49 protein-coding genes and 1 riboswitch (2 of these 50 only partly in view) are annotated in these 57,671 nt (G+C 48.8%); of the genes, 23 read left to right on the forward strand and 26 right to left on the reverse strand.

Going from position 1 to position 57,671, the window contains the following annotated elements; translation table 11 throughout:
• The 10 genes from glnD to melR form a co-directional block, all read left to right on the forward strand.
• Positions 1-2,498: the 3' portion of a bifunctional uridylyltransferase/uridylyl-removing protein GlnD gene (gene glnD, locus H027_RS0102695; protein WP_237657919.1), read on the forward strand. Its footprint begins 145 nt before the window's first position; 2,498 of the gene's 2,643 nt are visible here — the last part of the coding sequence; the start codon falls outside the window, past its left edge; the stop codon is at positions 2,496-2,498.
• 31 nt (positions 2,499-2,529) lie between these two features.
• A complete protein-coding gene (gene dapD, locus H027_RS0102700; RefSeq protein ID WP_024870995.1) occupies positions 2,530-3,357 on the forward strand; it encodes a 2,3,4,5-tetrahydropyridine-2,6-dicarboxylate N-succinyltransferase in 828 nt (275 codons plus the stop codon).
• A gap of 172 nt (positions 3,358-3,529) precedes the next feature.
• A complete protein-coding gene (locus H027_RS0102705; protein WP_024870996.1) occupies positions 3,530-4,543 on the forward strand; it encodes a LacI family DNA-binding transcriptional regulator in 1,014 nt (337 codons plus the stop codon).
• Positions 4,544-4,726: 183 nt separating this feature from the next.
• Positions 4,727-6,844 (forward strand): alpha-galactosidase, encoded by a 2,118-nt coding sequence (locus tag H027_RS0102710; RefSeq protein WP_024870997.1) that lies wholly within the window; start codon positions 4,727-4,729, stop codon positions 6,842-6,844.
• A gap of 141 nt (positions 6,845-6,985) precedes the next feature.
• Entirely contained in the window at positions 6,986-9,043 is a 2,058-nt protein-coding gene (locus tag H027_RS0102715; protein WP_024870998.1) for an ABC transporter substrate-binding protein, read from the forward strand.
• 69 nt (positions 9,044-9,112) lie between these two features.
• Positions 9,113-10,111: an ABC transporter permease gene (locus tag H027_RS0102720; RefSeq protein WP_024870999.1), complete on the forward strand. Its 999-nt coding sequence runs from the start codon at positions 9,113-9,115 to the stop codon at positions 10,109-10,111.
• Between the two features lie 27 nt (positions 10,112-10,138).
• Complete coding sequence (locus tag H027_RS0102725) at positions 10,139-11,263, forward strand: ABC transporter permease (RefSeq protein WP_024871000.1); 1,125 nt, start codon at positions 10,139-10,141, stop codon at positions 11,261-11,263.
• A gap of 14 nt (positions 11,264-11,277) precedes the next feature.
• Positions 11,278-12,897: an ABC transporter ATP-binding protein gene (locus H027_RS0102730; RefSeq protein ID WP_024871001.1), complete on the forward strand. Its 1,620-nt coding sequence runs from the start codon at positions 11,278-11,280 to the stop codon at positions 12,895-12,897.
• A 34-nt stretch (positions 12,898-12,931) separates the two neighbouring features.
• Complete coding sequence (mgrA, locus tag H027_RS0102735; protein WP_024871002.1) at positions 12,932-13,933, forward strand: L-glyceraldehyde 3-phosphate reductase; 1,002 nt, start codon at positions 12,932-12,934, stop codon at positions 13,931-13,933.
• A gap of 35 nt (positions 13,934-13,968) precedes the next feature.
• Positions 13,969-14,871 carry a transcriptional regulator MelR gene (gene melR / locus H027_RS0102740; protein WP_024871003.1) on the forward strand — a complete coding sequence of 301 codons (903 nt, stop codon included), beginning with the start codon at positions 13,969-13,971 and terminating at the stop codon, positions 14,869-14,871.
• A 15-nt stretch (positions 14,872-14,886) separates the two neighbouring features.
• On the opposite strand, the gene H027_RS0102745 is transcribed toward melR, so the two are convergent.
• From H027_RS0102745 to metA, 4 genes are all read right to left on the reverse strand, one after another.
• Positions 14,887-15,435, reverse strand: coding sequence for a GNAT family N-acetyltransferase (locus tag H027_RS0102745; RefSeq protein ID WP_024871004.1), 549 nt, complete (start codon positions 15,433-15,435; stop codon positions 14,887-14,889).
• Positions 15,436-15,463: 28 nt separating this feature from the next.
• On the reverse strand, positions 15,464-16,045 hold the full coding sequence (locus H027_RS0102750) for a hypothetical protein (RefSeq protein ID WP_024871005.1): 582 nt from the start codon (positions 16,043-16,045) through the stop codon (positions 15,464-15,466).
• Positions 16,046-16,263: 218 nt separating this feature from the next.
• Entirely contained in the window at positions 16,264-19,977 is a 3,714-nt protein-coding gene (metH, locus tag H027_RS0102755; RefSeq protein ID WP_024871006.1) for a methionine synthase, read from the reverse strand.
• Between the two features lie 102 nt (positions 19,978-20,079).
• Positions 20,080-21,027 carry a homoserine O-acetyltransferase MetA gene (metA, locus tag H027_RS0102760; protein WP_024871007.1) on the reverse strand — a complete coding sequence of 316 codons (948 nt, stop codon included), beginning with the start codon at positions 21,025-21,027 and terminating at the stop codon, positions 20,080-20,082.
• 254 nt (positions 21,028-21,281) lie between these two features.
• Here metA and H027_RS0102765 point away from each other — a divergent pair, with 254 nt between their 5' ends.
• Both H027_RS0102765 and H027_RS0102770 read left to right on the forward strand, forming a co-directional pair.
• Positions 21,282-22,559 carry an HD-GYP domain-containing protein gene (locus H027_RS0102765; protein ID WP_024871008.1) on the forward strand — a complete coding sequence of 426 codons (1,278 nt, stop codon included), beginning with the start codon at positions 21,282-21,284 and terminating at the stop codon, positions 22,557-22,559.
• A 41-nt stretch (positions 22,560-22,600) separates the two neighbouring features.
• A complete protein-coding gene (locus tag H027_RS0102770; RefSeq protein WP_024871009.1) occupies positions 22,601-23,761 on the forward strand; it encodes a CinA family nicotinamide mononucleotide deamidase-related protein in 1,161 nt (386 codons plus the stop codon).
• A 45-nt stretch (positions 23,762-23,806) separates the two neighbouring features.
• On the opposite strand, the gene H027_RS0102775 is transcribed toward H027_RS0102770, so the two are convergent.
• Positions 23,807-24,097 carry a YciI family protein gene (locus H027_RS0102775; protein ID WP_024871010.1) on the reverse strand — a complete coding sequence of 97 codons (291 nt, stop codon included), beginning with the start codon at positions 24,095-24,097 and terminating at the stop codon, positions 23,807-23,809.
• 59 nt (positions 24,098-24,156) lie between these two features.
• Between H027_RS0102775 and H027_RS0102780 the strand changes: the two genes are divergently transcribed.
• Positions 24,157-24,675 (forward strand): GNAT family N-acetyltransferase, encoded by a 519-nt coding sequence (locus H027_RS0102780; RefSeq protein WP_081741358.1) that lies wholly within the window; start codon positions 24,157-24,159, stop codon positions 24,673-24,675.
• A gap of 21 nt (positions 24,676-24,696) precedes the next feature.
• Here the strand turns inward: H027_RS0102780 and fkpA are convergent, their stop codons facing one another.
• Complete coding sequence (gene fkpA, locus H027_RS0102785) at positions 24,697-25,482, reverse strand: FKBP-type peptidyl-prolyl cis-trans isomerase (RefSeq protein ID WP_024871012.1); 786 nt, start codon at positions 25,480-25,482, stop codon at positions 24,697-24,699.
• Between the two features lie 170 nt (positions 25,483-25,652).
• Between fkpA and H027_RS0102790 the strand changes: the two genes are divergently transcribed.
• Positions 25,653-25,877, forward strand: coding sequence for a SlyX family protein (locus tag H027_RS0102790; RefSeq protein ID WP_024871013.1), 225 nt, complete (start codon positions 25,653-25,655; stop codon positions 25,875-25,877).
• 59 nt (positions 25,878-25,936) lie between these two features.
• Here the strand turns inward: H027_RS0102790 and glnS are convergent, their stop codons facing one another.
• Together glnS and nagE are read right to left on the reverse strand one after the other, a co-directional pair.
• The gene (gene glnS / locus H027_RS0102795; RefSeq protein WP_024871014.1) at positions 25,937-27,598 is read right to left on the reverse strand and encodes a glutamine--tRNA ligase; all 1,662 of its coding nucleotides are present in this window, start codon (positions 27,596-27,598) and stop codon (positions 25,937-25,939) included.
• 210 nt (positions 27,599-27,808) lie between these two features.
• The gene (gene nagE, locus H027_RS0102800) at positions 27,809-29,311 is read right to left on the reverse strand and encodes an N-acetylglucosamine-specific PTS transporter subunit IIBC (RefSeq protein ID WP_024871015.1); all 1,503 of its coding nucleotides are present in this window, start codon (positions 29,309-29,311) and stop codon (positions 27,809-27,811) included.
• 187 nt (positions 29,312-29,498) lie between these two features.
• Here nagE and nagB point away from each other — a divergent pair, with 187 nt between their 5' ends.
• The 5 genes from nagB to hdfR all read left to right on the forward strand — a co-directional run bounded on the left by nagB (position 29,499) and on the right by hdfR (position 34,017).
• Positions 29,499-30,299 carry a glucosamine-6-phosphate deaminase gene (gene nagB, locus H027_RS0102805; protein ID WP_024871016.1) on the forward strand — a complete coding sequence of 267 codons (801 nt, stop codon included), beginning with the start codon at positions 29,499-29,501 and terminating at the stop codon, positions 30,297-30,299.
• Positions 30,300-30,309: 10 nt separating this feature from the next.
• Positions 30,310-31,461: an N-acetylglucosamine-6-phosphate deacetylase gene (gene nagA / locus H027_RS0102810; protein ID WP_024871017.1), complete on the forward strand. Its 1,152-nt coding sequence runs from the start codon at positions 30,310-30,312 to the stop codon at positions 31,459-31,461.
• Positions 31,458-32,687 carry an ROK family protein gene (locus tag H027_RS0102815; RefSeq protein WP_024871018.1) on the forward strand — a complete coding sequence of 410 codons (1,230 nt, stop codon included), beginning with the start codon at positions 31,458-31,460 and terminating at the stop codon, positions 32,685-32,687. Before nagA ends, H027_RS0102815 begins: the two co-directional genes overlap by 4 nt.
• Positions 32,688-32,836: 149 nt before the next feature.
• The gene (locus tag H027_RS0102820; protein WP_024871019.1) at positions 32,837-33,166 is read left to right on the forward strand and encodes a MaoP family protein; all 330 of its coding nucleotides are present in this window, start codon (positions 32,837-32,839) and stop codon (positions 33,164-33,166) included.
• Positions 33,166-34,017, forward strand: a complete 852-nt coding sequence (gene hdfR, locus H027_RS0102825; RefSeq protein WP_024871020.1) for an HTH-type transcriptional regulator HdfR — start codon at positions 33,166-33,168, stop codon at positions 34,015-34,017. Before H027_RS0102820 ends, hdfR begins: the two co-directional genes overlap by 1 nt.
• On the opposite strand, the gene H027_RS0102830 is transcribed toward hdfR, so the two are convergent.
• The 10 genes from H027_RS0102830 to H027_RS0102875 form a co-directional block, all read right to left on the reverse strand.
• Positions 34,014-35,021, reverse strand: coding sequence for a LacI family DNA-binding transcriptional regulator (locus H027_RS0102830; RefSeq protein ID WP_024871021.1), 1,008 nt, complete (start codon positions 35,019-35,021; stop codon positions 34,014-34,016). The two genes, hdfR and H027_RS0102830, sit on opposite strands and share 4 nt — an antisense overlap.
• Positions 35,022-35,057: 36 nt before the next feature.
• Positions 35,058-36,551: a glycoside hydrolase family 32 protein gene (locus H027_RS0102835; protein ID WP_024871022.1), complete on the reverse strand. Its 1,494-nt coding sequence runs from the start codon at positions 36,549-36,551 to the stop codon at positions 35,058-35,060.
• Between the two features lie 170 nt (positions 36,552-36,721).
• A complete protein-coding gene (yfcE, locus tag H027_RS0102840; protein ID WP_024871023.1) occupies positions 36,722-37,282 on the reverse strand; it encodes a phosphodiesterase in 561 nt (186 codons plus the stop codon).
• Positions 37,283-37,369: 87 nt separating this feature from the next.
• The gene (locus H027_RS0102845) at positions 37,370-37,612 is read right to left on the reverse strand and encodes a FeoC-like transcriptional regulator (RefSeq protein ID WP_024871024.1); all 243 of its coding nucleotides are present in this window, start codon (positions 37,610-37,612) and stop codon (positions 37,370-37,372) included.
• Positions 37,609-39,888 (reverse strand): Fe(2+) transporter permease subunit FeoB, encoded by a 2,280-nt coding sequence (gene feoB / locus H027_RS0102850; RefSeq protein ID WP_024871025.1) that lies wholly within the window; start codon positions 39,886-39,888, stop codon positions 37,609-37,611. Before feoB ends, H027_RS0102845 begins: the two co-directional genes overlap by 4 nt.
• Positions 39,885-40,112: a FeoA family protein gene (locus H027_RS0102855; RefSeq protein WP_024871026.1), complete on the reverse strand. Its 228-nt coding sequence runs from the start codon at positions 40,110-40,112 to the stop codon at positions 39,885-39,887. The genes feoB and H027_RS0102855 overlap by 4 nt, the downstream gene beginning before the upstream one ends.
• A gap of 178 nt (positions 40,113-40,290) precedes the next feature.
• Positions 40,291-42,669, reverse strand: coding sequence for a DNA polymerase II (locus tag H027_RS0102860; protein ID WP_024871027.1), 2,379 nt, complete (start codon positions 42,667-42,669; stop codon positions 40,291-40,293).
• A gap of 3 nt (positions 42,670-42,672) precedes the next feature.
• The gene (locus H027_RS0102865; RefSeq protein WP_024871028.1) at positions 42,673-43,137 is read right to left on the reverse strand and encodes a DUF4357 domain-containing protein; all 465 of its coding nucleotides are present in this window, start codon (positions 43,135-43,137) and stop codon (positions 42,673-42,675) included.
• Between the two features lie 61 nt (positions 43,138-43,198).
• Positions 43,199-43,630: a GNAT family N-acetyltransferase gene (locus H027_RS0102870; protein ID WP_024871029.1), complete on the reverse strand. Its 432-nt coding sequence runs from the start codon at positions 43,628-43,630 to the stop codon at positions 43,199-43,201.
• Complete coding sequence (locus H027_RS0102875; RefSeq protein WP_024871030.1) at positions 43,593-44,264, reverse strand: HAD family hydrolase; 672 nt, start codon at positions 44,262-44,264, stop codon at positions 43,593-43,595. Before H027_RS0102875 ends, H027_RS0102870 begins: the two co-directional genes overlap by 38 nt.
• Before the next feature lie 135 nt (positions 44,265-44,399).
• Between H027_RS0102875 and argA the strand changes: the two genes are divergently transcribed.
• Together argA and lysC are read left to right on the forward strand one after the other, a co-directional pair.
• Positions 44,400-45,728 (forward strand): amino-acid N-acetyltransferase, encoded by a 1,329-nt coding sequence (gene argA / locus H027_RS0102880; RefSeq protein WP_024871031.1) that lies wholly within the window; start codon positions 44,400-44,402, stop codon positions 45,726-45,728.
• Between the two features lie 362 nt (positions 45,729-46,090).
• A riboswitch (Lysine riboswitch) is annotated at positions 46,091-46,261 on the forward strand.
• A gap of 78 nt (positions 46,262-46,339) precedes the next feature.
• Positions 46,340-47,695, forward strand: a complete 1,356-nt coding sequence (gene lysC / locus H027_RS0102885) for a lysine-sensitive aspartokinase 3 (RefSeq protein ID WP_024871032.1) — start codon at positions 46,340-46,342, stop codon at positions 47,693-47,695.
• A gap of 35 nt (positions 47,696-47,730) precedes the next feature.
• On the opposite strand, the gene H027_RS0102890 is transcribed toward lysC, so the two are convergent.
• The 3 genes from H027_RS0102890 to H027_RS0102900 are packed head-to-tail and all read right to left on the reverse strand — an operon-like array spanning position 47,731 to position 49,375.
• Entirely contained in the window at positions 47,731-48,291 is a 561-nt protein-coding gene (locus H027_RS0102890; RefSeq protein WP_024871033.1) for a hydrolase, read from the reverse strand.
• A gap of 26 nt (positions 48,292-48,317) precedes the next feature.
• Positions 48,318-48,632: an AzlD domain-containing protein gene (locus H027_RS0102895; RefSeq protein ID WP_024871034.1), complete on the reverse strand. Its 315-nt coding sequence runs from the start codon at positions 48,630-48,632 to the stop codon at positions 48,318-48,320.
• Positions 48,629-49,375 (reverse strand): AzlC family ABC transporter permease, encoded by a 747-nt coding sequence (locus tag H027_RS0102900; protein ID WP_081741360.1) that lies wholly within the window; start codon positions 49,373-49,375, stop codon positions 48,629-48,631. Before H027_RS0102900 ends, H027_RS0102895 begins: the two co-directional genes overlap by 4 nt.
• 26 nt (positions 49,376-49,401) lie before the next feature.
• Between H027_RS0102900 and H027_RS0102905 the strand changes: the two genes are divergently transcribed.
• Positions 49,402-49,923, forward strand: a complete 522-nt coding sequence (locus H027_RS0102905; RefSeq protein WP_024871036.1) for a GNAT family N-acetyltransferase — start codon at positions 49,402-49,404, stop codon at positions 49,921-49,923.
• A gap of 2 nt (positions 49,924-49,925) precedes the next feature.
• Here H027_RS0102905 and araC read toward each other — a convergent pair whose 3' ends face one another.
• From araC to H027_RS0102935, 5 genes are all read right to left on the reverse strand, one after another.
• Positions 49,926-50,837, reverse strand: coding sequence for an arabinose operon transcriptional regulator AraC (gene araC / locus H027_RS0102910; protein WP_024871037.1), 912 nt, complete (start codon positions 50,835-50,837; stop codon positions 49,926-49,928).
• Between the two features lie 120 nt (positions 50,838-50,957).
• Positions 50,958-52,565, reverse strand: a complete 1,608-nt coding sequence (locus H027_RS0102915; RefSeq protein WP_024871038.1) for a methyl-accepting chemotaxis protein — start codon at positions 52,563-52,565, stop codon at positions 50,958-50,960.
• Positions 52,566-52,660: 95 nt separating this feature from the next.
• Entirely contained in the window at positions 52,661-53,662 is a 1,002-nt protein-coding gene (gene araH, locus H027_RS0102925; RefSeq protein ID WP_024871039.1) for an L-arabinose ABC transporter permease AraH, read from the reverse strand.
• A gap of 35 nt (positions 53,663-53,697) precedes the next feature.
• Entirely contained in the window at positions 53,698-55,200 is a 1,503-nt protein-coding gene (gene araG / locus H027_RS0102930) for an L-arabinose ABC transporter ATP-binding protein AraG (protein WP_024871040.1), read from the reverse strand.
• A gap of 57 nt (positions 55,201-55,257) precedes the next feature.
• Positions 55,258-56,241, reverse strand: coding sequence for an arabinose ABC transporter substrate-binding protein (locus H027_RS0102935; RefSeq protein ID WP_024871041.1), 984 nt, complete (start codon positions 56,239-56,241; stop codon positions 55,258-55,260).
• 364 nt (positions 56,242-56,605) lie between these two features.
• Between H027_RS0102935 and H027_RS0102940 the strand changes: the two genes are divergently transcribed.
• Positions 56,606-57,671, forward strand: partial view of a ribulokinase gene (locus H027_RS0102940; protein ID WP_024871042.1) — the 5' portion only. The gene runs 611 nt beyond the window's last position; 1,066 of the gene's 1,677 nt are visible here — the first part of the coding sequence; the start codon lies at positions 56,606-56,608; the stop codon falls past the right edge of the window.

Genomic DNA, 57,671 nt, shown 5'->3' on the forward strand with positions numbered 1-57,671 from the left:
TGGTCATGGCGCGTTCAGAATTCACCGACCAGTTATTAACCCGTTTATGGCTGAAATTTGGCTTAGACAAACATCCTTCTTTGGCATTAATTGCCGTAGGTGGTTACGGACGTAGCGAACTCCACCCCTACTCTGACATTGATATTCTGGTCTTGAGTCAGAAAAATATCACGCCACAACAAGGTGAAACCATCAGTCAGTTTCTGACACTATTATGGGATTTGCGTCTGGATATCGGGCATGCGGTGCGTTCGCTAAAAGAATGTGTTCAGCAGGGAAAAGACGATATTACCGTCGCGACCAATCTTTTAGAAAGTCGTCTGATTTGCGGTTCAGTTCAAACGTTTGATGCACTTCAGGAAGCGATCCAGCCCCCTAAATTCTGGCCAAGTGATGCCTTTTTCCGCGCAAAACGCGAAGAGCAGATGCTCCGCCATCAGCAGTATCAGGACACTGCTTTTTTACTGGAGCCGGATGTTAAAAGTAACCCGGGGGGACTGCGGGATCTGCAGATTATTACCTGGATTGCCCGTCGTCAGTATGGCGCCATGTCATTACAGGAAATGACCAGTTTCGGATTTCTGAATAAAGCTGAATATCTGGAGTTGCAGGATTGTCAGAATTTCCTGTGGCGGGTACGTTTTGCCTTGCATCTGGCCATTCAGAAAAATGATAACCGTCTGCTGTTTGACCGTCAGCGCATAGTTGCCAAAATGCTTGGCTACCCCGGCGAAGGTAATGCACCGGTTGAGCAAATGATGAAGCGTTTCTTTCAAACAGTACGTCGTATCACTGAACTGAATGAAATGCTGTTGCAACTTTTTGATGAAGCCATTCTGGGTAACGAATCGACCAAAACCAAACTGGTCAACGAAAATTTCATTGTCCGTGGCACATTGATTGATGTTTTAGAGCCATCCATCTTTGAAAATGCGCCACACACCATGCTGGATTTGTTTTATCAGATCGCAGAAAACCCGGAAATTACCGGAATTTACTCCTCCTGTCTGCGCGCATTACGTGATGCACGACGCGGTCTGGTAATCGCGTTACAGGAGTTGCCGGAATGTCGCGAACGTTTTATGGCGATCCTTCGTCATCCGCGTGGCATTTCACTGCCCTTCACGCTGATGCATGAGCATGGCATTCTGGCCGCCTATTTACCGCAATGGAGCCAGATTGTCGGTCAGATGCAATTTGATATGTTCCATGCCTACACGGTTGATGAGCATACCCATCGCTTGCTGAAAAATATTTATCGGTTCCAGCAGGCTGAACGGGCCAAATTACACCCGCTGTTTTTTGAAACATACAACCGGCTGAAAAAGCCTGAACTGTTATTCATTGCCGCCCTTTTCCACGATATCGCTAAAGGTCGGGGTGGTGACCATTCCGATTTGGGGGCCAATGACGCGCTCTACTTCTGCGAATTACATGGTTTAGATCGTTATGAAGGCCGCCTCGTTGCCTGGCTGGTCAAGAACCACCTGCTGTTTTCGGTCACGGCACAACGTCGTGATATTTATGATCCTGACATCATTACGGAGTTTGCGCGTGCAGTTCGAGATGAGGAACATCTGGGCTACCTGTATTGCCTGACCGTCGCTGATATTTGTGCCACCAATGATTCGCTATGGAATGACTGGAAAGGTACCTTATTGAAAGAACTGTTCTTTGCTACACAGCGTGCTTTACGTCAGGGATTGGAAAATCCGCCGGATATGCGTTTGCGTATTCGTGAAAATCAACGTCAAGCCATGTTGATCCTGAAAATACAAGGCTACGACGAATCCAAGATTAATCAGCTTTGGCAACAGTTTAAAGCCGATTATTTCCTGCGACATGGATCTGAACAGATAGCCTGGCATAGTCGTCATATCATTGATCACGCGGACCAAAGCAAACCACTGGTCGTCTTTGGTAATCACAAAACGCGTGGGGGCAGTGAAATTTTCCTCTACAGCCCGGATATGCCGAATCTTTTCGCTACGGTAGCAGCCATTCTGGATCACAAAAACCTCGATATTCATGACGCCCAGATCATGAACTCGAAAGACGGTTACGTCATGGATACCTTTGTGGTCATGGAACCCAATGGTGAACCAGTCGTGGTGGATCGCGTCCCCATGATCATTCAATCATTGGAGCAGGCACTAACCCGCCCCGGTTATACTTTGCCACCGTCACGGCCACTGTCTCGTCGGCATCGGCAGTTCAATGTACCAACCACGATCACGTTCTTGCCTGTAAAAGGTGATCATAAACATAGCTTGATTGAATTGGTCGCGCTAGATAGCCCAGGGGTTCTGGCACGGATCGGTTCAGTCTTCCAAGAGTGTGAACTGGAAGTTCATGCCGCCAAAATCACCACCATTGGTGAAAGAGTAGAAGACTTTTTCAGTTTGTCACGTCATGACGGGTTCCCGTTAACGGATGAAGATAAGCAAAAGCTGGAAGAAAAACTGATAGAAAAGCTAAATCCATCCGACGAAATGTGATAAAAAGAACCGTTTTTTTAGGGAGAGAAACATGTCTGATTTACAACGCATCATTGATGACGCATTTGAGCGTCGCGATACCATTACGCCAACTAGCGTCGATCCGATTGTTCGTGAAGCGGTGCTGCAAACTATTGACATGCTGGATGCAGGTCAAATCCGTGTCGCTGAAAAAATCGCCGGAGAATGGGTGGTGCATCAATGGGTGAAGAAGGCAGTTCTGCTGTACTTCCGCATCAATGATAACGCGGCGCTGCAAGGTGCCGGCACTCAGTATTACGACAAAGTGCCATTGAAATTTGCTGATTACACACCTGAGCAGTTCAAACAGGAAGCCATTCGTGTTGTACCGCCAGCAACCGTACGTAAAGGTTCATTCATCGCCCGTAATGCCGTCCTGATGCCTTCTTATGTGAACATCGGTGCTTATGTTGGCGAAGGCACCATGGTTGATACCTGGGCGACCGTTGGTTCTTGTGCTCAGATCGGCGCAAATGTGCATCTGTCTGGTGGCGTGGGTATCGGTGGTGTTCTGGAGCCGCTGCAGGCTGGCCCAACCATCATCGAAGACAACTGCTTCATCGGTGCTCGTTCAGAAGTCGTTGAAGGTGTGATTGTGGGTGAAGGCTCTGTGATTTCCATGGGCGTATTCATCGGCCAGTCTACCCGTATTTATGATCGTGAAACCGGCGAAATCCACTACGGTAAAGTTCCTCCGGGATCGGTGGTGGTTTCAGGTTCTCTGCCATCCAAATGTGGCAAATACAGCCTGTATGCAGCCGTGATCGTAAAGAAAGTAGATGCTAAAACCCGTTCTAAAGTAGGCATCAACGGCCTGCTGCGCAGCATCGACGAATAATCAGTTTATTCTGATAGCATCTCTAACGCCCCTTTCTTGGGGCGTTATTTTTTGCCAACGCTCACACCGTTAATCAGAGAGCTGGATCAACTGCGCTGACTTTCTGGAAATGCATATATTTATGCCATACAGTAATAAGCCTGTTTTTATCCTCTTTATGCTGTAGAGAATTATGTCACTGAAAGCTATTGCTCAGGAATTAGGGATTTCGATCACCACCGTCAGTCGTGGTCTTAACGGTTATAGTGATGTAGCCGAACACACCCGAAAACTGATCATGGCTGCCGCAGAAGCTCGCGGTTATTTACCTAATGCGTCTGCCCGTCGTTTAAAGACCGGTCGTACGGATGCGATTGGGCTAGTCTATCCGATGACTACCGCCGCATTATATGACCCCAATCTGCTGGATATAGTTGCTCATATCACCAGTGCTTTAGCCGATTTTAATATCGATATCCTGATGGTGTCCGATCAGGAACATGATGGCACCTCCCCCTACATTCGCCTGATTGAAAGCGGTCGGGTAGATGCTTTGATCGTGATGGACGTGCTGGATGAAGATCCGCGCGTCAATTATCTGTTAGCCAGAGGCCATAAATTTCTTTCGTTTGGCCGTTGTAATGCAACACAACCCTACGCATGGTTTGACTTTGACTGTGAAGCTGGCAGCCGCTTAGCCGTGCAGCATCTCATTGAAAAAGGTCATACACGCATTGCTTATCTCGGCGGCAGTGACCATCGGGCTTTCGTGAATCAGCGAAAAGATGGCTATATTAAACAGATGAATGAGGCCAGGTTGGAAATTCCAGATGGTTTTGTGGTGGAAACAATTCGTAATCGTCGCAATGGCGTCACTGCCATGAAGCAGTTACTGCAGCTAGAGGTATTACCAACTGCGGTATTGATTGATAACAGCATGATGGCTGACGGCGCGATCATGGAAACCCTATCTGCCAATCTCAGACCGGGCGAAGATATCTCTTTTATCATTTACGACGGTTTACCCCCCGACTCCTTGTTAAATTACAACGCAACTTCAGTGCAACTTTCCACTTCCGCACAAAAAAGCAAGCAAATCGCAGATATGGTTCTGGCCCTGATCAATGGCGCCAATCCAGACAATCTCCATGTGTTATGGACCCCCGAAATTGTTTCCGGTGACACGGTGAAAGATTTGCGCTCTTAGCGTTGTTTTCTCCCTCAATGTAACAAAACGTTACGCAGCTCTCATTTAATTTCTCTTTTTTGTTCTCATTTTGCGTCTAATCACAAATCCAAAACGTTTCGGTATTGATCCGAAACGTTTTGGAATACCTTCCCGTCATCAGAATTAGCTTTTCAACTTATTTCCTGGCGGAGTATTAAAACAATGAAGGAAGACATCGTTCATCTGCATGGCAATACGTCTGACCTGATCATTCAGACCCATCCTGTCGTTGAGATTTTGTATTGGGGCGACAACATCTCTGGCGTTGAAACAAACGCAATTCAAGCCATCAAACGCGCCATTCCAAATGGTCGTCTGGATGTTGATACACCGATGACCATAAGCCCGGAACAGGGCCGTGGTGTGTTCAGCAGCCCCGGGATGGAAGGTCATCGCCAAGGTTTAGACTGGTCACCGGTCTTTGAATTCAAAACAATTCAGCAAAATGGCAATAATCTGCTGATCACCACTGAAGATCAGAACGCAGGTTTGCGACTGGTTTGCGAACTGAACTTAGACCCCAAAACGGATGTATTGCAGCTTCGTCATACACTGACCAACCTGAAATCTGAAACTTATCAGGTTGATCGTCTGGCTGTGACCCTCCCCTTGCCGGAACGCGCGGAAGAATTAATGGCGTTTCATGGCCGCTGGGTTCGCGAATTCCAACCACACCGACTGAAAGTGAAACACGGAGGTTATCAGCAGGAAAATCGCCGTGGTCGTACCTCACATGAATATTTTCCAGGCTTTATGCAGGGAACTTCAGGTTTCAGCGAACAACAAGGCGAGGTCTGGGGTTTCCATCTGGCCTGGAGTGGTAACCACCGTTTGCGCACTGATGTAAAAACAGATGGTCGCCGTTTTGTGCAGGCTGAAGCACTCTATTTCTCCGGCGAAATGACACTGGCAGAAGGCGAAAGCCTCAGTACACCGTGGGTTTACGCCGCCTACAGTGCACATGGCCTGAATGGTATGAGTCATGCGTTCCACCAGTTTATCCGTCAGCAGATTGTGCACTTTCCTGACAATAAACCTCGTCCAGTACACCTGAACACTTGGGAGGGGATCTATTTTGATCATAACCCTGAATACATTATGCAGATGGCCAGTCGTGCCGCGGAACTAGGAGTCGAACGCTTCATCATTGATGATGGCTGGTTTAAAGGCCGTAACAATGATCTGGCTGCGCTGGGTGACTGGTATCTGGATACGAAAAAATACCCGAATGGTCTGGAACCTGTCGTGGCACATGTGCGCAATCTCGGTATGGAGTTTGGCATCTGGGTTGAACCGGAAATGATCAACCCGGACTCCGACCTGTTCCGCGCTCATCCTGATTGGTTGCTGGCTGTTGAGGGTTATCAACAACCGACCGGACGCTATCAATACGTGCTGGATCTGCAGAAACCACAGGTGTTTGATTATCTGCTGAAACGTTTAGATAGTCTGCTCAGCAGTTACGACGTCGCTTATGTTAAATGGGACATGAACCGTGAGATCGTTCAGCCCGGACACGATGGTTATGCGGCACTGGATGGACAAACTAAAGCGTTGTATGACCTGTTGGATGAGTTGCGGTCTCGTCATCCCAAAGTGGAATTTGAATCTTGTGCGTCTGGCGGCGGGCGAATTGATTTCGAAATACTGAAACGTACTCACCGCTTCTGGACTTCCGATAACAACGATGCGCTCGAACGCCAGCACATCCAGCGCGGAATGAGCTATTTTTTCCCACCCGAAGTCATGGGCGCTCATATCGGCGGACGCCACTGCCATTGTACCCGTCGTTCTCACAGCATCGGTTTCCGCGGCCTGACGGCATTGTTTGGCCATATGGGAGTAGAGCTCGACCCAGTGAAAGAGAGTGCCGAAGAACGTGCCGGTTTTACGCGCTACATTGCGCTGCATAAACAGCTACGCTCATTACTGCACAGTGGCAAGGTAGTGCGTATCGACCATCATGATCCCGCTTTGCAAATCAATGGCGTCATTGCACAGGATCAATCCAGCGCGGTGTTCCTGTTAAGCCAACTGGCCATGCCAACCTATACACTTTCTGGTTGTGCCCGTTTTGCCGGGCTTGATCCGAATAAAAACTATCGTCTCAAAGTCTTGGATCACCCCGCCAGCCTGCGAACCGGCGGCGTAATGAAAAAGCTACCGCAATGGCTGGAGGAAGAGCTGACGCTCAGTGGCGCATGGCTAGCAAAAGCCGGGATCGCCTTACCCGTCATGGACCCAGAAAGTGCATTGTTAATCAGATTGGACGCCGTGTAAGCACACCTGTGCTTACTTAAATCATCAAGACCTGTATACGGAGTAACGGCTGTACCGTAGCGGCTTCAGGTTAATAAGAGAGAAATCTCGCTAAGCATACCCAACGTCAAGAACGAAGGGGATAAAAACAAGGATAAGCGAATGAAACAACACACATTCAAAATCAGCTTATTATCACTTTGCATTGCCAGTGTGGTTAGCATTGTTCCACACGCGTTTGCTGCTGAAGCTGAACCGTCCGCATTACCGAAAGCACAACCCTTTCCTGGCCAGGGAAAGGCGATGTTATTGTCTCAAAAAGATCTGTTGGAATATAAGGCGCTACCTTCCTATTCAGAACCAGCCTGGGTTCACAAACTGGTTGAAGAAGGCAAATTACCCCCGGTTAAAGATCGTCTGCCAAAAGAACCAATGGTGTTTATGAGCAAAGGGATGCCAGATGGTCCAGGTGTTTACGGCGGCGCATTCCGTATGGTCAGCGGCGGACGCCCTGAAGGGTGGAACTATGACGCAGGGAAAAATTCAGGCTGGGGTGGCACTGAATATACCGTTGCGGAATGTCTGACCCGTACCGGACCACTCACGACAATAAAGAAAGAAGAACAAACTCCGCTGCCTAACCTGGCCAAAAGCTGGGAATGGTCGCCGGATGGCAAGCAACTGACCATGCATCTGATCGAAGATGCAAAATGGTCGGATGGCAAGCCCTTCTCGTCTGATGATGTGATGTTCCTGTGGAATGACAACATTCTGGATCCGCATGTGACAGCATGGGCGAATGCTGATACTTACGGCAACGGCACCACCCTTGAGGCACTGGACAAAAACACCATTCGCTGGACCTTCAAAGAAGCACGTCCAACCCAATATCTCTACAGCATGGCCTTCTTCCGGATGTGCCCTGGCCCTGCTCATGTGTTGAAGCAGTTCCATCCTAAATACAACAAAAACGCCACTTACAGCAGTTATGCCAATGCACTGCCGCCGGACAAAATGCCGGTTGTCACTATGGGTGCCTGGGTACCGGTTTATCATAAAGCGGATCAGATGATTGTGCTGCGTCGTAATCCGTACTACTGGAAAGTTGACGAAAAAGGTCAGCAATTGCCTTACATGGATGAGTTGCGCTTCAAATTATCGACCTGGACCGATCGCGAAGTGCAAACCGTGGCGGGTAATGCTGATTACGCGAACATGGAAAACCCGACCAACTACGTTGAATCAATCAAAAAATCGAAACAAGCAAACTCACCGGCACGACTGGATTTCAGCCCTCGTTTCTTAGGCTGGTCCTTATTTATGAATCTGTCTGAAGACGTCGGGGCAACAGATGAACGAGAAAAAGCCATCCGTCTGCTGAATCGTCAACTGAAATTCCGTCAGGCCATCAGTCATGCCATTGATCGCAATGCACTGGGTCAAGCGATGGTTCGTGGGCCGTTTGCGCGTCCTTATGCCGGGGGCCTCTATCCGGAAGGCGTCGTCAATGATGGCTCGGTGGTTTATTACGGTTACAACCCGAAACTGGCGAAAGAATTATTGGCCGATGTGGGCTTAAAAGACACCGATGGTAATGGCATCCTGAACTGGACCTCAGGCCCAATGAAAGGCAAGGATGTCGAAATCACCATGACCACGCCAGACGGTCCCGGTGAAACATCACTGTCTGAAGGCTTAGTCTCCATGTTGCGTGAAGTCGGAATAAAGCTGATCCCCCGCCCGATGCAGGGAGCACAGGTTGATGCGGCTTTAGGTGCCAGCACATACGACTTCTTCATTCGTCGTAATGACAACGAGTATATCCAGCCGATCCAACTGGCAGAAGCATTAGCCCCAGTGCATGACCAGACCCCTTACTGGCATAAGGGCACCAAAGCGAAACCCCAAAATCTGCTGCCGTTTGAAAAAGATCTGGTGAGCTTGATTGACCAATTCCAACACGAATCGGATTTGAGCAAACAACTGGAAACTCTCAATCAGTACAACAAGGTGTTCACTCAGAATGTCTATAACGTCGGTCTGGTATCTGTTCCGGGTGCCTTGATCCTGAATAAACGCCTGAAAAACGTGCCGCCAGGAACCCCGATTATGAGTTTCCAATGGGCGGAAGACTCCATCATGCGTGAACGGATCTGGATCGATCCTAAATCAGCGCCAGTTGAAGAACTGATGCCAGGTAAACTGCCTGACTATCAGTGAATCAGTAGATTGTAGTTATCAAACTGGTCACCGCATAAGTGGTGACCGGTCTTCAACAAGGAATGCATTATGTTCGGTTTTATTATCAAGCGTTTACTGGCTGCAATCCCACTATTGCTCATCCTCAGTATGATCTCGTTTTTCCTGATCCAGGTTCCGCCGGGAGATTATGCCGATCGATTGAAAAGTCAGGCAATCACGATGTCAGGGATGAGCGAACAGGATGCGCAGAAAATGGCAGATAGCTACCGCGCAGAACATGGCATGAACGCTCCGTTGCCTGTGCAGTATGTTCACTGGATTGGCAAAATTGTGACCAAGGGCGATTTTGGCGATTCATACATCTATAACAAACCGATCAGCCAGTTGATTATGGATCGGTTGCCCATGACCTTGCTGATAGCCCTGATGTGTCATTTTGGCTCGACCGTGGTGGGAACCTTGCTCGGCATTTATGTCGCTACCCGCCAATACAGCATTGCCGACACCATAGTGACGATTTTTGCGTTCATCGGCATGACAACCCCCCGCTTTGTTCTGGCCTTAATCATGCTCTATCTACTGGTGTTCCATTTTGGCTCGACGAATGTCGCGGCATTATTTTCCCCGGAATACACCATGGCACCGTGGAGTCTGGCGAAATTCGGCAACCTGCTGGTGCATATCTGGCCGGTCTTACTGGTCGCTATTTTTGGTGGTATGGCGCAAAACCTGCGTGTGATGCGTTCGAATATGCTGGATGTCATGCAAGCGCAATATGTTGAAACTGCCCGCGCCAAAGGGTTGTCACCGATGCGAGTTTTGTTTCGCCATATCGTACCGAATGCGCTGCATCCGATGATCATGTTCCAGGGGGTGGCCCTGCCCTACATGATCGCCGGTGAGCTGGAAATTGCGATTGTCTTTGCCCTGCCAACTGTTGGCCCCTTGATTGTGCAGGCTATGCACGACCAAGACGTTTTTGTCGTGGCCTCGTTTATGTTGATCCTCGCGGCAACCTTGGTGATCGGCAACCTGATTGCAGACGTGGTGCTGGCATTACTGGACCCTCGTGTCCGTCTGTCCTGATAAGAGGATTTCATCATGGAGAATACTATGCAGTCTGAAATCATTCTGGAACAAGATCCCCGGGAACGTCCTAAAAGCGTCGATGAGCGTTATCTCGCCTTGGTCTGGCGTCGCTTTAAACGCAACAAGCTGGCCCTCGTTTCGATGTGGATGATTGTGGCAATGTTAATGCTGGCCGTTTTCGCTTCGTTCTTTGCACCACAAGATCCGGCGGAACGCAGCAATGAAAATGTCTATCTGCCACCGCAATCGATTCATTTTTTCAGTGATGAAGGGTTTTCGATCCGCCCATTTGTCTATCCGTATGAAACCACATACGACCCGGAAACCTTTGAAGCCAAATACACGCAGAACACCGATAAAAAAGTGTATCTGCAATTTTTCAGCGACGGTTGGGAATATAATTTTCTGGGTATGACGTTTAAAACCCATCTGTTTTCAGCGCAGGATAATCAACACGTTTATCTGCTGGGCACCGATGGTATGGGGCGCGATGAACTGAGCCGTATCTTCCACGGCATGGGCGTGACGTTGCTGATGGCCGGCCTGATCACCACCATCTGTGTAGTCATTGGTAGTCTGGTCGGGATCACCTCCGGCTATCTGGGCGGGAAAGCGGATTTGTGGATCCAACGTCTGGTTGAACTGATGCTGGCCTTCCCCGAATTGCCGCTTTATCTGTCTGTAATTGCCATTTTGCCCAAAACCGTCTCCCCCAAAACCACCTTTATCCTGTTTGTATTGCTACTGGGCTGTCTGAAATGGGCGCAGCTGGCGCGGGAAGTGCGCGGCAAAGCCCTGGTGTTACGTGAAATGGACTATGTGAAATCCGCCATTGCCGCGGGGGCATCGGATGGCCGTATCGTCGTGCACCATATTCTGCCGAACGTGTTGTCACATGTCATTGTGGTTGCCACCGGCATGATCCCCACCTTTATTCTCACTGAAAGTTTCCTGAGTTTCCTAGGGGTCGGCGTGCAGCCACCGATGATCAGTCTGGGTCTGTTACTCAATGCAGCCCGCGATTATCAGGTGTTAGGTTCTTACCCTTGGTTGCTGGCACCGGTCGGTTTCATTCTGGTTTCAGTATTAGTGTTCAACGCTGCCGGTGACGGTCTGCGTGATGCGGTTGATCCGTACTCAGGTCGTTAAGCGAGGATTTTAAGATGAATGAACAAACCCTGTTAGTAAATGCAGAAAACATTCAGGTCGATTTCAAAACCGAAGGCGGTATTGCTCAGGCCGTACGTGATGTTTCCTTCAAAATCTACAAAGGCCAGACCGTCGCATTGGTCGGTGAATCCGGCTCCGGCAAATCAATCTCAGCCCGTGTGCTGATGAAACTGCTCCCCAAAAGTGCCATCGTCGGGAAAGACACCCGGATCACCCTGCATGGTGAAGACATGAGCGCCTATAACGAACAGGACATGCGTAAAATCCGCGGGAAAAAAATCGGCATGATCTTTCAGGAGCCCATGACTTCGCTGAACCCGATCTATACCGTGGGCGATCAGATCGGTGAAATTATCCGTGAACACAATCGCGCCATCACCAAACAAGAACTCCGCGAACAGGTACTCTCCTTACTTAAAGAAATGCAACTGCCGGATCCGGAAAAACGCATTGATCAATATCCGCATCAGATGTCCGGTGGCCAGCGTCAACGTGTCATGATCGCCATGGCGCTGGCGAATAAACCCGACCTGTTGATTGCCGATGAACCCACCACGGCGCTGGATGTCACCGTGCAGGCAGAAATTCTTAATCTGCTGAAACGGCTGCAGGAAAAATTCCACATGGGTGTGCTGTTAATCACTCACGATCTGACCATTGTGCGCAAATATGCCGACTGGGTCTATGTGATGCAGCATGGTCAAGTGGTTGAAAATAACGAAACCGAAAGTTTGTTTACCAACCCGACGCACGGTTACACGCAACATCTGCTGAACTCTGAACCCAAAGGCACCGCACCTGCCGTTCCCACTGATAATCCTATTATTCTGGAAGGCAAAAATGTACAGGTCTCCTTTGTCACTGAGCCTGGCAACTGGTGGTTACGCCGTCCAGAAAAACGATTCGCGGCAGTGAAAGGGCTAGATCTGACGCTCCGCCGAGGTGAAACACTGGGGATCGTTGGCGAATCGGGCTCTGGCAAAACCACACTGGGTCACGCCATTTTGCGGCTGTTAGAGTCAGAGGGAGAGCTTATTTACGATGGCATGACACTGCATGATCGCGATCGCAAGGCGATGCGACCACTGCGTAAACGCATGCAGATCGTATTTCAAGACCCCTTCTCTTCACTGAACCCTCGTATGACCGTGCGCCAGATCATTCAGGAAGGGATGATAATCAACAACATTGGCACCGATGCCGAGGATCGTGAACAACGTGCCATTCAGGCCTTACAGGAATCTGGGTTGGCCCCGTTTGCATTAGACCGCTTCCCGCATGAATTCTCTGGCGGACAACGTCAGCGCATTGCCATTGCGAAAGCCATTGCGATGGAACCTGAATTCATTTTGCTGGATGAGCCGACCTCCGCGCTCGATTTGTCAGTGCAGAACCAGATCATCCAACTGTTACGACAATTACAGCAAAAACATCATCTTTCTTATCTGTTTATCAGCCATGATTTACGGGTAGTCAGAGCGTTATGCCACCGGATCATGGTGATGCGACACGGAGATTTAGTCGAAATGGGCGATACCGTCACGGTGATGGATGACCCAAAAGAGGAATATACCCGACGACTGATCCGAGCCGCATTTGAGGTGGCCGCCTGATCGAATAATCAAGCAGTAAATACCGGAGGAAAGTATGTCGGATTATTTGCCGAACGAAGATCGTTATAGCCAGATGCATTATCGTCGTAGCGGCCAAAGTGGATTGAAGCTACCACGCGTCAGTCTTGGTCTTTGGCACAACTTTGGCGATACCGCCATTCAGGATTCTGCCCGCAACTTGATTCGACATGCCTTTAACTGCGGTATTACGCATTTCGATCTGGCGAATAACTACGGCCCCCCACCCGGCTCAGCGGAAGAGAATTTTGGCAAGATCTTAAAACAGGATTTTCGTTCCTTGCGGGATGAATTGATTATCTCAACCAAGGCTGGTTATCCGATGTGGAACGGCCCGTACGGGGATGGTGGCAGTAAAAAATATCTGGTGTCCAGTCTGGATCAAAGCCTGCAACGCATGGGATTGGACTATGTCGATATTTTCTACCACCATCGCCCAGATCCGAACACCCCACTGGAAGAAACCATGGCGGCGCTAGATCTGATCGTGCGTCAGGGTAAAGCCTTGTACGTTGGTCTTTCCAATTATCCGGCTGAATTGACCAAACGCGCCGCACAGATCCTGAAGTCACTGGGCACGCCTTGCATCATCCACCAGCCCAAATATTCAATGTTTGAGCGCTGGGTAGAAAGCGGGTTGCTGGATGTGTTATCGGAAGAACAGATCGGCGGTATTGCGTTCTCGCCACTGGCTGGTGGCCTGCTGACCGACCGTTATCTGAATGGCATACCGGAAGATTCTCGCGCCGTTAAAGATGGTCGTTATCTGAAACCGACCGATATCACTGAGGCTCGGATAAAGGTTATCGCAGAACTCAACCACATCGCTTACCTGCGTGGACAAAAACTGTCGCAGATGGCGTTGCAATGGGTGTTGCGTCAACCGGCAATCACGTCAGTATTAATCGGTGCCAGTAAAACCAGCCAGATTGATGATGCCGTAGCCGCCTTACACTGTGTCGAATTGAGTGCCAAAGAACTATCACGAATCGACGAAATACTCGCTGAACCGCATTAATCAACACTAATGCCTCGGCCTTGCAGGAGAGAATAGTGACTGACCCAACTGAAATCAGCCCGTTGACCTGGCAAAAAGCCGATGAAATATTGAGTGTTGTCTTCCGTCAGCCCGGCGATATGCCGGGCTATCACTGGCACCGCCAAATAGAGGTCAATATTCCATTTGGCGGCCCGGTCCGTTATCTGATCAATGACCATCAGATCCAGCTTCCGGAAGGCCATATCGGCGTATTCTGGGGCGTGATCCCGCATCGGTTGATTGAGTGTGAAAACTGCACCCAGATGGGTGTCATCAACATTCCGCTTTCTCACTTTCTGGCTTTACCGGTGGATGATTTACTGCTGAATAAGATTTTACATGGCAGTGTCGTCATCTCTACGACCAAAGGGCTTTTCGGACACCATGAGGTGCTGCGTTGGCATAATGACAGTAAAAGCGGCTCCCACGGTCTATACCAATTAATGCAGGAAGAAATAGTATTGATGATGAAGCGTGTTGCAGTGTCAGGCTGGCAGGAGTTATTGCATACCGAACCGGGTAAATTGCACAGCCTGCGGATGAATGAGCGCAAAATCCGCTATATCCAGGCAATGCTAAGTTTCATATCCAAACATTATCATGAAGCCATCCGGGTCAACGATGTTGCGGAACAAATTCAGCTGCATCCGAATTATGCGATGAATCTGTTTAAACAAGTCATGGGGTATTCAATCAAAGATCATATTACCATGATGAAGGTTAACCATGCCCGCGCCTTGCTGGCTGAAACCAATCGTTCGATGCTGGATATTTCATTGACGACCGGGTTTAGCGCCATGAGCCGGTTTTACGAAGCATTTCAAAAACTGGTTGGCGTCACGCCCAATCAATATCGTATACATACCCGCAACAATACCGAGCAGCTATCACATCCTGTTGGAACTGAAACCACTTAGTATGCTCTCATAAACCTAGATCTGTGCAGATGTATCATCCAAATTACAACGCATTCGCAATCCATGCCGGTCTAAACCATAGTAATCAGCCAGCGTTGCAGAAATATGCATTCCCATTTGTGAATATAAGCGTTTAGCTGCATCATTTTCACAATCTACTGACAAATACAGTGCCCGCAGATGCCACTGTCGGGCTAATGCCTGCGACAAATGCATGAGCCAGCGCCCCACGCCTTTTTGCCGATATGACCAATGCACCGCCAGCACCCGGATCTCCAGCCCCTGCCAGCCACGATGTGGCAATAAACAAAGATAGGCGACGAGAATTTCTTTCTCAAAGATCAGAATAGTTGAACAAGATGATGTATCGATCAGGTATTTCCACCGACGACGGCCAAATGCTAGATAGGGGTTAAAACAATAACGTTCCAGATGTAACAATGCAGGAATATCTGACGCGGCTGCAATTTTACATTCCAGTTCAGTGACAGAGTTTATAGGGTGCTTTAAAAAATACGCCAGCACATCTTGTTCGCGCTGGCGTTTATCGGTGGGCTGCATCATAACAGTCCGACATCATTAAGAGAGATGATTATTTATGCAGAGGCTCTGGCAATGGCTCACCGGTGATTGGATGACGCGCCTCAAGAATATCTTTACGTTCCATCAGTTTAGAGATCAATTTGTTATCTGATTTCTTAATGGAATCTTCGGCAGCAGGTTCAGAATGCACTTCAATGGGGGCCTTCTTCAGCACTGGCTTTTCCAGTTTCAGCTCTTCTGATTTTGGCGCAACAGAAGCAGAACCACTGCCATCCTGAATGATGCAGATACGTTCATGGTATTCTTCATCAATACAGTTTTCTAAAAGACTGTCAGCATCGACACCATCAGCAATAACCGTCAGGCTGGCATCCGGCGTTTTTTCGATATGACGGCCCAGCAACCATGCCAGATACATTTCAGCCTGATGACTGCTGTTACCTTTGAAAGTCAGCAATTCAACCGGCAAACCACACTGACTCTGGATCCGCAGTAACTCTTTCACTAATTCGATCGGCAGAGTTTTCTGGGTGGCACTGACCACAATTTCAATCTGGTTAAATTTGGTCAGATCCAGATCCAGACATTTATTCACCGCATGTTCAAGAACAATCAATATATTTCGTTGCATACCCGCTATCCTTTATTATTCATACGAAATGGAGACGACATTACCCTCTGCCAAGAGGGCCAGAGTATCGGGCCTAAATAATTAGTTCAATGCTCCACACAGAACCTTTGCAAGATAATTACAATTCTTGTGATCTATGCTGAAGCTTAATTTATATTTTAGTTCAAAAAACAAGCAGGGCCCGCAAAGGGCCCTTGAAATAGTAAATAAAAGATACGTTATTGCGCATCATAACCCAGATTCGGGGCCAACCAGCGCTCAGCTTCTGCCAAGGTCATTTGTTTACGCGCTGCATAATCTTCAACCTGGTCTTTCTGAATGCCGGCAACTGCAAAATACTTGCACTGTGGATGACTGAAATAGAAACCAGACACGGCTGCAGCAGGCAGCATGGCGAAAGAATCCGTCAGCTTCATGCCAATGGCCTGTTCAACGTTCAGTAATTGCCATAACGTCCCTTTCTCTGTGTGCTCTGGGCACGCCGGATAGCCTGGGGCAGGACGGATCCCCTGATAATTCTCACGGATCAGCTCTTCATTAGTCAGATTTTCATCTGCCGCATAACCCCAGTACGTTTTCCGTACCTGTTCATGCAAATATTCAGCAAATGCTTCTGCCAGACGATCACAAACAGCCTGAATCAAAATGGCGTTATAATCATCCCCTGCCGCTTTGTAATGTTCGGCCAGCTCGGCTTCACCAATCCCGCCCGTGACAGCGAACCCACCAAAATAATCAGCGACACCACTGTCTTTCGGTGCAATGAAATCGGCCAAACAGTAATTCGGGAATACTTCTCCATTCCGGGCCTGACTGACTTTGTCTGTCTGCTGACGCAGGAAACGGAACGTTTGCAATACCTGACTGCGTGATTCATCGGTATAAACCACGATATCATCGCCAGTCCGGTTGGCAGCAAACAGGCCGATAATACCGCGGACATTCACCTCACCTGAATCCTGCAAACGGTCTAACATCGCCAGTGCATCGTGATACAGGCGGGTTGCCTCTTCTCCCACCACTTCATCTTCCAGAATACGAGGGAATTTACCGGCCAGTTCCCAGCTCAGAAAGAACGGCGTCCAGTCGATATATTCACGCAGCATTGCAATCGACACGTTGTCGATCACTTGAATACCCAGTTGCTTCGGTTTCGGTGGTTGATAATTCTGCCAGTCCAGTTTCAGGGCATTGGCACGGGCAGCAGCCAGCGATATTGGCGGCGTACGCGGTTGTTTACGAGCATGTTGTTCACGTACTACCTTATATTCTTCACGTAAACGTTCCACAAAGGGCGCTTTCAGGTCAGCACTTAACAGACTTTGCGCTACCCCTACCGCCCGCGAGGCATTGGAAACATAAACCACCGGTTCACTGTAGTTTTGCTCAATCTTCACGGCCGTGTGTGCCTTCGAGGTGGTCGCGCCACCAATCAGCAATGGGATCTTAAAGCCCTGGCGTTCCATCTCTTTGGCAACATGTACCATTTCATCCAAAGACGGCGTGATCAATCCTGACAATCCGATCATATCGGCATTTTCTTCACGCGCAGTTTGCAAAATCTTCTCACAAGACACCATTACGCCCAGATCGATGATTTCATAGTTATTACATTGCAACACCACACCGACAATGTTTTTACCGATATCGTGCACGTCACCTTTCACGGTCGCCATGACAATTTTACCGTTTGCCTGACCCACATTTTTTTCCAGCTCAATATAAGGCTGTAAATAGGCGACTGCACGTTTCATGACACGTGCCGATTTAACCACCTGAGGCAGAAACATCTTACCCGCCCCAAACAGATCACCCACGACATTCATGCCTTCCATCAGTGGCCCTTCAATCACTTCGATTGGACGGGTAGCCTGCTGACGCGCTTCTTCTGTATCTTCATCAATAAAATCGGTGATCCCTTTCACCAATGCATGTTCCAGCCGTTTATTCACCGGCCAGCTTCGCCATTCCTGCTCACGCGGATCGGCCGCCTGTTGCGCCGCGCCACCCCGGTATTTCTCAGCAATCGCCAACAACTCTTCGGTTGCGCCCGGATGGGTATTTAACACCACCGCTTCTACTTTTTCTTTCAACTCAGCGGGGATATCTTCATAAATAGCTAATTGTCCGGCGTTGACGATCCCCATATCCATCCCATTTTGGATGGTGTAATACAGGAACACGGAGTGGATCGCCTCACGCACCGGGTCGTTGCCACGAAACGAGAATGACACGTTGGACACACCACCGGAAATCATGGCATAGGGCAGATTTTCTTTGATGTCTTTCACCGCTTCGATGAAATCCACCGCATAGTTGTTGTGCTCGTCGATCCCGGTCGCAACAGCAAAAATATTCGGGTCAAAAATGATATCTTCAGGTGGGAAACCCACCTCTTCTGTCAGGATCTTGTACGCCCGTTGGCAGATCTCAAATTTGCGGGCGCGTGTATCAGCCTGCCCCATCTCATCAAAAGCCATGACAATCACCGCCGCACCATAACGACGGATCAGTTTTGCCTGAGCAATGAATTTGTCGACCCCTTCCTTCATCGAGATCGAGTTGACGATGCCTTTCCCCTGAATGCATTTCAAACCCGCTTCAATGACTTCCCATTTAGAGGAGTCAATCATGATCGGTACGCGGGAAATATCCGGTTCAGACGCAATCAGATTCAGAAAGCGCACCATGCAGGCTTCGGCATCCAACATGCCTTCATCCATGTTGATGTCTATGATCTGCGCACCGTTTTCAACCTGCTGACGCGCGATATCCAGCGCCTCATCATATTGTTCTTCTTTGATCAACCGTTTGAACTTGGCTGAACCGGTCACATTGGTACGTTCCCCCACGTTCACAAACATGGAGTTTTTATCAATCAGCAAAGGCTCTAAACCTGCCAGACGGCATGCCACAGGCAGCTCCGGCAAGACACGCGGTTTGATGCCGTCGACAGCTCGCGCCATCGCACGAATATGGTCAGGCGTCGTACCGCAGCAGCCCCCCACCATATTCAGGAAACCCGATTCCGCCCATTCCCGGATGTGCTCGGCCATTTCATTGGCTTCCAGATCATAGCCACCGAACGCATTGGGCAAACCGGCATTCGGATGCACGGAGACATAGGTTTCACTGATACGGGCCAGTTCCTGCACATATTGGCGTAACTCTTTGGGCCCCAACGCGCAGTTCAGACCAAAGGAGAGCGGTTTGGCATGGCGTAACGAGTTATAGAAGGCTTCGGTTGTCTGCCCTGATAGCGTTCGGCCGGAAGCATCGGTGATCGTACCGGAAATCATAACCGGTAATTTAACGCCCAGTTTTTCAAACACCGAATCAACAGCAAAGAATGCCGCCTTGGCATTCAACGTGTCGAAGATGGTCTCAATCATGATGATATCGACACCACCTTCCATCAGTGCCTCGGTAGATTCTTTATAAGCCTCTACCAACTGATCAAATGTCACATTGCGCTTGCCCGGATCATTCACATCTGGAGAGATAGATGCAGTACGGTTTGTCGGGCCCAAAACGCCGGCCACAAAACGCGGTTTTTCAGGTGTTTTTTCGTTCCACGCATCCGCTACGCGGCGAGCCAGACGCGCCGCTTCACGATTGATCTCAGCGGATAACTCTTCCATATGATAATCCGCCATCGCAATACGGGTGGCGTTGAAGCTGTTGGTTTCAAGAATATCTGCGCCGGCAGCCAGATAAGCATCGTGGATAGCCGCAATCACTTCTGGTTTGGTCAACACCAGCAAGTCGTTATTACCTTTCAGGTCTGACGGCCAATCGGCAAATCGCTCGCCCCGAAAATCGTGCTCCTGCAGTTGATAGCTTTGGATCATGGTTCCCATGCCGCCATCAATAAGCAGAATACGTTCCTGTAATGACTGATGCAGTGCTGATGTATTTACCTTTACGACCACGGGTGGCTTCCTCAATCTCGGTGATGCAGATAATGCTGAAACTAAACTGTCCGACATCCGTGCCGGACAGTTTCGTCATACGACGGTACTGGAAAAATCGACTCAGATTTCCCAGTTTGGCTCATTTCGCTCCTGAACCAGTGTATTTAAATCATAGGGGGTCAACTGATAAACGTAATAGTTGAGCCAGTTAGAGAATAACAGATGTCCGTGGCTACGCCAGCTATGGTATGGCGGATTAGCCGGATCATTATTGGGATAATAATTGGCCGGAATGTTCGGGTCGAGCCCCGCCGTCAGATCTCGGTGATATTCGTTATGCAATGTTTCCGCATCGTATTCCGGATGCCCGGTGACAAACACCTGCCGGCAGTCTTCGCTCGCAGCCAGATACACTCCTGCAACATCGGATTCAGCAAAAATTCGCAAATCTGTATTAGCGCGGATGAAATCGCCATCAAAAGAAGCGTAACGGGAATGTGGGGCCAGAAAAACATCATCAAACCCACGCACCAGCGGATCTTGTTGTTCCAGCTTCCGATGATAATAAACACCGGATAATTTTACATCGCGGGTTTGTTTTTCCAATCCATACAACACCTTGAGCGCAGCTTGTGCCGCCCAACAAAGAAACAGTGTGGAGGTTACATTCTTCTTAGACCACTCAATGATCTTGATCAGCGTATCCCAATACACCACATCCTTGAACTGTACCAACCCTAATGGGGCCCCTGTAATGATCAATCCATCATATTTATTGTCTTTAATCTGATCAAAATCCTGATAGAAAGTTTCAACATGGATCCGCGGGGTATTCTTTGATTCCCGGTCATCAATACGTAATAAATCAACAATCACCTGCAATGGTGAATTGGAAAGCATGCGCATCAATTGAATTTCCGTTTCAATTTTTTTTGGCATCAGGTTCAACAACAGCACTTTCAGTGGTCGGATATCCTGATGCGCTGCACGACTGTCGGTCATGACGAAAATATTTTCTTCTGTCAGAACACCGGCGGCAGGTAATTGGTCGGGAATTTTGATTGGCATGACTTGCTCCCACATCTATCAGTAAAAACGTCTGGACATCCAGAAATCTACACCATCCAGAAAGACCTGTCACCAAGAACCCCTTCTGATCGCTCTACTGAGAATTACGTTGGTTAAAATAACAACGATCATAGGTTGAAAATATTCTGAAGGAATCACAGGAACTGATTTTAGTGAAACAGGAACTAACAAATGCTTTTTATAGCTGCTACCATTCAGTAACCTAGGTTAAGTTTTATGTGTTATATGACGTTATGGCAGAATTACGTATATCCGTCGATCGTTTACAAATCGGAAACTATATTAAGCTGCCTTTAAGTTGGCGTGATCACCCGTTCCTGCTTTCCAGCTTCCTGTTGAAAAAAGAAGAGCAAATTCAATTAATCCGCCAACTCGGTTTAAAATTTGTTTTTATTATTCCTGAAAAATCAGAAGCCCCGCCGAAACCTGCAGAAATTCTTGAATTACCGCAAAGTGATATCGACTTAAATGATGAAATCTCTTCGCTGCAAGAAAAAATGCAGAGCGAAAAAGCAGAGCGAATTGAGAAACTCAAAGAATATCGCCGTAGTCTGCAGCGCACAGAACAATCGTTTAATCGTTCGCTGGCACAAATGCGCGCATTGATCAACAAGCTGCAAACCCGCCCGCTCAATGCTATTCGTGAAGCACATGAGCTGGTAGATGACATCACAAAACAAATGATGCAGGCCGATCAGATGGTACTGCACCTCATGTCTGATTCCCCGGAAGGTGAAAGCCTTTATTACCATTCGCTCAACGTCGCCATGTTGTCGATGTTATTGGCCAAGCAGTGTGGTAAATCGGAAGAAGAGATAAAACTACTGGGAATGGCTGCGATTTTCCATGATATTGGTAAGATCAAGATACCGTCTCAGATCTTGCGAAAAACCGAACCGCTAACCAAGCCAGAAGAAAACCTGTATAAACTGCATCCGCGTTATAGTCTGGCGTTGTTAGATCTGGCACAGGAATTCCCGACGCAGGCCAAAGGCATGATTCTAAAGCATCATGAACGACTTGACGGTTCCGGTTATCCTGAAGGGTTGAAAGCCTCCCAGTTAGATGACCTGACGCAACTGATGTCGGTCATTGATGAATATGACTCCTTGTGTCATCCACAAATGGGCGGCAAAGCGGCAGCAACACCTCATACGGTGTTGTCATTTATGTTCAAACATAAAACCAAACAATTGAATAAAGATTACATTGGCTTGCTGATAAAACACTTGGGGATCTACCCGCCCGGTAGCGTGGTCGAGTTATCCAATGGACAGGTTGGATTAGTCATGTCAGTCAACAGTCAACGTCTGCTCTACCCCGCCGTGCAGGTCTATGATCCTGCAGTTCCGCGTAATGAAGCGGCAATAATTGATTTGGAAAATATGAATCTAAGCATCAAGCGAGTATTATTACCCTCTCGATTGCCGCAGGAAATCTTTGATTATCTCAGTCCGCGAACTCGTATCAGTTACTTCTTCGACTCTTCAAATGGGGCCAATGGTAGCTGATTTTTAGCAGAATATGCTTAATCAAACTAATTGGTACCCAAATGATTATTGAAATAATTACGACCGGAGATGAAGTTTTAACTGGTTTTACTGTTGATACCAACGCCTCATGGTTAAGCCTGCAGCTATTAGAACATGGCTGGCAGGTTCGCCGTCGTCAAACCGTCGGCGACCGGATGGATGACTTAACTCAAGTATTGCATGAGCGCAGTCTCATTGCCGATGTCATTATCTTTAATGGTGGCTTAGGCCCAACCTCCGATGATAAAACAACGGATGCGGTTGCTCAGGTCGCAGCAGTTCCTCTGGAGCTGAACAATGACTGGCTAGCCAATATGGAACAAAAATTCTCCCACCGTGGCCGGGCAATGCCTGCCAGCAATCGGAAACAAGCGATGTTACCGCAGGGGGCAACGGTTGTAGATAATCCGATAGGTACCGCTTGCGGCTTTAAGCTCAAAATCAATAATGCACTTTGCTATTTCACCCCTGGTGTCCCGAACGAGTTCAAAAAAATGGTGAATGAGCAAATCATCCCTGATTTGCACACGCTATACCCTGTCGGTTCAGCGGTGGTTCGCCGTTACTTTACCTTTGGTATTTCTGAGTCATCTCTCAGTGATATGCTTGATCCTCTAACCTGGCCAGCACATATCGAGCTGGGTTATCGCTCTTCTATGCCCATCATTGAAATGAAACTGATCAGTCAACATGCTGATGCTGATTTTGACCTGGCGGAAAAACAGTTACTTTCAGTGATCTCGCCTTATATGGTGGCCTCAGACTATCTGGACATGCCGCAACGTCTGGCTGATTTATTAGACTCGTCACCACTGGAGATTTTAGAGGGGAGCACTTGCGGCGAATTGCTGACGGAATTAGCACCGGTAATTCCGCAATTATGTGCTGATTACCATTCCCATCTGCCGGAACATGCTGATGAGTTATTGCAGCATATTCAACACCACTCCCGGCTCACACTCGCTATTGGTACCGCGAAAGAGCAACGCTATCCGATTGCATTATGGGATGGTTTACACGGTTGGGCGCAAACCTTGTATGTGCGCACGCTGGATGTCACATTACAGCGCCGGATCATTGCCTTTGCTGCACAGGATATGTTGCGGCGCTATCTGCTGAAGTTGCCGGTTTTAGGCGATTATCAGACGTTACAACAAGCGGAATCTTCGTTCCGTCCTTGACGATGATTGTGCTGCTCCGAAGCAAACGGAGCAGCACGTCAGTATTCAGACCCCAAGTAAACTGCGGAAGTCATCACTCACCATAGTGGGCATAAACTCTGTAATTTCATAATCAGCCAGTTTGTGCAAATGAAACGGATCTGCGGCCAAAATAGGTTCCAGTGTTTCCAAACTTTCAGAACGTGCCAAAATAATCCCCCCTGTTCGCGGTACCTTGCGTCCAGAGGCGATGAAATGACCTGCATCATACTGAGCCTGCAGATAGGCTTTGTGTGCATCCATATATTCTTCAATCTTGGCGATCTCGACTTTATAGGTCAGGGAAATAATAAACATAGTGCACCTCCGATCCTGAATACGGGTTATTATTCCTTCTCTGTCAGTATCAATCAGTTATGTCAATGATGCCACCGTTATCCACTCCCCGGCTCGATTTGCATCCGATTGTGTTGCAAGACATGAGCTGGATCAGTGCCATTATCAGTCACCCCTTATTTGCCAACGCCAGCCTTAGCTGTCAGATGCCGAGCTCTGAAACACAACTATTGCGCTGGATACTCACACAACAAAAACAACATCACTCTGGTCAGGGCTGTTGTTATGCGCTGCGTGACAGACAAACTGAAAAACCGATAGGAATGATCACCTTACAACCTCAAAAAAACAATGAGTGTGAACTGAGCTATTGGCTGCACCCGGATCACTGGCGACAAGGGATCATGACAGAAGCGCTCATTAAAGTGCTCAAGCATTGGCAAATACAGCACCCACAGCAACCGATCAGGGCCCGTGTTCATCCGGCGAATATCGCCTCTATTTCATTATTGGTGCGGGTTGGGATGAAGAAGGTTGAAACAGAGATAACAACGGCAATGCAACTGCATTTATATGAGTACATGCTGATGCCACACTAGCGGTGGCATCAGCATCAGTTATTATTTTTTAGCTTCTGCTGGCGCGGCTTCTGCGGCTGGCTTCGCTTTATCTTTCACGATATCCAGTAATTCCACTTCAAAAACCAGAACAGAATTTGGCGGAATAGAACCTGCACCTTGTTCACCGTAAGCCAGTGAAGGTGGCAGAGTAAATTTGAATTTAGAACCAACAGGCATTAATTGAACACCTTCAGTCCAACCTGGAATAACTCGATCCAGAGGGAATTCAGCAGGCTCTTTACGATCATAAGAGCTATCGAATTTGGTGCCGTTAATCAGAGTACCAACATAGTGAACACGAACTTCATCTGTTGCTTTTGGTTTTTCACCAGTACCCATTTTCAGGACTTCATATTGCAGACCTGATTTGGTCACAGTCACGCCTGGTTTTTTAGCGTTTTCTTCCAAATATTTCTTGCCATTTTCTAAGCTGGATTTCGCATCAGCTTCTGCTTTTTTGGTAGCAGCTTCGTTAATTTTCTGGTCATAAGTTTTCAGTGCTTTTTCAATGTCTGCATCGCTCATTTGCGCTTTTTTAGCCAGACCATCTTTCACACCGTTCATGATCATTTCATTATCCAGCTTGATACCCAGATCTTGCTGACGAGAAAGTGTCGAATTGATGTAACGACCCATAGACAGACCAATCGCATAAGCTGATTGCTGTTCAAAAGTTTTCAGCTCAACTTTATCGGCGACAGGTGCTTTGGGTTCATCTTTCTGACATGCAGTCAGAGACACTGTCACTGCAACCGCCAACAAAGACATCTTGATCATTTTTTTCATTATTTTCTCCAAGAGAACAAATCCGGCTCTCAGTTCTAATTAACGAGAGGCTATCTAGGCAAGCGCCTTATACTACCGCCAGTTTTAATTGAACAACAGGCAAATAAAGGGAATTGTGAGAAAAATGATAAGGCCTATAATGCGTCAGACAACCGAAGATGAGTGAAACAATGTTACAGCAGATAAACGAACTAAATGCCCGTATCGAACAACTGGAAAGTCGTCAGGCATTTCAAGATGATACTATCGAACAATTGAATCAGGCGCTGGCTTTGCAGCAGCAGGATCTGGATAAATTACGTCATCAAATGGGTTTAATCATTAACCGCATGAAAGAAATGGTGGTGAGCCAGATTGCAAGTCAGAGCGAAGAAACCCCGCCCCCTCATTACTAATGCTCCATAAAAAAACCGCCCTCAGTTCAGGCGGTTTTTTATTGGTGACCGGGTGTGGTTTAACCCACCCAGGTATCACGTAAGGCAACAGTCAGATTGAACACCAGCTTGTCTGATGAAGACAATTTGCTGTCAGCACAGAAATAACCTTCTCGTTCAAACTGATAGGCAAATTCCGGTTGTGCATTTTGCAACGATGGTTCCAGCTTCGCATGTTCCACAATACGCAGTGATTGCGGATTGATAGTGCTGAGGAAGTCTTCAGCGGCACCCGGATTGGCAACCGCAAAGAGACGGTCATACATCCGAACTTCCGCATCCAGTGCATGTGCTGCTGAAACCCAGTGAATCACGCCTTTGACCTTGCGACCATCCGCGGGGTCTTTACCGAGCGTATCGCAGTCAACAGAACAATACAGCGTGATAATGTTGCCTTCGGCATCTTTTTCCACACGCTCCGCCTTGATGATATAGGCATGGCGCAGACGCACCTCTTTGCCCATCACCAGACGTTTATATTGCTTGTTGGCCTCTTCACGAAAATCAGCACGATCGATGAAAATTTCACGGCTGAACGGTACCAGACGTGAACCCATTTCTGGTTTGTTCGGATGATTGATAATGGAAATTTCTTCGAAATGACCTTCCGGCATATTTTCCAGCACCACACGCAGCGGATCTAATACCGCCATAGCACGTGGGGCACGTTCATTCAGATCTTCACGAATACAAGATTCCAGCGCACTCATCTCCACCGTGTTGTCTTGCTTGGTCACACCGATACGATGGCAGAATTCGCGAATGGCTTCTGGCGTATAACCGCGGCGACGCAAACCAGAAACGGTCGGCATACGAGGGTCATCCCATCCCTCAACGATGCCTTCTGTCACCAGCAAATTCAGCTTACGCTTGGACATGATGGCATATTCAAGATTCAGACGGCTAAATTCGTATTGACGCGGGTGGCAAGGGATCGTGATGTTATCCAGTACCCAGTCATACAAGCGGCGGTTATCCTGGAATTCCAGCGTACAGATAGAATGCGTAATACCTTCTAATGCGTCAGAGATGCAATGGGTAAAGTCATACATCGGATAGATGCACCACTTGTTACCAGTCTGATGATGTTCTGCAAACTTGATACGATAAATAACCGGATCTCGCATCACCATGAAAGAAGAAGCCATGTCGATTTTTGCACGCAGACAGGCTTCACCTTCTTTGAAGCCACCGTTTTTCATTTTTTCAAACAGTGTCAGGTTCTCTTCCACTGAACGATCACGGAATGGGCTGTTTTTGCCTGGCTGGGTTAATGTGCCACGGTATTCACGGATCTGCTCCGGGCTCAGTTCATCCACATAAGCCAGACCTTTATTGATCAATTCAACGGCGTATGCGTGCAATTGGTCAAAATAATCCGAGGAGTAACGAACTTCACCATTCCATTGAAAACCTAACCATTGCACATCGCGTTGGATAGATTCGACATATTCCACTTCTTCCTTTGCCGGGTTGGTGTCGTCAAAACGCAGGTTACAGGTTCCCTGATAGTCGTTTGCAATACCAAAGTTCAGGCAGATAGATTTTGCGTGACCAATATGTAAATAACCATTGGGTTCAGGCGGAAAACGAGTGGCAATAGACGTATGTTTACCACTGGCCAGATCTTCATCAATGATCTGACGGATAAAATTGGTTGGTCGATGCTCCATTTGAGTCATCATTCACCTCGGATAGTGATTATCTTTTGTATGCGTTAACCGAGTATCATCCATATTTATGACACTACGCTCAATAGGTATTTGCCAAATCAGCACCTTAAGCTCAAAAAGCTGATTCACATCGTTTAAGTATTATGCAAAAACTCAAATTTCAGCCATAAAAAAACCACTGCCGGTATCTTGGCAGTGGTTGGATAATGCGTGTTTAACTTAGCCGGCAATGGCCGCTTTCATCGCGCCGGCAACAATTTCGGCTTGCGGACCAAGCACTACCTGCAGGTTAGTAGCATTTAATTTCACGACGCCACTGGCACCCAAAGCTTTTAATGCCTTGTCATCAACCTGTTTCATATCCCGTACTGACAAGCGTAGACGTGTGATACAAGCATCAATTTGGGTCAGATTTTCTTCACCACCCAGAGCCACCAGATAGTTGTTGGCTAACGCCTGCATATCTTTAGAGGCACCTCTAACGATTTGAACATCATCATTATCGGTTTCACGACCAGGGGTTTTCAGGTCGAACCATTTAATAGCGGTATAAAACACGGTGAAGTAAATACCACCAAACACTAAACCAATCACCAGTAATAAAGCCGGTTTAGTTGCCAGCCCCCAGTTGATCACAAAGTCAAACAAACCCGCCGAGAAACCAAAACCATCGAGTACGCCCAGATAGTTAGTCACCACCAGTGATAAGCCGGTCAATACAGCGTGTGCTGCATACAGTACCGGAGCCAGGAACATGAACATGAATTCCAGCGGTTCAGTTACCCCGGTCAGGAACGCGGTTAATGCCACAGATAATAGCAAACCACCAACCTGAGCACGGCGATTTTTCGGCGCAGCCAGATACATAGCCAGCGCAGCAGCAGGCAAACCGAACATCATGATTGGGAAGAAACCAGTCATGAATACACCCGCTGTATGATCCCCCGCAAAGAAGCGATTCAGGTCACCACGAGCAGCCTGCGCGGCAATTTCTTTGATAACACCGCCATCGACACCAGGAACAACACCGCCAACCGACAAGGTTTTGACAACATCGGGTGCCAGACAAATATTGTGTAATGCACCAGCAACGTCATACGTGACCTTGGTGCATTCACCCAGACCAAACCAGAAGATCGAATTCACGACATGATGCAACCCGACCGGAATCAGGGCTCGGTTCAGTAAACCGTAGGTAAACTCACCCAATGCGCCTGAATTTGCAACAGCATGACCAAAAGCATCGATACCATGCTGAATGACCGGCCAGACCACGCCACTCACCCCTGCCAGAATCAGACAGATCAATCCAGTCATGATAGGAACCAGTCGTTTACCACCAAAGAATGCCAGATATGCAGGTAAGTTGGTTGCATGGAAACGGTTATAGACATGCCCGGCTACAATCCCCGCCACGATGCCACCGAAAAACGACATGTTAATGTCTGCGTTGATTGTCTTGGCTGCTTCAGTCAGCACCAGATAACCCGCAGCCCCGGCTAAACCCGCCGCGCCCGCATCATCTTTTGATAAACCGATTGCGATACCGATACCAAATAATAACGGTAATTGACCAAAAATTGCGCCCCCAGCCTGAGCCATAAAAGAGATATTCAGCATATCCGCCTGACCGAGACGCAGCAGAATTGCTGCAACCGGCAGAATGGCTATCGGCAGCATAATTGCTTTACCGAGTTTTTGCGTATAACCCAAAATGTTCATGTATTCCTCTCCATAAGTGCATTTGTGCAGCCCCACAATCATCTTAGTTCATCCTATAAACTAAGTTCTGTGATTTATGCCACACAAAGCTCATATTTGCAAAAAAAATATACAACTCAATTGCAATAAACCGGATGTTTATTCACAATTAAAAATAAGTAATGAGACGTCAATGGAGAAACACACAATGCGTATGCTGCCGTTAAAAGATAAAACCCAAGTTGGATTATGGTCTGCCCGTTATATTGTTGAACGCATCAAGCAATTTGCGCCAACAAGTGATCGTCCTTTCGTGTTAGGTTTGCCAACCGGTGGAACACCGCTTGAAACTTACAAGCAGTTAATCAAGCTATACCAGCAAGGTGAAGTTAGCTTTGCCAATGTGATCACGTTCAATATGGATGAATATGTTGGCTTGCATGCCGAACATCCGCAAAGCTATCACCGTTTCATGTTTGATAACTTCTTTAATCATGTCGATATACCGAAAGAAAACATCAACATTCTGGATGGTACCGCCACCGATCTGCTGGCAGAATGTGCGGCCTATGAAGCCAAGATCAAGGCAACAGGCGGTATCAAACTGTTTTTCGGGGGGGTTGGCAGTGATGGACATATCGCTTTTAATGAGCCCGCCTCATCATTAAGCTCTCGCACCCGGATCAAGACGCTGACGCAAGAAACATTGATGGATAATGCCCGCTTCTTTGAAGATGACATAAATCAAGTGCCTAAGATGGCGCTGACCGTTGGTGTCGGTACATTGCTGGATGCGGAAGAAGTGCTGATCCTCGCGACTGGCCACAATAAGGCATTAGCTGTGCAAGCCGGCGTTGAAGGGAGTGTGAATCATTTATGGACCATCTCAGCCCTGCAGTTGCATCCCCGCAGTATTATTGTCTGCGATGAACCCGCAACCATGGAGCTGAAAGTCAAAACACTGCGTTACTTCCAGCAGTTAGAAGCACCTGAATTATCAAAGTTTTAAGGAGATAAGCATGTACGCGCTTTGTAACAGTGTACTCCTGACTGGTTATCAACGGCTCACGGATACGGCCGTTGTCGTGGCCGAAGGAAAAGTGGTCGCGCTGTTACCACAGACAGAACTTCCGGCTGAGCTGCCACGACAGGATATGCAAGGGCATATCCTCTGCCCTGGTTTCATTGATTTGCAACTGAACGGTTGTGGTGGTGTGATGTTTAATGACACCCCGGACGTCGCCACGTTGACACACATGCAGCGCACCAATCTGCGCTCAGGCACAACCAGTTTTCTGCCTACCTTGATCAGCGACAGTGATCAAACCATTGAACAGGCATTAACCGCGACGCAAGCGTTTATGCAACAACACCAATACCAAGTATTGGGTATGCATCTGGAAGGGCCATATACCAACCCCAAACGCCGTGGTATTCATCCCAAAGAGCAGTTGCGTCAGCCTTCTGAGGCGATGATCCATTATTTATGTTCTCAATCGCCTTGGCTGAAAAAAATCACCCTAGCTCCAGAACTCAATCAGGCCGAGCATATACGCCAATTGGCTGATGCGGGTATCACCGTCAGTATCGGTCACTCGGCTGCCACCTATGAGCAGGCAATGGCAGGATTTGATGCCGGCATTCGCTTTGCTACGCATCTCTACAATGCCATGACCGCCACAGAAAATGGCCGGATACCAGGCATCGTCGGGGCCATTTATGATCGGCAAGACGTCTATACCGGTCTTGTGGCTGATGGTTTTCATGTGCACTGGGCCAATGTCCGTCTGGCTAAAAAAGTCATGGGCGAACGGCTCTGTCTGGTCACCGATGCCACTGCGGCCGCAATGCCTCCTGCCGGTTTTGACAAATTTGATTTCTGCGGTGCCGAGATTTTTCTTCGCAATGGGCGTTGTGAAGATGCCAACGGAACTCTGGGCGGATCAGCGCTGACCATGATCGAAGGCATTCAGCTATTGGTTGAACATGCCGGAATATCGTTAGATGAAGCGGTCAGAATGGCAACGCTCTACCCTGCCCGCGCAATCGGAGTGGATGATAAATTAGGGGCAATACAACCAGGATTGATTGCAAATCTGGCCCGATTTGATAAAAACTATCAAATTGTTGATACCATGGTTGGTGGTCACTGGACAAAGGATGTCATATGAGCACACGCGGAGAACGGGTTGCGAATCATGAACTGCTGAAGCAGGTAAATGCAGCATTAGTGTATCGGTTGATCGATACCCAAGGCCCGATCTCCCGTGTCGATATCGCCCAAATCAGCGCACTGGCACCCGCCAGTGTGACAAATATTACCCGTCAGTTACTGGAAAACGGCCTGATCAAAGAGGTGGCACAACAAGCCTCTACCGGCGGGCGTCCGGCGATCTCGCTGACGACCGAACAAAGTTCCTTTTTATTCATCTCGTGTCGGCTGGGTCGGGAAGAATTGCAATGCAGCGTGATGGATCTTTCCGGCACCATGCATCAGCATATTGTCAGCCCGCTGATCCAACATGATGCTGAAGGTATTATCGCTTCACTCACACAAGCTATTCAGCAAAAGTTGAAATCGGTTAAGCCCGGACAACGATTTATTGCGGTTGCCATTACAATGGCTGGACTGGTCGATCCCCAAACTGGCACTGTGTTGTATTCGCCTAATCATCAGATCGAAAATCTGGAGCTGGCGCGGCACTTACAGTCTGTCACTGATTTACCCATCTACATTGGCAACGATACTCGGGCGTTAGCATTGGCTGAGTATTATCTGGGTAATGCGCAGGGCTGTCAGGATTTCATTCTGGTGAGTATTCATCATGGTGCCGGGGCTGGCATCATCAGTAATGGTCAACTTCTGCTTGGTAAAAACCGTAACGTCGGGGAAATCGGCCACATTCAAATTGATCCGTTTGGCGATCAATGTCATTGCGGAAACTTTGGCTGCCTGGAAACTCTGGTCTCCAACAAGTCTATTGTTGCTCAAACCAAAGCCCTGTTAACCCGCGGACATCCAAGCGGACTGACCAGCGACAATTTATCGATTGATATTATCTGCAAAGCCGCGCAGGAAGGTGATCCGGTCGCTGTACAAATCATACGTCAAACCGGTAATCATCTGGGACGCGTGCTGGCAATGCTGGTCAATCTGTTTAACCCTGAAAAAATTCTGTTGGCAGGTGAAGTTGTTCAAAGTGCCAGTGTGCTATTTCCTGCTTTGCAACAACAAATTCAGCGTCAGTCATTACCAAATTTTAATCATGAGCTACGCTTGGAAAAAGCCCGTTTTCAAGGGCAAGGTACCATGGGGGGATACGCTTTAGTCAAACGGGCACTGCATGAAAGCGATCTATTACAGCGCATTATGTTACCGGCATCCGATAATTCTTAACTATCAATTAGTACAAGAAAAATACACTTCTGTAGTACTAAATCGATTGATAAAAAAAATTTATCTTTAAGAAAAAAAACTCGATTTTTAAGTATGCGCGATGCTGAACATACTTCCCCGCAATGGAATAACAGAGGTACTCATACGCCATGAGCTTTGAATCAGAAAAACGTTTTAATGATCTGCAGCACTTTCCTCGCGGTATCCGCCGCAGCGGTAACTTTACCGTGGGTGAAAGCGATCTGCTGGAACGCCATGGACATGCCATGATGGAACTGTACCAAGGCAAAAGAGAGCCAAAAGATGATGTGGAAGTCGCTTTTGTGGAACGCGTAAAAGCAGGTGATGCTGCCGGTAACCCGTTTGCTAAAGTATGGCTGAAATATATCAAAGTGATCGGCCCTCGCCGTGTACACCGTCTGTGCACTTCAACCGGAGACGAAGGCAGCTTCGAGTCGGTAGAAGAGCCACTGGAGTAATGGACACGGATCTGCTGCGCACCTTTATTGAGGTCAGCAAAACCCGTCACTTCGGACGCGCCGCCGAGAATCTGTATCTCACACAATCGGCGGTGAGTTTTCGGATCCGCCAGCTGGAACAACAGCTGGGGGTCAGTCTTTTTGCCCGTCATCGCAATAATATTCAGCTAACCCAGTCAGGTGAGCATCTTTTACCCTATGCAGAGACCATCCTGCAAACGTTAGGTCGCGCTAAACAAGCACTCATTGGTGACGATGCTATGCCGCATCAGTTGGCCGTGGGCGCGCCACAGGCCTGCTGGGAAATGGGTCTGCAATGCTGGCTGGATGATTGGTTCAGCGAACAGCCACAGGGAGCGATGCGATTAGAAACCGGCAATCGTGAACAGCTTTGCCGTCAGCTATTGGAACGTTCGCTCGATTTGGCCGTACTGACTGAACCCAGCAAAATTGATGAAATCACGGTGAGTCAGGTCAGTGAAATTCACTTAAATCTGGTCAGCCGAACGCCGGGTCTGACAGCGGATGTGTTGGCTAATCAGCCCTGGCTTGATTGGAGTAGCAACACAGTCCCATCCCTGATCCCCGTTGAATTGCAGAACAGAATACCCGCCTTGCAAACAGGTTCCATCCAGCAGGCACTGCAACATCTGCTCAAACACGGTGGTGTCACCTACCTGCCCCAGCTCCTGATCTCGCAGTATCTGGAAAACGAAAAATTACACCTTGTAGCAGAGGTTCCGGCGTTAGTACGCCCGATTTATCTCGCTTACCGTACCGATAACGAACAGCAGCCCCATGTCGCATCACTGCTGAAACGTCCGTTACGTTTAGATGCCTTCCCTGTTTAGAAACGACGCATATTTACTTTGACTGAACTATTGCGCAACACCAGTCGCGGAGACAATGTCAGGTGACGGGTATCTCGCTCTTTATCTGAAATCAGACGGATCATTTCCTGACAACCCAATCGCCCGATTTCACGCATGGGCTGTGCCACACTACTGATATTCATGACTTGCGCCAACAAGGTATTATCAAATCCGACAACCTGAACCTGCTCCGGGATCTTATAACCACGCTGATACAACACCTCAATCACTTGCTGAGCGGCCACATCATTGAAAGCAAAAATCGCAGAGAAAGGTAGTGACGGATGAGCGTCGAGATATTCTTTAAAGCGTTCGGCGATTTCACCTGCTGTCAATGCGGGGGTCTGGATGATGTTCTCTGTAGCTAGCGGCACCCCCAAGGTCATCAACGTATCTCTAAACCCGAGAAACTTCTGCTCAGTTTCATCGGTAGCCCCAATATAGCCGATGGCCGTGTGCCCCATACTCACCAGATGTTCGGCAACCTGCGCCCCCCCTTCGATGTGATCAACCGCGACACTGGTCATTTCTGACACCAGTTTGGTTAAGACAACGACCGGAAAGGGCTGGCGCTCGGTACTGGTCAGATGTGCGGTGTTGCGCGAGCAAGGAACGATAAACAACCCATCAATTTTGTACTGCTTGCAGGCATTGAGTAATGCCAGTTCGCGTTGTGCATCACCTCTGGAATTAAAGACCAGTAACGCCCGGCCAAGGAATTGCGCCTCTTGTTCCACAATATCCAGTAATTCGGAAAAATAAGGGTTGGCCAGTGTCGGCAAAATGATAGCAAAAAGCTGTTGGCGATCAGCTGCGGATCGCCGAGTACTCAAAGGCGGGCTATAAACGTAACCCAGCTCGTTGATCACGGCACGGACATGTTTCGCCGTATCCGGTGACACCTTGTCAGAATTATTCAATACGCGGGAAATGGTAGCAATGGACACCCCGGCTAATTGAGCAACATCTCTTATTGTGGTCATCTCTTTTCCATTTTCTCTAAAACAATGCAGTCGGTTTCAGTCATGTTGCTCGGGCTGGTGCAACTCATGCCATTCAGCATTCGCCACCATCGAACCGGCTGTCATATGCAGACTCAATGTTTGCTCAGGGCCCTGCTCCGGGAAAGCCAGATTTGTCACGGAATAGAGGCCATGATCGAGTAACAGCTCCACGGAGCAACGGTCTAATAACAGATCCAGATCAATCGAACGATTGGCACCTAAAGCCAGCGAATAATCATGTGGAAAATGCTGGTCATAAGCCTCGTCGCCACTTGCCCCCTGGCGTAAACAACGTAACTTAAGCTCATCATTCAACGCCGATAGTTCAAATCGCACACCCTGTAACGGTGTCAGGACCACGGTAGAATCAGCCGCTAAGGTCATATTGAGTTTTAAACGAAGGGCGTGAGTCCATTCAATCTCAAATAAGGCGGTTTCTGCCGTGGATTGTGCCGTGGCTTCTGCCATATAGTGCCGATCTGAGAATTGATGGCTGTTGCTATAAGTAGTTTGGAGTTCCCGAATAAAAGCATGATGCAAACGCAAACCATCCGCGGTCTGTTTCAGCACTAATTCATGCGGCATGCTCATCGTAGAACGCCAGCTTTGTGTTGGAATATGGTTCGCATAAGGCCAACAACTCATCCAGCTCAGGGCAATACGACGTCCATCTGCCTGTGGAATATCAGCCCAGGTTTGGGTGGCATAGAAATCCCGACCGTAATCCAGCCAGAGAACCGTTTCCGGGCTGTTTTCATTTACAAAATGCTTACCATCGAACTGACCGACGAAATATTGTGTCCCCGAACCACCCGCATAGGCCTGACGCTGCACACCAACGATCAAGATCCAGCGGCTTTCGGACTGCCCATCTATCTTGATCTCAAACAGATCAGGACATTCCCAGGCGCGCTCGTCATGGGCACCCTGTTCGTATCCGAATGAGGAACTGAATTGCCACTGTTTCGCATCTGTCGAGCGATAGATACCGACCTGCTGGCCCAGCGTGACAACCATGATCCAGCGTTGTGTCGGTTCATGCCAGAACACTTTGGGATCACGAAAATCCTGTAACCCAGGATTCGGCAATACCGGATTACCTCGGTATTTCGTCCAGTGACGCCCGTTGTCGGAACTATATGCCAAGCCCTGACTTTGTGGGAAATCGATATCCTCCGGCATTTTTTCAGCGGCAATGGTGTAATACGCCAGCAGACCATCTTTACCGCCAAACAAACCTGATTTATCACCGCGATCAACCGCTGCGGTACCGGAAAAACACATCCCTAATTCGTCGGGTGCCAACGCGATCGGCAGATGTGTCCATGACAATAAATTATGGCTGACCGCATGCCCCCAGTGCATCGGCCCCCAAACGCTATCGCAGGGGTAATACTGATAAAAAAGATGATATTCGCCGTCTTTGTAAACCAGTCCATTCGGGTCATTAAGCCAGCCAAATACCGGAGTAAAATGTAACAATGGACGATAATATTCTTCGGCTAACATGACAGCTCCACGCAATGTAACAAATAAAGTTACATTTATTTAAAATAAGTTTTTTAATTCTCCTTAAATAATGGACGAAAAAAAGTGATTTACATTACAAAAACCATGTAAACAGATATGTAACTAAATCACAATGTTTCATAGAAACTCAGAAACACTCTCAGCGATAGTTATATATTGAGAGGAAAATGCTGTCTGGCCAGGATTTGTTGCGTATCCAAACCCATAATGGTTAATTCATGCTGCCGATACACCGCATAACTGGCTTCAGCACCATTACGCGGGAAGGTGATAGAACCGGGGTTTATGTGATAAATGCCGCTCGCATCGTGTTCGATCCCAGCAAGGTGTGTATGTCCGCTCAACAAAATATCACCCGTCGCCAACGGTAATGTATTCGTTTCATAGACATGACCATGTGTCATGAACCAGCGGCGATCATCCAGCAATAATTGGTTATGAGGTGCCAGACAAGGAAACTGCAATAACATCTGGTCGACTTCACAGTCGCAGTTCCCTCTTACTGCAATTATCTTTTCACGAACGGAATTCAATAATTCAGCCACTTGCGGTGGTGCATACCCTTGCGGCACAGGATTACGGGGCCCATGGTTCAGAATATCACCCAATAGCAGATAATAATCCGGAGAAAATGATGCTGTCTGCGAGAGCACTTTTTCTAATGCGGGAGCACAACCGTGAATATCGGAAATAATAACGAGGGATAACATCGATGACACCTCATGGCTGGATCAGAAACAACATTATAGGCGTCTCAAAGCAATGCGCCCAGCACTACTGCCGGGCGTATGGATGTATCAATTCTTCTGAATAAAACCGATTAACCCTTCCGGTTGCCATTCATAGAAGATTTCACTCCGCTGCCCACAACAAGAGCCTTTACAACCCGCAGCAGTTATTTTACGAACCCGCCCTTTGCGCATCCAAACCCCAATCATGGCGTCCATAGCATCTTCAGAAGTATGAAACTGACGGGCGAGTTCACGCCCGGTCATACGTTGTTTTTGCTGCAAACAGGCGGCAATTTCACGCAGGATCATATCAATACCCTCTTATTCAGCAGAATATCGCCCCGACGTCGTAAGCCGAACGTCAGTAGCAGGAAACCACCGATGTAGAACGCAACCCAGAACAAGCTGGTGGTCGGGTGATTGCTAAACGTCGCTATCTGAAAATAGAGCGTGGAAACAGCAAAGGCCAACAGGTTGCACCACATCGCAACAAAGAGAGCCCAGTTACGTCCTGATTCACGGACTAACGCGCCCATTGCCGCAGAACAAGGCATATACAGCAAGATGAATAACAGATAGGCAAAGGCACCCGCCATACCGGCGAAATGTTGCTGCATATTGGCATAAGTCGAGACATCCACCGATTGCGTCGCCGCTTCTGCCTGCTGATCTTTCACATCGCCGATATCCAGACCCACCGGATCTTTCACATTGATGTTGGCCAGATTTGCCGGAATGGTTGCTGCTGCTTCAGAGAACTTAGCCCATAAATTAAAGCTGCCAGACAGTGTGTTTCCAGCCGTCTGCGCCTGATAAAGCGTATTCAATGTACCAACGACGGCTTCTTTGGCAAAAATCCCGGTGATGATCCCGACTGTTGCCTGCCAGTTGTCTTGCTGAATACCAAGTGGTGACAAGATCGGGGTGACCTTTTGTGCAGCCACCGCCAACAGTGATTTGCCATTATTTTGATTGCCGAATGAACCATCAATACCCATAGAGTTAAAGACACTCAGTACCGCAACCAGCAACACGATGACCTTTCCAGCCCCGAGAATGAAAATCTTCAGTTTTTGCCAGGTTTTCAGAAAGATATAGTTCAGACGCGGTAATTCATAGTCTGGCATTTCCATGATCGTTGATTCACTTTTTCCCGGCAGAATGGTGTTTCGCAACAACAACCCGGTCAATATCGCCGCCAGAATGCCGAACAGATAGAGTGCGAAAACGATGTTCTGACCTGAATCAGGGAAGAATGCGACCGCAAATAAGGCATATACCGGTAAACGGGCACCACAAGACATAAACGGCGCCATGGCATTCGTCAGCATGCGTTCACGTTCGGTATTCAGGGTGCGTGTTGCCATGAATGCCGGTACGGAACAGCCAAACCCCATCAACATCGGTACAAACGCTTTACCGGGCAACCCGAGATAGCGCATTAACCGATCGACCACAAACGCCGCCCGAGCCAGATAACCGGAGGCTTCCAGCGCCGCCAGAAACATATAAAGGAAGCCGATGACAGGAATAAACGTGGCGACGGTACGGATACCATTGCCAAACCCGTCAGATAGCAAGGCGATCAGCCATTCGGGTAAGCCGATATGTTCAAACAAGACCCGCGAGCCTTCAACAAAGATACCGCCAACGAGAATGTCAAAGAAATCAATGAACGCACTGCCGAGATTGATGGCAAACAGAAACATCAGATACATCATGCCCAGGAAAAACGGCAAACCTAACCAACGATTCAGCAGCAGATTATCCAGTTGTTCACTGCGTTTTTGGCTCAATTTTCCATGCTGATGTAATGCCGGGCGACACTCATGGTACACATAACTGAAACGGGTATCGGCGAGCGCCAGATCCAGATCCTGCATATGCTGTAATTGCATGATTTGCTGTGATGTCTTGTCAGAAAGTTGCGCTGACATCGACTCTGTCACCACCGGATCCTGCTCCAGCAGGCGCAAGGCACAGCCCCGTGCCGACAAATGTGTATGCGCAAGCTGCCCAGCAATGTGACCGACCAACGAATCAATCTCATCGTTATATGTCAGTGTCAGTGGTTGCGTCGCTTGAGCCTTTGCCATCAATGCTGGTAACGAGGCCTTAAACGAGAGCACTTCTTTGCGGTTATACGCCGATAATGCGACTACCGGACACCGCAGTTTTTCGCTCAATGTGGCGGTATCGATCGACTGGTTACGACGTTTCAGCACATCATATTTGTTCAACACCACCAGCACCGGTAACCCTAACTCGCGCAATTGCAACGTCAGCAATAACGAACGTTCCAGACTGCTGGCATCAACCACGTTGATCACCAAATCCGGTTTATTGTTCATCACATAGCGAAAGGCAATCTGTTCATCTATCGAACTATCGCGGCTTTCCAATGCATAGATACCCGGCAGATCGACCAGTTCATAGGCATCGTCTTTAAACTGGAATTGGCCGGTCTTTTTATCGACGGTCACTCCACTCCAGTTACCGACTTGCTGATTGGCCCCGGTGAGCGCATTAAACAGGGATGTTTTCCCGCTATTGGGATTACCAACAGTGACAACATGATGACTCATACGGCATGCACCTCTATCAAGCGGGCTAAGGCTGTCTGAATCGAAAGCGTGATGCTGGATGTGGCAATTTGTAACGGATCACCCATCGGTGCCTGACGGATAAATCGAATTTCCGACGAAGGTAACACCCCCATCGCCATCAATTTCCGCCTTACAGCAGGTTCCAGTTGCGCCAGACTCACTATGCGGGCTGTTTGTCCCGGTGTTAATTCAGACAGTAACATACCTAACCACCAGTTATTGAGAATCATTATTACTAAGATTCAGTGTAATGATTATCCTCGCAAAATAAAGTGTTTTTGTGAGGTAAACGCACTTTATCGGTGAATAAGGTTCATCAAAAAATATGCCATTACAGAATAGAAACAGTGCAATAACAATAAACCTACAAATGAAACTTTTTCAGAACAGAGAAAGTTGAGTGTCAACAATTTGATCGAACTGCAGGTTGATATGCGGCAGGATGGCCTCGGCCACCGGCTTGAGTTGTTTTTCAATATAATGTTGATAATCGAGCGGATGTTGCCGATACGCCACCGGTTCCGGGCCTTGGGTCGTGATGACATACTCAATCCAGCCCCGATGCTGATAACGCGGCGGCAACCCACGTTGCTGCCGAATTTGATCCGCGAGACGGGCTGCTCTGACATGCGGTGGTTGTGTTTTGTCGTAATCGTCGAGTTTGCGACGTAACCGTTTGCGGTAAACCAGACATTCGTCCAGTTCGCCCCGTTGTGTTTTCTCGATGGTTTCCCGAATAAATGCGCGCGGATCCTGCTCCATGAATATGCGCTCGTATAATCCCGTCTGGAAGGTTTTGGCCAGTTCCGTCCAATCAGAGCGCACTGTCTCCATTCCCTTGAAGATCAGTTTGTCTTCACCGTTTTCATGACAAAGTCCGGCATAACGTTTTTTACTTCCCAGCTCAGTGCCCCGCAAAGTCGGCATCAGGAAACGGTGATAATGGCGTTCAAACTGCAATTCCAGACAAGAGTCGATCTGTAATTCCTGCTTTAGGCGCATCTTCCACCATTGATTGATCTGTTCAACCAGTTGCTTGCCTATCTGTTGTGCCTGCTCCGGGGTCACATGATTTTTCAGCCAGACAAAGGTGGAATCGGTGTCGCCATAAATCACGGTATAGCCATGCGATTCAATAAACTGCCGGGTCTCCTGCATGATCCAATGGCCACGCATCGTAATACCCGATGCCAATCGGGGATCAAAAAAACGACATCCAACCGACCCCATCACCCCATAAAAGGCATTCATCAGAATTTTAATGGCCTGTGATCTGGCCTGATCGCGTTCGTTTTTGGCCTGTTCCCGAGCTTGCCATAGATGGTCAATCAAACCAGGCAGGATGTGATGCCGTCGGGAAAAACGCCCACCGATATAACCGGGGATCGTCTCTGCTTCCGGCTCTTGCAACCCGGTTACCAATGCCAGCGGATCAACATGGAATGTCCGAATAATGCTGGGATACAGACTTTTAAAATCAAGCACCAGCACATCGTGATAAAAACCCGGCAGGGAATTCATGACATAACCGCCAGGTGACGTCGCTATTGCGCCGTGCGGCAGATTCGGAGCGATATAGCCAGCCTGATGCAAACGAGGTAGATAAAGATGGGTAAATGCGGCCACGGAACCGCCGTATCGATCTAACTCCAACCCGGTCAACTGGCTGCGTAAGCACAAAAAAGGAATCAGGTGGCATTTATCAAAAATCTCCAGCACCAGCCGACAATCTTCAAGGTTGTAATGGGCCAGTGCCAGTTTGTCATGGTGAAACAGCCGGGTAATTTCCGCAACCCGATCGTCGGGATCATGGATCGCCTTGCCCCGCCCCAACAGCGCTTGCGCAACCGATTCCAAGCCATAGCGATCAAAACGGAACGTGGCTGATTTCAACGCGTCTATGCCATCCAGCACCATGCGACCGGGCAACAGGAGCTGCCCCTGTTGATCGTCGATCCGAGATGGCCGCCAGCGCATCAGACTTTGGCCGCGTCCCCAGCGCAGTGGATGTTTGTGAAATTCAGCACGACGCAACAGCAAACGAAAATCGAAATTGACGACATTCCAGCCGATGATCAGATCGGGATCATGCCGCAAAAACCAGCGCTCCAGTGCCAACAATAGCGCAAACTCATCCTGTACCCATTCGATATTCATGTCGGAAGGTTGCGAGGCGCCGACCATGATCACCTGAGAGAGCTCTCGCCCATCCGGTTCCCGCAGCAACAAGGCGACCGAATAGAGTTCACCACTCATGGCACATTCCAGATCCAGCGATAACACCCGAAAGGCAGGTACAATTTCCGCAGGCTCCAGCGCGGTCACCTTCACTTCACGATAACCGGCTCGTTGCCGGTATTGCCCACTGAAACGCATCCCCGCGGTGATAAAGCGATTCATCAGGCAGACATCGGCAAAGCGCAAATCACTTTCGTAAATTTCAATCTGATGCAGGTGTAATAATTCAATGGCGCGATGATAAACAGCCAGGGTAGCAAAGCAGCAATTCAGGAGCTTATCCTGATGGAAGGTTTGTAATGACGTGGTACGTAGTCGCCCATGCAACTGATGTTGTCGAAATAGTGTTAACGCTCGTTCTTTATCTTTCAGCAACAAGTAAAAACTGGGAGGCTCATCTTCCAACAACAATCGAACCGGCCCCTCGGCGGTAGCCAGCCAGTATTCCACCTGAACCTGAGCACCGACATCACGACTTTGTCGGGTCAGTAAAAAACCGGTCTGATGAGCTACATAGGTCAAATATTATTTTTTCCCATAACCTGATTGCTTCAAGGTAAAACCTGAATCATTGCTCCAGGCATCCAGACCACTCCGGTTATTTCCAGCCACCAGACTGGCCGCCAAACTCGGGCTGTTAAACAGATAGTCATCAGTAAAAAGATAGTTGTCTTTGGTGCGCACCAACACCCCTTTCACCAATAAATTATTCCGCAGATCAATCACCGCCTGACGTAAAGAACCGGCCTGTTCCAGTGTGGCTGTCGAGCCCTGCGTGATCATAAAACCCGGTTTATAACGCTGCCCCACCGGATAGCCGCTCGCCTCGGCATCTTTAACCAGAAAACGATAAAGCTCCCGTTCCCCCGGCTTACTGCTCATTAAGGCTTTTTGTAATGTCATTAAATCATCAAAGATATCGATCGGTACCACGGCCGCAACACGATTGCCCTGATTATCGACGATAAAATTGACCTGTTTATTTAACATCCCTGACTCCCCCAGTTTTCTTGGTTATGGTATGAATTTAATACTCGTTTTTTAGCAGGGTTTACAACATTTTAATGAAATATTTGGGTGATTCTGCAAATCCTTCACGCACATAAAAGCGATGCGCATCAACCCGACGCTGATGACAATGCACCTCCATGCGATCACAGCCTAATTCGCGAGCATATAATTCCGCATGTCCAAGTAATGTTTTCCCCACACCACGACCTCTGGCTATTTCATCAATGCAGAAATAACTGATACGGGCAAAATCGCCCGGCAAGGCGATTTGCGGAAGGATATGCAACGATAAGAAACCGAGCACCCGCTCGTCATACCCTGCAACCCAGCATCTGGCCGCAGGATCAGTACCGATGGCTGCGAGTTTAGCGGTTATAAAGGGTGCAGTATCCGGATAGCCCAACTGCACCAGCAAGCCGGATAATACCGCTGCATCATTGATTGTCGCGGGACGACACCAGTTTTCCGACATATTCCCCCACCTCTGGTAACGAATGAAAAAGCAGGCTGTAACCGCTATCGGCTGGCAGGGTGGTATGTTCCGTCGTCACCGCCAGTACTGTCAGCCCGGCATCGTGCGCACTCTGAATGCCGGTTGCTGAATCTTCCAGCGCAAAACACGCCGCTGCTGCCACATTCAGACGCGCAAGCGCCGTCAAATAAGGTTCGGGATGCGGTTTGGCGTGCTGTACATCATCGCGGGTAATGATGGTAGAGAAATAGCCTTGCCAGCCCAGATTTTCCAGCACCGGCATGATTTCCCGCCGATAAGAACCTGTTACCAGTGCCACTGCCAGTTCTGTTTGTTGTATATCCTTTAACAAAGCCTCGGCACCGGGCATGGGCACAGGCAACTCGGTTTGCAACAACGTGAGAAAACGTGCCGTTTTCTGCTTCATGAGTTGCTCGGTCGCGATGGGTAACTGGTAGTCGCGGATCAATATTTCCGCCGTAGCAAAGGTAGAAACACCGGAAAACGTGGCCATATAGTGTTTTTTCGTCAGAGAGCATCCGAATGGCTGTAATTCTGCCTGCCATGCGGCATAATGCAGATGTTCTGAATCCACCAGCGTTCCGTCAAAATCGAAACAGATTGCCCTTACCATTCCATTGTTCCCCCCGTTTTATTTTTCACCATCGGAAAATACATAAAAAATCAAAAAAACTGCTTATTTATACTTGATGCAAATGGGCTTTTTCACCATCATAGCGCTACTTTTGATGTTAGGACATGACCGACCATGGTACGTGAAAGAGATGCAATGCTGGTGCATGCGTTCCGTCATTCAACACCGTATGTAAACCACCACCGTGGTTCTACATTCGTGATCATGCTGAGTGGTGAAACAGTTGCTGATGAAAACTTTTCCTCGCTGATTGCAGATATCGCCCTGCTGCATAGTCTAGGGATCAGGCTGGTATTGGTTTTCGGTGCCCGCCCGCAAATAGATGCGGCACTGATTCAGGATAATATTCCTCTGCGCTTTCATAAGCATGTCCGCGTCACCGATGATGAAACGTTTAGTGTGATCAAGCAAGTCTGCGGCGGTATGCAGATGGACATCATGGCGAAAATGTCGATGGGCCTGATCAATACTCCGATGGCTGGCGCACACCTGAACGTGGTAAGCGGTAACTTCGTGACGTCACAACCGTTGGGTGTCGATGAAGGCGTCGATTATTTCCACGGTGGTCGCGTGCGTCGTGTGGATGCAGATGGCATCAAACGTCAGCTTGATCAGCAAAACATTGTCTTGATCTCCCCACTGGGTTTCTCCGTAACAGGTGAAAGCTTCAGCGTCAGTTCAGAAGAAGTGGCTGCGAAAGTCGCTATCGCGCTGAATGCCAACAAACTGATCTCCTTCTGTTCTCATCAGGGGGTTATCAACGATAAGGGCGAAGTCGTTCCTGAACTGTTCCCTGAACAGGCTGAGGAATATTTAACACGACTGGAAGAAGCCGGCGATGACAGCTCAGGGACTGCACGTTATTTCCGCTCTGCCATTGCTGCCTGCCGCGGCGGTGTACCACGTAGCCACCTGGTCAGTTACCGTGAAGACGGTGCACTGGTACAGGAACTGTTTACCCGTGACGGGATCGGTACCCAGATAGTGCGTCATAGCGCTGAACAGGCCCGCTCTGCCACCATCGATGATATCGGTGGCATCATGGATCTGATCCGCCCGCTGGAAGCAGAAGGCATTCTGGTAAAGCGTTCCCGCGAGCAACTGGAAATGCAGATCGATAATTTCTTCATCATCGAACGAGACGGCATGATCATCGCCTGTGCGGCGTTGTATCCCTTCAAGGAAGAACGCATGGCTGAAATGGCCTGTGTTGCAGTGCATCCGGAATATCGCAGCTCTAACCGCGGCGACCGTCTGGTCTCGCAGATTGAAGATCTGGCGCGCTCAAAGAACATGCAGAAGCTGTTTGTGTTGACGACCCGTTCCATCCACTGGTTCCGTGAACGCGGCTTTGAACCGGTAGAAGTCAGTGCGTTACCAATGGAAAAACAGCGTCTGTATAACTACCAGCGCCGCTCTAAAATTCTGATGAAGGATTTATAAGAGAACAAAAGAAGCAAAAAAAGACGGGGCCGTAAAATTGTCCGGCCCCGGTTTGGCAATGGAGATTTCTGGTTTCCACGGAGCGCAATCTATCAATTTGCCCTATTGTGGTTCGTGTCAGTCATCACACTTTGTTGCATCCGTTACGGGTCATTAACATAAAATTAAACATCCATCACACTTCCCCCGAATAAAAAGCACTGAAATCATTCAATATTTAGTTTTGTTGACTCTTGATCGCGTGGTAACTATTCCCCTTTTTGGTGATCGCCTGTTACAATGGGCGGGCAAATGACTAAGTTTGCACCCCATCAAACACAGCACAGATACGCATAGATTTGCTATCCGCTGATGAATTAAATGGGGCCAGAAGAGGAGCGTTACCCAGGTCGCTGACAACAGGTGCCAGAACCGTTGAAGGTCAGTCAGGGGGTGTAACGCCGAGATGAATGCGATCTTTGGCGATCAAGTTTGTCGGCTGCGAGGGCTGAATCCCTCGGGCTGTCACCTGAGGGTGGAGCGCTTCTGGCTGGAAAGAATATCCCTTCCTGCCGCACAAGTTGCACCTTCGTTGTATCAGTTTGTTATACCTGCTTATTCAAGGAGAGCCCGTGAGCAAGGTTACTGTTGCTAAATTTGGTGGCACAAGTGTCGCCGATGCCGAAGCCATGCGCCGTTGCGCAGCCATCGTTACTCAGACTGCTAATACCCGTGTTGTGGTGTTAAGTGCCAGTTCTGGGGTTACCAACCTGCTGGTTGATCTGGCACGCGGCACATTGTCGGCGGCCGAGCAGGAAATTCACCTCCAAAAATTGAAAACCATTCAGGACAACATCCTGAAAGGATTAGGCAACCCCTCGCCGCTGCGCGAAACCATTGATGGCGTTCTGAAAGAGATCGCTGATATGGCGCGTCAGGCGACACAAAACAGCGATGCCGCACTGGAAGACCGTCTGGTGGCACAAGGCGAACTGATGTCGACTCGTCTGTTCACCGAAATGATGAACCAGTTGGGTCATAAGGCTGTGTGGTTTGATGTGCGTAAAATCATGCGTACCGACAGCCGTTTTGGCCGTGCAACCCCCGCCATTGAAGCCATTCACAATCTGGCACAGCAAGAGATGGCAGCATTACTGAAAGATCATATCGTGATCACTCAGGGTTTCATCGGTGCCAATGCCGATGGACAAACCACAACACTGGGACGCGGTGGCAGTGATTTTAGTGCCGCCCTACTGGCAGAAGCGCTGAGTGTTGATGAGCTGGAAATCTGGACTGACGTGCCGGGGATCTACACCACCGATCCACGCATGGTGAAAGAAGCACACCCTATTCCGGAAATCACCTTCGCCGAAGCAGCTGAAATGGCCACTTTCGGTGCTAAAGTATTGCATCCGGCCACGCTGCAACCTGCGGTACGTAAAGGTATTCCGGTATTTGTCGGTTCCAGCAAAGATCCGTCAGCCGGTGGAACCTGGGTGCGTGATACCACTGAATCCAGCCCGCTGTTCCGTGCCGTTGCATTACGTCGTAACCAGATCCTGCTGACATTGCACAGCCCGAACATGCTGCATGCCTGTGGTTTTCTGGCGCAGGTATTCACCATTCTGGCTAAACACGGGATCTCGGTCGATCTGATCACGACTTCTGAAATCAGTGTGGCTATCACGCTGGATCAAACCGGCAGCCAGTCAAATGGCCGTTCCGTGTTGCACGATGGCGTATTAGACGAGCTGAATGCGTTCTGCAAAGTGAAAGTAGAAAGTGATTTAGCACTGGTCGCGCTGATCGGTAATCGCATGAGTGAAGTGAACGGCGTGGGTACGCAAGTTTTCGATGCGGTCAGCGAACACAATGTACGCATGATCTGCTACGGTGCCAGCACGCATAACCTCTGCTTCCTGGTGCCAGAAGCTGATGCTTCACTGGTTGTGCAGAAACTGCACCAGCGTCTGTTGACCAAGTAAGTCTAGAAGGGCGTCACGATGACGCCCTTTTTCTTTCACTGAAACTGTAGCTCAGCAGTTGTCCGAACCCGGCTGATCCTTGGAAAAATCTGCTCAACAGCAAATTGATGCATTGCCTCATCAACGCTGCTGCAAAGGTCTTCCGCGATCACCACCTCATAACCATGTTCCCAGGCATTTCTGGCCGTTGATTCGACGCCAAAATTGGTGACGATACCGCCCAACACGATAGTTTTGATGCCACGGCGACGTAACTGCAAATCCAGGTCGGTGCCGTAGAATGCCCCCCACTGCCGTTTTACTACCATTAAATCACCCGGTTGCTGTAAATGATCGGCCAGCGTATCCCAGTTTGCCGGTAACTCATTGCGATGCATCGGTTTATCAACCGCGATACGCAAGACATCCTGCAGATCGGCCTGCCAGGTAACTTTGACCAATACCACGGTGACCCCGGCGTCTCGGCATTGAGCCGAAAAGTGCAGCGCATTCTCTGTAATTTCCGTCGCTGAGTATGGTGTCAGGGGTAATTCAAGAATTCCTTTTTGCAGATCAATTAAGACCAGTGCCGTTGTTTTCGGATCTAAATTCAGCATAACAACCCTCTCATACAGTCAAAGCATTACAACCACCAGCGCATCAATCCAAACGCCAGCAGGCCGCAGCCAATCACCACCAATTGTCGATTACATTTCAGCGCGACTACAAAAGCCACGATGGCAGCGATCAAATGGGCATTGTTCCAGTTGAACTGAACAGCGCCATTATGAATCAGCGTAGTTTGAGCAATGATTGCACTCAATACTGCGATCGGAACATAGTTGAAAGCACGTTCCAGCCATTCGGGAAACACCATCTTTCCTGCCAGTAGCAGCGGCAGATAACGGGGTAAAAAAGTGGCGAGCATCATGCCAGTGATCAACAGCCAGTGGTTCATTTTTTCGCTCCCTTTTCCAAGACCATTCCTGTCACGACAGCCAGTAGGGAGGCGATCATCAGCCCACTCTGGTTCGGCCAATCCCGCATGAGAATACTGCACACGACAGCAACCGCGGCACAGGCCCATTGCGGGAACCGTTTCAGTGCGGGTACAACAATGCTGATAAACGCGACGACCATGGCGACATCGAGCCCCCAGGCGGTCATATTGGGTAACTGCCTCCCGACGGTAACTCCCACCAAGGTACACAGTGCCCAGTTGGAATACATAAACAAAGCGGAACCCAAGTAATACCAGACCAGCTCACCGCGTTGTACCTCGGTCTGCAAACGCTGGCTGACGACTGCAAAAGTTTCATCGGTGAGCCAGAAGGCCATTAGCGTGCGTCGTGGCAGCGAAATTTCCCGCACATGAGGCATCAGTGTCGCCGCATACAACATATGCCGCAGATTCACGATAAACACGGTCAGGCAGATCACAGGGAGCGCAGTGGCCGAAGCCAACAGTGTGACGGCGATAAATTGCGATGCGCCTGCGTAAACCAGCAATGACATGCCCAATACAGACCAGAGACTCAAACCATTCTCGATCGCCAGCGCACCATACAACACACCAAATGGCGCAGCCGCCACCACCAATGGCAGCGTATCAATCCAGCCTTTGCGAAATAAATTCCATTTTGAATAAGACATTACGTTTTTACTGACGCGAAATAAGAATGCACTTATGCTATCACTCATCGTAATTCCGGCATAACCTACTTCATATGCAAATCATCTCATGTAGTTATGAGCGGCACGCCGCCGCAATTCTCGCCATCTTTAATGATGCTATTTTGCACTCCACCGCCCTGTATGATTATCAGGCTCGCACCATGGAAAACATGGTGTCATGGTTTAAAAATAAAGAACTCGGCAATTATCCGGTCATTGGTCTCGAGAATGAGTCAGGTGAACTGATGGGATTTGCCAGCTATGGCAGCTTCCGGGCCTATCCGGCCAACAAATACACGCTGGAACATTCCGTTTATGTTGCCAAGGCATATCGCGGTCAGGGGATTGCACAAACGTTGATGCAGCACTTAATCGCGCTCGCACAGGAGCAAAATTATCACACCCTGATCGGCAGCATCGATGCCAGCAATCTAGGCAGTATCGCGTTGCATGAAAAACTGGGGTTTGTGCATGCCGGAACCATCCGACATGCCGGATTTAAATTTGGCGACTGGTTGGATCTGGCCTTTTACCAGCTACTGCTACCCACACCACGGCAGCCGATTGACGGCTGATCTCACAGCGGGCTGGCACTCTTGCGATATTCGCTGGGGCTGACCCCGACCCGCTTTTTGAATACCCGTGAAAAATAGAGTTGATCGTCATAACCCACCTGTTGCCCAATCACGGCCACCGGCATGGGGGTGGTCTGCAACAGGAGCTTGGCGCGGATGATCCGCTGATCTTCACGCCAGCGCACAATGCTGACACCGACTTGTTCTCGGAACAGGTGCGCCAGCCGGGATGGTGACAGAAAAACCTGTTCCGCCAACGCTTCGATCGTGATCTCGGCCGACAGTGAGGTACTGAGGATCTGACAGGCTTCGAGGATACGGTGATCCATCGGGGCATGGTCGGCCAATGACGAAATTTCGTAGCAACGGATCAGCAGACGTTCCAGTAGATTCATAGCCAGCTGCTCTGACATTGGCCGGATCTCTTTGTGCGTCTCTTCGATCTCCAGAAACAGACTGTCAAATTCGTTCGCCAAATGAGGATCAGGCAAGGTGATGTAGCCTACTTTTTCCACCTCATGTGGCCATTTCAGCCAATCAGCCCAATAGGCGCGAGGACGGAAATAAACCCAACGGTGATACCACTCTTCGCTGTCATCTGCTCGTCCGTAGTAATGCACGGCATCAGGCGGAAACAAGAGTAAATCGCCGGGTTTGACAATGAATTCATTCGCACCGGAAAAGATTTTCCCCTTCCCTTTGACCGTCAGGTTGATGATATATCCCTTCATGCCATTCGGACGATCAATGATGAAATCCAGCACGCCACCTTTTTCAATCGGTGTCATACCGGAGACCAGAAATACATCAAATGCATACCCAGGCAGCAATGGATTAAGCTGTTTAGGTTTGTCTTTTTGCATGGTGGACATAGCGGAAAAGAGCTTCTCTGTAAAAAAATCAGCTTTATGCATTGTAGTCAGCCACCATTAATCTGTTATATCCGACATGGATAATTCCGCTGAGTAATTGAATTCGATCACAATTGTCAGTCTCTTGAATGTAAACGTTATCACCTTTATCTCGGCTCATGCTCACAAGCGATAAGAATGCAAAACATCATTCATGCCGTGTGCAATCCCCGTCAGTTCATTGGCCAGCTTCTGACAGGCAGCCGCTGAACTGTTGTTCTCATTCGCCTGTTGAGCGACGGTTTCGACCTGTTGGGCAATCACATCCGTTGCCTGTCCCTGTTCTCGAATGGCATGGGAAATGTCTTGCACTAGCGCTTCGCTATCACCAGCAACATGACAAATTTCATTCATCTTCAGGCTGGCTTCTTGCGCACTGCTAACCCCTGCATCCACCTTTTCGACCGCTTCCTGCATTCGCAGCACGGCACTGGCAGAGAGATTTTGTACTTTATTGATAATACTGCTGATTTCCTGAGTGGCTGATGCAGTTCGGGCTGCCAGATTACGAACTTCGTCGGCAACGACGGCAAAACCCCGCCCCATTTCCCCGGCCCGAGCGGCTTCGATGGCGGCATTGAGAGCCAATAAGTTGGTTTGTGCTGCGACGTCACTGATCACATTGATAACCGAAGCAATGGTCCGGTTTTGCCCTTCGAGATTATGTAATTCCTGTGCGGCGTCATTCACAGCCGTTGCGATGGTATGAATATCGGTCACGGTGTTGGCAATCACGGTAAGGCCTTCTGTAGCCTGATGCCCGGCTTCGTGCGAACGTTCACTCGCGCCTTGTGCCTGATCGGCGACATGATTGATACTGACCGTCATCTCCTCCACCGCAGCCGCCATCTGCGAGGAAGAAGTCTGTTGCACATTGGCGGTTTCAGCCACGTTGCTGGCCGCATTTAACAGTTGGTCGGAAATGACAGTTACTTGTGTAATGCCTTGCTGGAACTGCCCGAAGTTTTCCTGTAGCCGTGCAATTAATGCATTAAATGTCTGTAACAAATGGGCAATTTCATCATTGCTGGTGATCTCGGCCCGTAAGGTGAAATCCCGGGTTTGTTCGATACGGCTGATGGTGACAACGGCGGCTTTAATTCCCCCTCGGATCTGCCAGAACAACCATCCCCCCAGTAGCACTAATCCGACCAACACGGCGGAAATAGCTAAAATCAGTTGACCCAAGGCTCGTTGGTAAACCTGGGTAGTTCGCTGGTGACTCTGCAAAACTTGCTGATGGTTGTCAGCCGCCGCCTTATCCAGTAAGGCCGTGATATGATCACCTTGTTCCGTTAAAGCAACCATTTGCTCTTGCGCTTTGCTGTTCTGGTATTTACGGGAAAGCACCAGCACGTCATCTGCCGCCGTCAGATAGGTGAGTAATAATTTTTCCGTTTCAGAAAAGACACGATTGTTCGATGACGCTTGCAAGGCTTTATAACGTTGCAGACTTTGGCTCAATTGCTGTTGTTTCGCTTTGATATGTTCATCCAGCGCTTTTTTCTCATCCCCATCAAATGACAGAGCATGACGAGTGACTAATAAACGTAAATCCAGAAAGGCCGTATTTATATTTTTTAATTGTTCGATTTCAGGAATGGTCTTATCACTGAGTGTGAGCATTTCGGTATTCAATGTCGAAATCTGCCTCAGTGCGACACCGCCAACGACCAGACATCCGATAAAAGCAAGACTGATAAGCAGAATCAATTTGGCGGATATTTTCATGTATGCCTCTCGTTACTCATTTTTTGTAAAACAACAAGTTGCTGAGAAAAAAAGCCAGCGTTGCCGCTGGCCTGAAAAACGTGTTATGGGATGAACTAAACACGTGCTTTGCGAACTTGTTTGTAACGGTCGAACAATACGGCAGCCAGCAGGATCAAGCCACGTACCACATATTGCGCAAACGGTGAGATATTCAGCAGGTTCATCGCATTTTCCATCAGACCCAGAATCAACACCCCGGCAATCACATAAGAAATTTTGCCGATCCCGCCTTTCATGGAAACACCGCCCAATACGCAGGAAGAGATCACAACCAGTTCAAAACCGATGGAGGTCATGGGTTGACCAGAGGTCATACGGGAAGCCAGGATAATGCCCGCCAGTGCAGAGATAAGCCCAGTCATCGTGAAGATGATGATTTTGGTGCGCACCACATTGACGCCCGCCAGCCGAGATGCTTCTTCATTACCGCCCATGGAGAGTGTATTGCGGCCAAAAATGGTTTTATTCAGTAACAGACCAAACAAGACAAAGCAGACAGCCGTGATCCAAACTGGCGTTGGAATGCCCAGCATGGCTGAGTTGCCGATATCAAAGAAACGTTCTTCAACGATCCCGACCGCTTTACCATCGGAGATGATGTAACCCATACCACGGGCCATTTGCATGGTAGCCAGCGTCGTGATCAGGGCATTGATCTTGAATTTGGCTACAACGATCCCATTAATCAGACCAAACAGCAGCCCGACGCCTAACCCGGCCAGCACGCCCATCGTGATGCTTTCCGTGGCATTAATGGTCACGGCGCAGGTCACGCCGGAACACGCCACTACAGACCCGACTGACATATCAAATTCACCAGAGGCCAGGCAGAACAGCATGCCGCAGGCCACCATCCCTGACATCGAAACCGCCAAACCTAACCCTTTCATGTTGATTAAGCTGGCAAAGTTCGGGATCAGCATACTGGCCAGCAGGAACAGGATGGCAAAAATCACCAACATGCCATATTGATCCCAGATGCGAGACAGATTGACACCTGCCGAGGTTGACTCTTTCTTTGCCGTTGCTTGTGCAGCAGCCGTGGTTGTTGCCATGATAGTTCTCCTCAATTTCTCAAATCCAAAATCGGTTATTGTCTGGCAGGCATAGCCAGATGCAGGGCTTTCACTTCGTTAGCCTCAGTGTGTAATAGCTCGCCGGAAATCCGCCCTTCACGCATCACCATGATGCGGTCAGACACACCCAGCACTTCCGGCAACTCACTGGAAACCACCACCACGGCGATCCCGGATTTGGCCAGATCGTAAATCACGTTATAGATTTCATTTTTGGCACCCACGTCGATACCGCGGGTCGGTTCATCCAGCAGGATCACTTTCATGTCTTCGGATAGCCAGCGACCCAAAATGGCTTTCTGCTGGTTACCACCGGACAGATTGGCAATTGCCTGATGAGGAGATGGCGTTTTCACGCGCATATCGCGGATACGCAGTTTGGCGTTCTCATCTTCCCACTTCTGGTTGATGATGAAGCCACCCAATGCTTTATGGCGACGAGCACTGATGTTGATGTTTTCCTGCACGGAATGGATCGGAATGATCCCCAGTGCTTTACGGTCTTCGGTACAGAGCATGATGCCGCTGTGAATGGCATCAATCGGATTACGAATCGGTACCGGCTTGCCAAATACACATATGTCGCCGGACGCCATTTTTTCCGCGCCAAAGATCAGTTTCAGCATTTCACTGCGGCCCGCACCGACCAGCCCGAAAATCCCGAGGATCTCGCCTCGTTTAACATGAAAAGACACCGGTGCTTTCAGGCCAGGCCCCATCAGGTCGCTGACCTGCAACCCCATTCCGCCATGTGGACGTGGTTCATAACCGTAGATATCCGTCAAATCACGACCCACCATGGTTTTCACCAACAGGTCACGATCTACTTCATCCATAGATTCAAAGGTGCGGACAAATTGTCCATCCTTGAACACCGTGATCGCATCACAAAGTTCAAAGATTTCATCCATACGATGCGAGACATATAGAATGACTTTGCCTTCATCGCGCAGCTGATTAATAACGCGGAACAACTGCTCGATTTCGCGGGAGGAAAGACTACTGGTCGGTTCATCGAAGGCAATTACCCGCGCGTCACGTGTCAGCGCTTTGGCAATTTCGACCATTTGCCACTGCCCTAAAGAGAGATATTTCAGCGGTGTTTCCGGTGAAACATCCATACCCAGACGCGCCAGTTGCCGGGCCGCATCCTGATACAATTTTTCTTTATCAATAAAGCCATGCTTGGTGGGAAGCTGGCCAAGATAGATGTTTTCTGCGATCGTCATTTCCGGAACCAGATGCAGTTCCTGATAAATAATCGCAATACCATTTTCCAGTGCGTCCACCGTATTCTGGAACGCCATTTCTCTGCCACCCAGCTTGATGACACCTTCACTTGGTGTCTGAAATCCGCTGAGAATTTTCAGTAGTGTGGATTTACCAGCGCCATTTTCACCCATCAGTGCATGCACGGTTCCTTCACGGCAGGAGAAGGACACATTCTGCAATGCTTTCACGCCGGGGAATTCTTTGCTGATGCCGCAAAATTCCAGATAAGGGACTGACTGATTCATTTTTTCACTCCGCGCCCGGCATGGACTTTCCTCCATGCCGGAGCTTGTTGATTCCGATTACAGACCTTTTTTCTTCAGCTCGACTTTGAAGTTGTCACGAGTGATCAGCACTACGTCAGTCACTTCTGTGAATTTGGCAGGTTCAACCCCTTTCGCTACCCAGTCGTGCAGCATCTGAATACTCTTGTAACCGTGAATATCCGGGCTTGGCAGCAGAGAACCATAGAAGCCGGTCGCTTTGGATTTAGACAGCTCGTTTACCGCGTCCACACCGTTGATACCAATACCGATCACGTTTTCAGCTTTGAAACCCTGACCTTCAGTCGCACGTACACCACCTAATACGGTGTTGTCATTCATGCCCACAATCAGCCAGTTTTTCACATTAGGATGTTGTACCAGCATGGAGTTTGCGGCATCCAATGCACCTGGAATATCGTTGGTTTTAGTTGGTACGCTGTAGATCTGAGCGTCTGGGAATCCGGCTGCTTTCAGGGCACTGAGAGAGCCTTCAACACGACGACGAGCGGTGTCCAGCTCATTGGCGGTGATGGCTAACACACCAGAATCTTTGAGATCCCAATGACGATTAGTCATCTCTTTATAGAGTTCCTGACCCTGACGTTCACCGATTTTGGTTGCAGCCATCATGACCAATGGTACATCAGTCATTGGCTTGCCTTTGGCATTCACAAACTGGTCATCAACTGTGATCACTTTCAGATCCAGACTTTTTGCCTTCGCCATGATGGCTGGGCCTAGTTTTGGATCTGGTGTGCAAATGACAAAGCCTTTCGCACCATTGGCAGCGAGACTATCAATCGCATTCAGTGTTTTTTCACCGTCCGGTACGGCGATTTTGATCACATCAAAATTCATATCCTTACCGGCTTTATCTGCAAATGCCCATTCAGTCTGAAACCAAGGTTCTTCGGGTTGCTTGACCAGATATCCCAGTTTCAACTTCTCTGCTGCAAAAGCAGAATTTGCTATACCAAGCGCCAAACCTGCAGCGATTAGATTTTTAACCATTTTATTCATGGTGTTGTCTCCAGCTGTTGTGTCTATTAGTTCAATTATTTGATGCTTCATTTGAGTTTGTTTGCATCAACCTGAAAAACAGCAAGCTAAAACAGTTGTTTATCGACTTCGTTGATTGAACGCTATTAGTTGTAATCGTTTTCCCTGAGAAATTTAGAGACCTGGATCACGCAGAAAAATTGTAGCCATTTCGTCTATATCTTTAGCAATTCTGCTACATATCGAAATTTGAACTGACCGACACAACCACATTAGATAGCCAATATATCCATATTTACAGCAGCCAATTACTAACCAACTGGTGCTTTATTCTCCTATGGTTCCAGCACAGAGATTTCCCTAATTACTATTTCAGGAGAACACCATGTCAGAGCACATCGTCATCGGTCTGGACTTCGGCAGCGACTCCGTACGGGCATTAGCCGTGCGTTGCCGAGACGGTGCCGAGCTCGCCACCCACGTGGTTTATTACCCACGCTGGAGCGAAGGCAAATATTGCGACGCGATCCGCAATCAGTTCCGTCATCACCCGCTTGACTATATCGAGTCGATGGAGCAAGCCGTCAAACAAGTGGTTGCCTTGCTGGAACCAGCACAACGCGCGGCAATTCGTGGCATCGGTGTCGACACGACTGGCTCCACCCCTGCCCCGATCGATGCTGACGGCAACGTGCTGGCACTGCGCGAAGAATTTGCCAGCAACCCGAATGCGATGTTTGTGCTCTGGAAAGATCACACCGCCATCAGTGAAGCCGAAACCATTACCGAGCTTTGCCACAGCGGAAAATTTGCTGATTACAGCCGATATATTGGTGGGATTTACTCTTCTGAATGGTTTTGGGCCAAGATCCTGCACGTTTCCCGTGCCGATGCAGCCGTACGTGAAGCCGCCTGTAACTGGATCGAACTCTGCGACTGGGTTCCTGCTCTGCTGAGTGGCACTCAGGCGCCGAAAGATATCAAACGCGGTCGCTGCTCAGCCGGTCACAAATCGTTGTGGCATCCGGAATGGGGTGGTCTGCCACCAGCAGATTTCCTCAATGCGTTAGATCCACTGCTGACCAAAGATCTGGATTATCCACTGTTCACCGACACTTATACCGCCGACATCCCGGTTGGCAAAATTACCCCGGAATGGGCGGCGCGACTGGATCTGCCTGAAACCGTGATGATTGCCGGTGGTGCTTTTGACTGCCATATGGGCGCGGTCGGTGCCGGTGCCAGCCTGAATACGCTGGTCAAAGTCATCGGCACTTCCACCTGCGACATTCTGATTGCGGATTACAAAACCATCGGCAATCGTGCAATTGCCGGGATCTGCGGACAGGTCGATGGCAGTGTTGTGCCCGGCATGATCGGTCTGGAAGCCGGACAATCTGCCTTCGGGGATATCTACGCCTGGTATCAGCGCCTGTTGAGCTGGCCGCTGG

The organism is Tolumonas lignilytica (assembly GCF_000527035.1).
GTDB lineage: Bacteria > Pseudomonadota > Gammaproteobacteria > Enterobacterales > Aeromonadaceae > Tolumonas > Tolumonas lignilytica.

Coding starts and splice junctions, on each gene's coding strand:
- fkpA (WP_024871012.1), bottom strand. CDS start 25,482: ATGAAAAAAATGATCAAGATGTCTTTGTTGGCGGTTGCAGTGACAGTG.
- H027_RS0102730 (WP_024871001.1), top strand. CDS start 11,278: ATGAATGAACAAACCCTGTTAGTAAATGCAGAAAACATTCAGGTCGAT.
- hdfR (WP_024871020.1), top strand. CDS start 33,166: ATGGACACGGATCTGCTGCGCACCTTTATTGAGGTCAGCAAAACCCGT.
- H027_RS0102780 (WP_081741358.1), top strand. CDS start 24,157: ATGTCAATGATGCCACCGTTATCCACTCCCCGGCTCGATTTGCATCCG.
- nagE (WP_024871015.1), bottom strand. CDS start 29,311: ATGAACATTTTGGGTTATACGCAAAAACTCGGTAAAGCAATTATGCTG.
- H027_RS0102770 (WP_024871009.1), top strand. CDS start 22,601: ATGATTATTGAAATAATTACGACCGGAGATGAAGTTTTAACTGGTTTT.
- glnS (WP_024871014.1), bottom strand. CDS start 27,598: ATGACTCAAATGGAGCATCGACCAACCAATTTTATCCGTCAGATCATT.
- metA (WP_024871007.1), bottom strand. CDS start 21,027: ATGCCAATCAAAATTCCCGACCAATTACCTGCCGCCGGTGTTCTGACA.
- H027_RS0102830 (WP_024871021.1), bottom strand. CDS start 35,021: ATGACCACAATAAGAGATGTTGCTCAATTAGCCGGGGTGTCCATTGCT.
- H027_RS0102935 (WP_024871041.1), bottom strand. CDS start 56,241: ATGAATAAAATGGTTAAAAATCTAATCGCTGCAGGTTTGGCGCTTGGT.
- argA (WP_024871031.1), top strand. CDS start 44,400: ATGGTACGTGAAAGAGATGCAATGCTGGTGCATGCGTTCCGTCATTCA.
- H027_RS0102905 (WP_024871036.1), top strand. CDS start 49,402: ATGCAAATCATCTCATGTAGTTATGAGCGGCACGCCGCCGCAATTCTC.
- araG (WP_024871040.1), bottom strand. CDS start 55,200: ATGAATCAGTCAGTCCCTTATCTGGAATTTTGCGGCATCAGCAAAGAA.
- H027_RS0102765 (WP_024871008.1), top strand. CDS start 21,282: ATGGCAGAATTACGTATATCCGTCGATCGTTTACAAATCGGAAACTAT.
- feoB (WP_024871025.1), bottom strand. CDS start 39,888: ATGAGTCATCATGTTGTCACTGTTGGTAATCCCAATAGCGGGAAAACA.
- H027_RS0102900 (WP_081741360.1), bottom strand. CDS start 49,375: ATGAGTGATAGCATAAGTGCATTCTTATTTCGCGTCAGTAAAAACGTA.
- araC (WP_024871037.1), bottom strand. CDS start 50,837: ATGCATAAAGCTGATTTTTTTACAGAGAAGCTCTTTTCCGCTATGTCC.
- H027_RS0102895 (WP_024871034.1), bottom strand. CDS start 48,632: ATGAACCACTGGCTGTTGATCACTGGCATGATGCTCGCCACTTTTTTA.
- nagB (WP_024871016.1), top strand. CDS start 29,499: ATGCGTATGCTGCCGTTAAAAGATAAAACCCAAGTTGGATTATGGTCT.
- nagA (WP_024871017.1), top strand. CDS start 30,310: ATGTACGCGCTTTGTAACAGTGTACTCCTGACTGGTTATCAACGGCTC.
- mgrA (WP_024871002.1), top strand. CDS start 12,932: ATGTCGGATTATTTGCCGAACGAAGATCGTTATAGCCAGATGCATTAT.
- H027_RS0102720 (WP_024870999.1), top strand. CDS start 9,113: ATGTTCGGTTTTATTATCAAGCGTTTACTGGCTGCAATCCCACTATTG.
- H027_RS0102820 (WP_024871019.1), top strand. CDS start 32,837: ATGAGCTTTGAATCAGAAAAACGTTTTAATGATCTGCAGCACTTTCCT.
- H027_RS0102725 (WP_024871000.1), top strand. CDS start 10,139: ATGCAGTCTGAAATCATTCTGGAACAAGATCCCCGGGAACGTCCTAAA.
- H027_RS0102835 (WP_024871022.1), bottom strand. CDS start 36,551: ATGTTAGCCGAAGAATATTATCGTCCATTGTTACATTTTACTCCGGTA.
- araH (WP_024871039.1), bottom strand. CDS start 53,662: ATGGCAACAACCACGGCTGCTGCACAAGCAACGGCAAAGAAAGAGTCA.
- H027_RS0102710 (WP_024870997.1), top strand. CDS start 4,727: ATGAAGGAAGACATCGTTCATCTGCATGGCAATACGTCTGACCTGATC.
- H027_RS0102790 (WP_024871013.1), top strand. CDS start 25,653: ATGTTACAGCAGATAAACGAACTAAATGCCCGTATCGAACAACTGGAA.
- H027_RS0102815 (WP_024871018.1), top strand. CDS start 31,458: ATGAGCACACGCGGAGAACGGGTTGCGAATCATGAACTGCTGAAGCAG.
- H027_RS0102745 (WP_024871004.1), bottom strand. CDS start 15,435: ATGATGCAGCCCACCGATAAACGCCAGCGCGAACAAGATGTGCTGGCG.
- H027_RS0102890 (WP_024871033.1), bottom strand. CDS start 48,291: ATGCTGAATTTAGATCCGAAAACAACGGCACTGGTCTTAATTGATCTG.
- H027_RS0102775 (WP_024871010.1), bottom strand. CDS start 24,097: ATGTTTATTATTTCCCTGACCTATAAAGTCGAGATCGCCAAGATTGAA.
- H027_RS0102715 (WP_024870998.1), top strand. CDS start 6,986: ATGAAACAACACACATTCAAAATCAGCTTATTATCACTTTGCATTGCC.
- yfcE (WP_024871023.1), bottom strand. CDS start 37,282: ATGTTATCCCTCGTTATTATTTCCGATATTCACGGTTGTGCTCCCGCA.
- H027_RS0102865 (WP_024871028.1), bottom strand. CDS start 43,137: ATGTTAAATAAACAGGTCAATTTTATCGTCGATAATCAGGGCAATCGT.
- H027_RS0102875 (WP_024871030.1), bottom strand. CDS start 44,264: ATGGTAAGGGCAATCTGTTTCGATTTTGACGGAACGCTGGTGGATTCA.
- dapD (WP_024870995.1), top strand. CDS start 2,530: ATGTCTGATTTACAACGCATCATTGATGACGCATTTGAGCGTCGCGAT.
- H027_RS0102750 (WP_024871005.1), bottom strand. CDS start 16,045: ATGCAACGAAATATATTGATTGTTCTTGAACATGCGGTGAATAAATGT.
- H027_RS0102915 (WP_024871038.1), bottom strand. CDS start 52,565: ATGAAAATATCCGCCAAATTGATTCTGCTTATCAGTCTTGCTTTTATC.
- H027_RS0102855 (WP_024871026.1), bottom strand. CDS start 40,112: ATGTTACTGTCTGAATTAACACCGGGACAAACAGCCCGCATAGTGAGT.
- H027_RS0102705 (WP_024870996.1), top strand. CDS start 3,530: ATGTCACTGAAAGCTATTGCTCAGGAATTAGGGATTTCGATCACCACC.
- H027_RS0102845 (WP_024871024.1), bottom strand. CDS start 37,612: ATGATCCTGCGTGAAATTGCCGCCTGTTTGCAGCAAAAACAACGTATG.
- H027_RS0102870 (WP_024871029.1), bottom strand. CDS start 43,630: ATGTCGGAAAACTGGTGTCGTCCCGCGACAATCAATGATGCAGCGGTA.